Below are 57,671 nucleotides of genomic sequence, written 5' to 3'. Positions count from 1 at the left end.
GGAGTCAGAGACTCCGGGACCTGGTTTGGCGTTAAGCAGTGAGGCTTACGGCCACATTTCGATCTTTTCGGTCATGGGGAACGGGTAAGCGGATTCGGGGCCGAACCACTTGTTGTAGATGGTCATGTAAGTGCCATCTTTCCACATGTCCTGAATGGTGAAGTTGATGATGTCGCGCCATGCGGAATCATCCTGGGGCAGACCGATGCCGTAAGGCTCGTCGGAAATGAATTCGCCAACCAGTTCGAACTGACCGGGAACCTTGGCTGCGTAGCCAAGCAGAATGGTGGAGTCGGTGGTGATAGCCTGGACACGGCCGGAGCGGAGCGCTTCGAACATGGCGACTTCGCCGTCGTAACCGATAACCTTGGGATTGGCGTTGCCAAGCTTCTTCAGGTAGTTGGTGGCGTTGACGATGGAAGTGGTGCCCTGCATGGAACCGACTTTCAGGTTAGCCAGATCTTTGGCTTCTTTGACTTTACCCTTGCGAGCGAGGAACTTCTGACCATCGAAGAAGTAGGTGATGGAGAAATCGATCTTTTCATCGCGGACACGCTTGTGGGTCATGTTGGACAGAACCATATCAACCTTGGGTGGATTGGTCTGAACAAAGGAAATACGGGTGTTGTTGTTAACGACAACTTTTTCGAGCTTGGCACCGAGGCGCTTGGCGATTTCAGTGGCCATGTCGACATCAAAGCCGACCCATTCGTTCTTATCGTCGATGAAACCGAAGGGGATACCCTGGTTGGAAATACCGGCGCGAACAACTTTGTTGGACATCACGCGATCGTAGGTGGGACCTGCGAAGGCGACGGACGCAGCCATGACCAGCAGTGCGGCCAGGACAGTGATTTTGAGAACTCTCATCTACCTCTCCTTAACGTGTTGAGTTCGATTCCAAACCCGCAGGCACCACGCCTGGCGGGATATATACCTTAACCTAATGGCTCAGGATTTTGCTGAGGAAGTCCTGCGTGCGCTCGCTTTTCGGGTTGTTGAAGAATTCTTCGGGCGTGTTTTCTTCAATGAGGTAACCGCCGTCCATGAAGATGACGCGGTCGGCAACCTCGCGAGCAAATCCCATTTCGTGGGTGACGCAGATCATCGTCATGCCTTCCCTGGCAAGGGACTTCATGACGTCCAGAACTTCGTTGATCATTTCCGGGTCCAATGCAGACGTTGGTTCGTCGAAAAGCATGATTTTCGGCTGCATGGCCAGGCCTCGGGCAATGGCTACGCGCTGCTGCTGTCCACCGGACAATTGTGAGGGGTAAGCCCCGGCCTTGTCAGGGATGTCGACTTTTTTCAGCAGATCCATGGCGAGCGAAGTGGCTTCACCTTTGGACTGATGACGAACCATGGTCGGCGCAAGCATGATATTGTCCAGTACCGTCATATGAGGGTACAGGTTGAACTGCTGGAAAACGAAGCCGACTTCGGCTCGGAGCAGTGTCATGTTTGTGCGGGGATCGGAAACATTCATCCCGTCAACCAGTATGTCACCTTCCTGGATGGGTTCCAGGCGATTGATACATCGGATGAGGGTGGATTTTCCAGAACCGGAAGGGCCGCAAATGACGACAACTTCGCCCTTTGCTATGTCAAGATTGATATTGTTGAGGACATGAAAATCCCCGTACCACTTATTTACGTTTTTGAAAGAAATCACGGAACGCTCCCAAAAGACTGAATTCGGCTTTATGAAACCAGACGTGTGACTAGCAGAATATTGGCCGATGAGCAATCATAATTCAGATTCCGAGTGGTACGGGTGAACAAGGTTCTGCCAATATTGTGATATAGGCTCTATCTGTCAATTTATGAAGTTCTTCAATGGGTTGTGCTGTCTAGCATTCTGTCATCGATTGAGCCAGTCCACCAAGTGATGTTTCTTTGTATTTTTTGGACATGTCTCGCCCCGTTTGGGCCATGGCGTGGATCGCTTTGTCCAAATCCACCTTCTGATATGACTCATCCAGTGTTGTTGCTATCAGATATGCATTGTAGGCTTTGACCGCACCCATGGCATTTCGTTCGATGCAGGGTATCTGGACGTACCCTCCCACAGGGTCACAGGTCAGCCCAAGGTGATGTTCCAGCGCTATTTCAGCTGCGTTTTCAGTTACCTGGAATCGGTATCCACGAGAGTAGGCCATGAGAGCCGCAGCCATGGCGGAAGCGACTCCCACCTCCCCCTGACAACCGACTTCGGCACCGGAGATGGAGGCGTTATGTTTACATAAAAATCCAATAGCCGTGGCCGCCAGCAATCCCTCGCGCACTTCATTCTGAAGGGCGCCCATTTGTCGTTTGAGCATGAAGACAATTGCGGGAATGACGCCGGCTGCACCGCATGTGGGAGCGGTGACGACACAGTGCCCCGAGGCGTTCTCTTCAGAGGCGGCCAAAGCGTATGCATTGATGGCCTTGATGAACCCTGGCCCCTGAAAATGTTCTTTTTTGGCCCGCTGGTGCATGATGTGGGCTTTGCGCTGCAAACCGATGGTGCCTGGCAGCAGGCCTGATGTTTGGATACCAAGTTCCACAGCCTTTTCCATGACCTGAATGAGTCGGTCCAGTCCTTCGTTAATTTCCTGTTCATTCATGCCGGTAATGGCTTTTTCATTGGCAAGAATCAGTTCATGCAGTCGCAGGGAGTTCGCTCGCAGGTGATCCTTTAATTCTGCCATGTTCTTATATGGATAAACCGGTTCCCCTCGATGTGTTTCTTCCCATCCATCCCACCGCAGAAAGCCGCCGCCCACGGAGTAGTACGTTGTTTCACAGAGAATAGTCTCGCCTTGACGGTATCGGAAGATCATTGTGTTGCTGTGGGGGAAGTCATGCTGAACAGCATCGAAGATGATTTGGTTGGGCTGGTAGGTGAGGGTGCCGCCGTTGATGTCCAATTCAAATGATCGGTCATTGTCGCTGCACTCTTCCAGTACATTGGGCTGACAGGTATCCGGCAGGTAGCCAAGAAGCCCGGACATGACCGCCCGGCGTGTGCCGTGCCCTTCTCCTGTTGCCGATAGTGATCCAAAGAGGCGGATTTCTAGGGTGTCGCCTTGTAGCCGAATGTCATCGGGTAACTGGCGTATTCGATTCATGAAATCAAACCCTGCCTTCATGGGACCTATGGTGTGAGAACTGGACGGTCCGGGGCCGATTTTCAGCAATTCAAATATGGACGTTGTTATGGGCGGCATGTGTTTATCCAACTGGTTTATGTGTAGTTTGTAGCGGGAATGTAAGATAAAAGCGTGCCGAGGAGAAGTTTTTTCATTCTTTATGGACCTAAAATCCATCATGTCGTATGATATGTAGTATCCGTTCTTATCTCTTTCCTTGTGAAGGATGAGAGTGAAACTACAATTACCCGGAGGATTTTGATGAGAAAATTTCACCATGTCGCGTTTCTTATGATCGTTGGACTGATGCTGAGTCTGCCACAGACCGTTTTTGCGCATTGTCAGGTGCCGTGTGGTATTTACGATGACTATGCACGCGTGAAGGGGATGATGGAAGATGCTGCAACCGTCAAGAAATCCGTCAAGCTGCTCAATGAATTGGCAGGAAAGACCGACGTGCAATCCCAGCAACAGTTCGTACGCTGGGTGAACACCAAGGAAATGCATGCCCAGAAGGTGATCAGTACTATTGCTGACTATTTCCTCACGCAGCGGGTCAAGGCATCCCAGGAAGATTATGTGGAGCGCCTCACGAAGCACCATGCTGTTATCGTCGCAGCCATGAAGGCCAAGCAGAATGCTACCATGGAAGCTGCTGAAGCGCTGGAAAAGGCTATTATGGCGCTTGAGGGTTACTACCCGCATGAGCACTAAGCTTATATAGCAATAAAAAAGGGCGTCCATGGACGCCCTTTTTTATTGCATGAAGTGTGATTACGAATTGAGCCCAAAAGGTTTCAGCACTCGTTCCAGAACACCCTGAAGTTTGGAAATTGCTACACCGTAGTTTGTCACGGGGACACCTCTACGGTTGCATTCCTTGATACGCCGAAGCATTTCCGTTCTGTTGAGCATGCAGGCGCCGCAGTGAATAGCCAGTTTGAAGCGTTCAAGGTCATCAGGGAAATCGTGCCCTGAGTAGAATTCGAACTGCAACTCTTTGCCGGTGTACTGGCTGAGCCAGCGGGGAATTTTTACACGACCGATATCATCGGCAACGGCGTGGTGTGAGCACGCCTCACCCATGAGGATTGTGTCGCCATCTTCCAGTTGGTCAATGGCTTCGGCGCCAGCCACCAGCAAGTCCAGATCGCCTTTGTAGCGGGCGAAAAGCGTGGAGAACGTCGTCAGCGGGATATCGTCCGGCACATCTCCGGCCACACTCATGACAACCTGTGAATCGGTGATAACCAAAGCGGGTTTTCTGTGAAGATTGGCCAGCGCTTCGTCGATTTCACGCTCTTTGACTGTAATGCCGATGGCGTCGCAATCGAGTATTTCCCGCAGCACCTGAACCTGCGGCAAAATCAATCGTCCTTTCGGTGCGGCCAGATCAATGGGAACGACACAGACAACCCAGTCGCCTTCATTTATCAAGTCTCCGGCCAATACCGGATCGCGCTTGATTTCGGGCGGTGCGATGTCGATGATGGCGTCCTTGACTGCATCCACGTCTGTGCCGGTGGTGGCGGATGTAATTCTGTATTGAAGATTATTCTCCTGACAGTAGGCGATATCCTTTTCCGTCGGAGGTGCGATGTCGCATTTGTTGAATACGACGATGAATGGAATCTCCAATTCCTTGATCTCTTCAATAAGCGTCTTCTCGTACTCGGTGATGCCTTGTTCCGAAATGACGACCACAGCGACATCGGAGCGCCACAGGATTTTTCGTGTGGCTTTGATGCGCAGTTCGCCCAACTCACCTTCGTCGTCCAGTCCTGCTGTATCGTAAAATGTCACCGGTCCGATGGGGAGCAGTTCGTACTGCTTGGCCACTGGGTCGGTCGTGGTTCCTGGATGGTCGGAAACAATGGCAATATCCTGGCCGGTTATTGCGTTGATGAGTGATGATTTACCGGCGTTGCGTCTGCCAGTCAGGGCGATGACAAGGCGGACGCCGCGAGGTGCTTTGGTTGTCATACTTGATTCCTCTTTGAAAAACCTTTGGATGAAGACGGTGTGAGACCGAGTGAGCGGATCATGTCCTTTGCCGCGGCAAGGGAGGCTGTAGCCGTTGCATGGTTTTCGTTTTTACCGGGGTAAATGGTGTACTTGGATCGGTGCTCTTCGGGAGTCAGTGAGGGCATGAGGACATTACATCCTCTCAAGAGCGCTTGCCCCTGACTTTCAGGGTTCAGGGCGCTGAGCGCAGAAGTAGACGGAATGTTGACTCCGGGATTGAGTATGCGCAAAAGGGCAGTTACCCGATGGGAAAGCGGGATGCTGCCGATAGACGCATCGGCAAGCGGCGTCTGCGGGTGTGGGATGAACGGGCCTGCCGCTATCATGTCCAGGTCGAGATCGGACAGATACACAATGTCGTTCAGCGTTGTTTCCACTGTCATCCCCGGAAGGCCGATGATGACGCCTGATCCGACTTCATACCCTTGCTCCCTGAGCGCATCGACCCGTTCCAGCCTGTCGGAGAACTGTTCGCCAATCCGGTAGCGAGCATAGAGTTCCGGGTCGGTGGTTTCCAGCTTCACCAGACAGCGATCAGCGCCGCATTCACGCCAGTAGGCATATTCGCTTATTTTGCGATCCCCAACAGACAGCGTGATGGCTATGTCGTGCCGGGAACGGATCGTCTGGATTATCTCACCAATAAATTCAGTCGTGTAGTGAAAGTCGTCGCCTGATTGCAGGACAATAGTCCCTACGTTGTTGTTTGCAGCGGCTTCTACTGCGTCAAGGATGGTCTCCCGAGGCATACGGTAACGATCAATCTCCCGGTTGGGAGCACGAAGGCCGCAATACTGGCAACGCTTGTTGCAGTAGTTGGAAAATTCGGTGACCGCACGAATGAAGACATCCTGGCCAAATACCTGATTCTTGACTGCGGCCGCATGGGCAAACAGCTCGGAATCATTACGTCCTTCAAGGAAATCGAGCATTTCCTTTCGGGTCAATTGTGTCATTGTCTTCCTCCGTTCATGGCATGTCTGCATTCTGCTATCAGTCGGTATGCGGCGATTTCTTCATTGGTGGCAGACGATGGGATGTCGTTTGCCTCTGCCCAGTCAAAGAGCTTGCGCACATCTGTTTTGATCATTCCCCAAGCCCCGTGTGCAGCATGGGTTGAGCAATGTGCGTACTGGCCGAAAATGACAGTGTCGTCGATGACCAGAATCGGTTGGCAGGGAAAGGTCCTGAGTGGGTACAGATGAACACGTTCCGGGTACGCTTCTTCCAAATCCTCAATGAACCGTAGTGACGCATTGATGGTTTTCAGTTGCTCGTCGGGCGTTGATTGAGGACGTAGTGCCTGAAAAAACGAGGGTACCCACGGCTGATCGTCCTGAAGGGCGATGATGTCCAGTCGTTCAAAGTCGTTTTTTCTGAGTGCCTTGGCAAACGCCTCGCAGTGGGGCGCCGATTGGGCAAAAGGGCCGTACACTGCGGCGTGAAGGAGGATCTTTCGGTTGCTCTCTGCAATGAGAGCAGGGATATCCAGGGCATCTATGCCTGCAACAATTTGCATCATGTTCTGGAAACTCCGTCAAACTCATCCGGTGTATAGCCCATCTTGCACAGTCGTCGCGGGGAGAGCAGGGTGTCAATGGTCTCCCGGGATGCGATGCCCTGGCTGATGATCTCTTCACTGACCGATCTGCCCGACTGCTTTGCGTCGGCGACAATCTTCTCCACCTTGGCATATCCCAATACCGGCACGAGCACCGTTGCCAGCGCATTGCTTTGATCCACCTGTTCGGAACAACGGGCAGCATTGGCTTCGATGCCTGCAATGCAGTCTCTGGAGAAGCTGCCGGTGGCATTGACAAGCAGGGTCAGGGATTCGAGCAGCGTGTGACAAATCATCGGCATGAGGTGGTTCAATTCCAGTTGGCCCATGCCTGCGGCAATACCAAGCGTCTGGTCATTGCCCATTACCCTGAGCGCCACTTGGGTGATCGCTTCCGGCATGACGGGGTTGATCTTCCCGGCCATGATCGATGACCCGGATTGAAGCGCGGGAAGGGTGATTTCTCCCAGACCGGCAGCGGGACCGCTGCTCATCAGGCGAATATCTGATGCGATCTTCATGAGATTGGCTGCATACGCCTTGAGCATGCCTGAGACCTCGACGGGCGCGTCCATGTTCTGTGTGGCGTCCAGCAGATTCTCTGCTCGGGAAACGGGCAGGCCGCATATGTGACGGAGGGATTCCGTTACTTTCAGGACGTAATCGCGTGGAGCGCCCAGTCCGGTTCCGATGGCAGTGCCGCCGAGGTTGACCTTTTTGATGCGCTCGCGACATTTGAATATGCGCCAGCGGTCACGGGCAATGGCATCGGCAAAGGCCCCGAAGGTCATGCCAAGGGTCATGGGGACCGCATCCGTCAATTCGGTGCGGCCGACTTTGACTACATCGCGGAACTCGTCTTCCTTGGTCTGAAGAACTTCCTGAAGCCTAGCGACGTGCTTTTCCAGTTCTGTCAGCAATGAGAGGGTCGCGACCTTGAAGGCGGTCGGATACACATCATTGGTGGACTGGTGCATGTTCACATGATGTATGGGGTGGACTATTTCATAGTCGCCCGGTTCACCGCCGAGGATTTCAATGGCTCGGTTGGCCAGGACCTCGTTGACGTTCATGTTTGTCGATGTCCCGGCACCGCCCTGGAATGCGTCGACAATGATGTGCTCATCAAGGGCGCCGCTTTCCAGCTCCTTGCACGCGGCAATGATTGCGTCACATTGCTTCTGTTCAAGGTATCCCTGGGCTTTATTGGTCTCCGCACATGCCTGCTTCACCTGCGCCAAAGCCTTGATGAAGGGGCGGGGCAGGCTGTAGCCGGAAAATGGAAAGTTACGCACAGCCCGCATCGTATGGATGCCGTAATAGGCTGTGCGTGGTATTTCCAATGTGCCAAGCGAATCCCGCTCATGTCGTATGGGCGTGTCGTGGCTGTTCATGATGGTGTCCTAGATGTAGAGGTCCCGTTCTCCGGCTTCCATGCGGGCCAGACGATCCATGAGAATCTTCTTCCTTTTGGGATCATCGTAGGATTCCACTTCCCGCTGGATGAGCTCGTTACCTGCCTTTCGCGTTTCCTCGGAAGCATAGTCTTCCAGGTATTCCTTGAAGGTCAGCAAGCCGTTGGGGAGACAGAACTTCTGAATGAAACCGGTTTTGGCAAGTTCCATGAAGTGGTCGCCTGTACGGCCCATGCGGTAGCATGCAGTACACCATGAAGGAACGTATCCGTGCTCTCCGGCAATGGAGAGGATGATTTCATCGAGAGAGCGGTTGTCGCCAATGCAGAACTGCTGCACATCAGGGCGATCATATTCGGGATCACTGTATGCACCCGGATAGGTTCTGGACCCGGCCGAGAGCTGTGAAACACCGACTTCGATCAATTCCCGGCGGAACTCGGCGTTCTCGCGTGTGGTCAAAATGAGACCGGTGTACGGCACGGCCAAACGTAGGACTGCAACGATCTTTTTGAACTCATGACCGGAGGTCGGATAGGGCGGGTTAAAGGCGATTTCCGAGCCGAGGGCCGGTTCGAGGCGGGGGAATGAAATGGTGTGTGGCCCGACACCGTGGTCGCGCTCAAGCTGCCTACAGTGGTGCAAGAGCCCGAGTACCTCAAATGTGGTGTCGTGCAGGCCGAACAGGGTACCCATGCCTACGTCATCAATCCCGGCTTCCATAGCACGGTGCATGGTGTGCAGTCGCCACAGGAAGTCAGTCTTCCGTCCACCAGTGTGCAGCTTTTTGTAGGTCTCGGTGTGGTAGGTTTCCTGAAAACACTGATAGGTGCCAATACCTACTTCGTGCAGTTTTCGGAACCCTTCAACATCAAGCGGTGCACAGTTGATGTTGACTCGACGAATCTCGCCACTTTTGCCGGAAGTAACGGAGTAGACATCCCTGACGGTCTGGGCGATCCAGTCCGCATCATGTTTCGGGTGTTCACCGTAAACGAGCAGGAGGCGCTTGTGGCCTTGCTTTTCCAGCACTTCGACTTCTTTATGAATCTCTTCGCTGGTGAGGGTGCGGCGTTGGAGGGAGCGGTTTTTGGCATTGAAACCACAGTACTCACACTGGTTGCCGCATTCGTTGGTGATGTAGAGCGGAGCAAAGAGCACCAGGCGGTTGCCATAGATGCCTTTCTTGATGGATTTGGCCGCGTCGAATATCTCTTCATCCAGGTCCTTGTCCTGGTTTTTGAGCAGAATGGCGGTTTCGGCAGGCGTGAGGCCATTGCGTTCCAAGGCCTTGGCGATGATGTCGCGAACCTGCGCCTTGTCAGCTTTCTCCGCTTCGGCTATTTCGCTCCATATTAAGTCTTCATCGATAAAATTTGTCAGTTCATCCGTTGCATTGTAATCCTGTTTCATTCCGTCCCCCGTTACGTCAGTAATGATTTAACACGCACGCCGCCAAGCATTCCCAGCTTGCCTGTCATTGCACCCAGTTCATCGGTCGTCGCTTCGATGATCAAGCCAATGACATTGACTCCTCTCTCTCTGAAAGGAATGCCGATGCGGCCGACCACGATGTCGGAGTTTTCGCCGATGATTTTATTGACTTCGGGAGCGGATTTGTCCCTGTCCTGAATGAAAATGCCGATAATGCCGAGCCGTTTTTCCATGCGTTGTCCCTTTGATTTACGTTTTTTCTTTACGAAAAAGCCCGGGGTTAGCACTCCCCGGGCTATCTACGTGTGGGACAGGTAGGAGCCCTTGGACAACGGTTTTTACCTGCATACAGGCTGTCCTCGAACGGGCTTCCACCCTGGGGTTAGGCGTGCCCTTCCCGCAGGTAGATGGTCTCCTATTACGGAGGTGTTCTAGGGATTATCTATAGTGCAAATCGATTGATGAATCAAGGAGAAAAATGGCACTATATGTATACGAAAAAAGAAATAGTGATACTTTATGTACCGGTGGTCAGCACATAATGTAATAATGATTATGGATGTATGGCGGGGTGTGAAGAAGAAATCGGCCCTTGGGTCAGACTATATCCTAGCCGCAGGTCGATGTTTTAGCGTGTTACTACAGGGAGAGTTCGATACCCTTGGCCTTGAGTGCTTCGAGCTTCTTGCTGCGATCCACGTAGTGGGTGTGCAGCAGGTGGTGAGACTCGTGACCGCAGGGACCTTCGTGCAGGAAACCGTTCTCATGGTCGTAGATTTTCTTGACCATGGGGTTGTCCTGGGATTTGCGGAACTCGTAGATGGCCGGATTGGCATCTGCGTCGTAGACTGCTTTCTGGCGCAGGGCTACGAACTGCATGGTTGCAGCTACGGCTTCCTTGGTCATGTTGAAGCCGAGAACTGCGTAACCGGCCATGACACCACAAGTTTTCAAGAAACCACGTCTGTTCAATTTCATCTCTCAGCTCCTTATGCTTGCGGCTTGCGGGTTCTGAAGCGCTTGTTGATCTTTGCAACAGTGCTGCGGAACATGGATGCCTGAATCTCGGGATCGAGAGGCTGGCCACCACCGTTCACACAACCGCCGGGGCAGGTCATGATCTCGATGAAGTGGTACGGAGACTTGCCGGCGCGAACTTCGTCGCACAGTTTGGCAGCGTTCTTGAGGCCACTGGCAACGGCAACTTTGACAGTGCCGAAGTTCGGGACTTCGATGTCAGCGGTCTTGATGCCTTCGTGGGCACGGACGACCTTGATCTCCGGGTTGTCCAGTTTGTTGCCGGAAAGCGCTTCGTAACCAAGACGAAGTGCTGCTTCCATAACACCACCGCTGTTGCCGAAGATAGTGGCAGCGCCGGTGGATTCGCCCAGAATCGGATCGGGATCCTGATCAGGCAGGCTATTGAATTCGATACCGGCTTCCTTGATCAGGTAAGCCAGTTCGCGAGTGTTGATGGTTGCATCAATGTCACGGAAACCGCTCTGGTTCAGTTCGGGGCGCAGGCCCTCGTACTTCTTGGCGATACACGGCATGATGGAGACAGTGTAGATCTTTTTCGGATCCGTCTTTGTCTCTTTGGCACCGTAAGTCTTGGCAAGAGCGCCCAGCATTGCGATGGGGGACTTGCAGGTAGACAGATTGGGAGCCAGGTCAGGATAGAAGGTCTCAGCGAACTTGATCCAGCCGGGGCAGCAAGAGGTGAACTGAGGCAACGGATGCCCGTCCACTTCGCCTTTCACGCGCTGAATCAGCTCGGTGCCTTCTTCCATGATGGTGACGTCGGCTGCGAACTCGGTGTCCCAGATGTAATCGAAGCCCAGTTCACGCAGTGCAGCGTGCATTTTGCCGCCGACATAGGTGCCGGTGGGGGCGCCGAAACATTCGCCCAGGCCGTAGCGGACGGCGGGAGCGGGCATGGAAACGACAACGGTGTCGGGATCCTTGAGCTTTTCGACGATCTCGTCGAGGTAGGAAACGCCCTCGTAGATCGCTCCGACAGGACAGCTGGTCAGGCACTGACCACAGTTGACGCATGCAGCAGGATCGACAACCCCGTGAATGTCATCATCATTAATTGATTGGATAACCCCGGTGGGGCAAACGTAGTTGCATTCGCCGCAGCCTTCACACTTGTCGGCGTCGACCTGGACAAACAGAATTGAGTCCGGATCAACGTCTTTGGGTGCGTTGCTTTGGTACATGATGCCTTCAATCTGTTGCATAGTTCCCTCCTTGCTGGGGTGGATTGAAGACTAGTCGACCGGCACCAGTGACGGACGACAGTTTTGGGACCTCTATAGCCTTTTCGCGGTAACACGAAAAGAAATTTTTTATTATTTTTAAAACAATTTTTTTTAAATGTTATCCTTCACTCTGGAAGGGTATTGAGTTTGACATTCAGTCGTTCTCGGCATAATGGTCTGTAATTATGAAAGAACCCACCGCATTTGTGTGCAGTGGGTAGCATTAAGAGCTCTTTATGGTCATTCTAATACTGTGTGATTCAACCTCGCGATTCACGTGTACTCCTCCATAAAAAATGAGACCTAGGTTTGATTTTAAGTCATGATTAGCGTATTGTCTAGGGTTTTCGAGTAAAATGTGTTTATCCTCGCTAACATAGGTGAATCGGGGCTTCCTGAATTTTTAAGGGTCGAGTTGCGAATGGTTTCCCAAGCATCAAGGGACGTCATTTCCCTTTTTCGAGTTTCCAGCCTGGGTTTCGTTTACTCAAAGTAATATCGCCGTGTAGGAAGGCAAGTCGGTTGTCGTTTTTTTTTACAGTGTAGTCCCACGACATTATTTGATTTAATGGCGAAGGGAGTGACTTGAATCATTGAACGGCCTTCCATTCTTGCGTTTCCTCATGTATGTCCTCTCATCAACATAATTTGAGGGACATCTTTACGGAGGATATCAATGGCACGTGTCATGTATGGCGTATGGGGGGGAACGGTTACAGACAACAGGGGGAAAAACCTCTTCGAGATAGAAGAGAATCCTGAGATTGCCGAGTTCGATGAATTCAATCATGGAAATCCGATTACCACCTTTGTCGGTGATCGCGGTTTCTTTGTCTTTGAACCGAATGCCAGCCTATTGGACGCATTCTGGTTATATATGGATAAGGCTGCGGAAGAGTCCTGCGGGAAATGTACTCCATGTCGAATGGGTACGGAGCTGATTCGGGACAGACTGGCAGCGCTTCGTGATGAGGATGACCAGTACGGCTCGATCGGTGACGTACTTGATGAAATCGAGATGCTTGCGCGTCACGTGCATGAAACGTCTTTGTGCGGGCTCGGGCAGACATGCACCAATGCCCTTATCTCGGCTCTGGCTCATTTTCGTGACCAGTTCGAACAAAATAAATATCTGCTTCCTGCCAAGCATACGATGACCTATGTGACCTCGCCCTGCATTGAGGCGTGTCCGGCCAAGATCAATGTGCCGCGTTACATCGACTATATTAAGGATGGCAAGCCATCGCATTCGCTGGGGGTTATTCTTCAAAAGTACCCGATGGCGGCCACATGCGGCAGAGTCTGCGTACGTTTTTGCGAGATGGCCTGTCAGCGGTCCATGGTTGATGAACCTGTGGGGATCAAGGTGCTGAAGCGATACGTCGCCGACCATGAAGAAGGGCTGCACAGCGAACTTTTTTCCAAAGACCTCATCTCAAAACGTCACCCCGATGATTTGAAGATTGCCGTTGTTGGAGCCGGTCCGGCCGGGATCAGCTGTGCCTATCACTTGCTTTTGAAGGGCTACTCGGTGGATGTGTTTGAATCTGCAAGCGAAGCGGGCGGCATGGCCTCATGCGGCATTCCCAGCTATCGACTTCCCAAGGATGTCCTCAAGTCTGAAACCGATATCATTGAACGGCTTGGTGGCCGTTTCTTTTTCAATAAAAGGCTTGGAAAAGATATCGATGTCGATGGACTGTTCAAGCAGGGATACAAATCCGTTTTTCTTGCACTGGGATGTGCCGAAGGTCGCCTGATGAATGTGGAAGGTGAGGATGCGTCCCTTGAAGGGTATGAGCCTGGCATCGACTTCCTGTTGCGTGTTCATGGTCATGTCGAGAAGGGCAACCCCATGGAGTTGAGTGGGGATGTGGTCGTTGTCGGTGGCGGAAATGTCGCCATGGACTGTGCCCGATCCGCCCTTCGCATGGGAGCTGATTCGGTTCATCTTGTTTATCGGCGGACAAAGGAAGACATGCCTGCGGATCATGAAGAGATCGAAGCTGCAGAAAAGGAAGGGGTTGAGTTCCACTTCCTTACCAATCCGACAAAAATTCTCTCCGAGGATGGCAAGGTGACCGGCGTTGAGCTGGTGGAAATGCGCCAGACCGAACCGGACGGGCGCGGCCGCAAGGGAGTGGAACCTTGTCCCGGTTCCGAGCGGTTCCTTGCTGCGACAACCGTGGTTCCGGCAATCGGACAACGCGTTGCAGAAGATTGTCTCACGCCACAGGATGGCGTCTCTCTGGATCAGTGGGGAAGGGTGGATGCCGATGATTCCAACCTTGCCACCTCGCGTCCCGGTGTCTTTGCCGGTGGCGACTGTAGGCTGGGGCCCTCGACATTGATTCATGCCATGGCTCATGGTCTCAAGGCATCCCGGTCCATTGATGACTACCTGCAACTCGGCAGAACCCGTTTCTTCCCGAGAAGTCGCATGCGTAAGATCATAAACAAGTACAAGACCATGAATGACGAGTGGCTCGGCACGCCAGTAAAGCACTTGTACCGTGTACCCATTCAGGAAATGGACCCCGAGACACGCAAAGACCTGTTTCATGAGGTTGAACAAACCATCACTCCCGAAGAAGCCTACCACGAGGCGGGGCGTTGCCTGCGGTGCTACCGACTCTATGCCTTGGTCACCGAGTACCCTATTCCCGAAGGCTGCGCCTAATCATAGCTAAGAGAGATGAGCATGCATGCATTTATAAATAGTGACAAAATTGATCTGAAAGAAAATGAAACCATCCTTGAGGCTGCGCGTCGTAGTGGTCACTACATACCTACGTTATGTGAACTGGCTGACATTGATCACACGCCGGGGACCTGCCGTGTCTGTCTTGTGGAGATACGATGTGAAGGGCAGGAAGAACCCCGCATTGTAACGGCCTGCAATACGCCGATCCTTGAGGGGATGGAGATCCTGACACGTACTCGTCGGGTGCGGGAGATGCAGCGCCTTCAGGTTGAACTCCTTCTTGCTGACCATGATCAGGAATGCGCCACGTGTATTCGTCACGGCAGTTGTGAGGTACAGGATGTGGCCCAGTTCGTCGGGTTGCAGCATTCGAGATATTATGATCCTGCCAATGCCAAGCGAGAAGTGGACAGCACAGCGCCGGGTTTTGCCCGTGATATGGGGAAATGTATCCGGTGCTATCGTTGCGTTAAGATTTGTCGTGAAGGACAGGGAGTTGATGCCCTGGTCATGGCTGGTCGCGGTAAGAATGCCGGTGTGGGAGTGCGGACCGGCTTGACTCAGGGCTCCAGTGAGTGCGTGAGTTGCGGCCAGTGTGTGCTTGTTTGTCCGACCGGTGCACTTGGAGAAAAGGATGAGACCGAAACCGTCGTCGATTATCTGTATGATCCTGATGTGGTCACGGTCTTCCAGTTCGCCCCCGCCATTCGTGTCGGCTTTGGTGAGGAATTCGGTTTGCCTGCCGGTACCAACGTCGAGGGCCAGGTCATTTCGGCTATCAGGGCGCTTGGAGCGGATATCGTTCTCGATACAAACTTTGCTGCCGACATAGTGATCATGGAAGAGGGGACAGAACTGCTCAAGGCGTACGGAGAAGGAAAGCGTCAACTCTTCACTTCCTGTTGCCCCGCATGGATCAATTTCGCGGAGAAGCATTACCCCGAGATTTTGCCGCATCTGTCTTCAACTCGATCCCCACAGCAGTGTTTCGGCTCCATTGCCAAGACATATCTTCCTGAGAAAATGGATATTGACCCAGCCAAAGTGCGCGTGGTTTCGATCATGCCCTGTATCGCCAAAAAGGACGAGGCTGGACGTGCCATGTATAAGAAAGATGGCGTTCGCGATGTCGATGTTGTGCTGACCATCAGGGAGTTTGCCCGACTGCTTCGGAGAGAAGGTATTGATCTCAAATCTCTTGAGCCGTCGACCTTTGATAACCCGTATATGGGTGGGTATTCCGGGGCCGGAGCCATCTTTGCGACCACGGGCGGCGTCATGGAAGCTGCGGTACGCACCATGTACTACGCGGTCAACGGTGAAGAGCTTGAGGGCATCGAAGTCACCGCCTTGCGCGGCTTTGAGGGTGTGCGTTCGGCTGTCGTTGATCTGGGCGGTGACATAGGCGAGGTGAAGCTTGCTTTGTGCCACGGCTTGAAAGGCGTTCGCGCTGTTGTCGAGGATGTGCTTGCCGGTCGATCCGATTTCGATTTCATCGAAGTGATGGCATGCCCCGGCGGTTGTGTGGATGGTGGTGGACATCTTCGTTCGAAGAAAGCCTATCTGCCGCACGCTCTCAAGCGTCGCGAAACGCTGTACGAAATCGACAAGCAGTCCAACTACCGTCAATCACATAACAACCCAATGGTGCAGAAGTTATATGACGACTATCTTGGGCGTCCCTATTCGGAGAAGTCCCATGAACTGCTTCACACCCATTACATTGCTCGTCAGCAGCGGCTGAAGCAGACTATCCGCGATATCTGGAACGACATCACCATGTCCACACTGGTTCACAGCGAGTTCGATAACATGAACGAAACCGCTTCATGCAAGGCGGACATACTGTAAGGCTGGTGAGAGGCTGGCGGCTGGTGTAGCCGTAGAAAACGATGATTGATGCAGTGGGTCATGTTGAGCAACAGCTCAATGTGACTCACTTTTTTTTATGACTTGCTGCGAGGAGTGAGCGATAAGGAGAGAGGAGAGTTAGTCTTCCTGCGGCTTGGCTTCGCCTGCAATGGCCTGAATCTTGTCTAATGCCTTGCCCCGGGTTTGTGCGAGTTTCTTCCATTTGCGCTTTTCCTTTTTCAAGGCTTCGACGGTGTGCAGAAGATTTTGCACTGTATGGGCGGGGTAGCCGTGCGTGGCACGGCTACCCCGACGAAGTTCTTCGTCATTGTGCTGCCTGATTGAGGCAAGCTGGTTGGCATCAAGAATCATTGTGTTGCGTTGTTATGCTGTTGTGCAGAATGTGTCCTGCGAGTATTCGATGCGTTCCTTGTATTCTTCCTGCTTGCCTTTGTTCCAGCGTCCCACGGGGCGATAGTAGCCGACCACGCGGGTGTACACCTCGGTTTCCTTGTCACAGGTCGGGCAATCAAAGTGTTCGCCGTAGATATACCCGTGATCCTGGCAGACCGAGAAGGTAGGCGTTACCGAGATGTACGGAATCTTGGTCTTGCTCATGGCTTTGAGCAGGAAGTTCTTCACGCTCTCTTCATCCGGTGCGGCTTCGCCCAGGAAGGTGTGGAAGACTGTGCCTCCATTATACAGGGTTTGCAAGTCGTTCTGATGCTCAAGGGCAAAGAAGACATCGGAGCTGACGCCAACCGGCAACAGGGTGGAGTTGGTGTAGTACGGGGTTTCGCCGCCAGAGGTGTAGATGTCGGAGTAGAGCTCCTTATCAATCTTGGCGAGGCGATAGCAGGTACCCTCACCCGGAGTTGCTTCCAGGTTGTACAGGTTGCCGGTTTCTTCCTGAAATTCAACCACCAGTCGGCGGAGCTGATTCAGGGTGCGCTGCATGAGTCTGGAGCCTGAAGGGGAATCCACGCCTTTGCCAAGCAGGTTCATGCACGCTTCATGTCCACCAATCAGGCCAATGGTCGAGAAGTGACCTTTGAAGCCGTTTTTCAGGTAGCGCTTGGAGAACGGGAACATGCCTGCATCCAGGTTCTGCTGAACGACTTTACGCTTGAATTCCAGGGATTCGCTGGCAAGACGGGCATATTCTGTCACCAGATCAATGAAGTCCTCTTCATTGTGCGCAAGGTAAGCGAGCTTGGGCAGGTTCAGGGTGACAACGCCGACTGATCCGGTGAGGTCGCCAGCACCGAACAGGCCGCCGGTCTTCTTGCGGATTTCCCGAAGGTCCATCTGGAGGCGGCAGCACATTGAGCGCACATCTTCCGGGTTCAGGTCGGAATTGATGAAGTTCTGGAAGTAGGGTGCGCCGTATTTGGCGGTCATCTGAAGGAGCAGCTTGCCTTCCTCGGATTCCCAGGGGAAATCGTTGGTGACGTTGTACGTCGGGATGGGGAAGGAGAAGATGCGGCCGTCGGCATCGCCTTCGAGCATCACTTCGAGGAATGCCCGGTTGATCATGGCCATTTCTTCAGCGTACTCACCATAGGTCGAATCCTGCAACTGACCACCGATAATGACGGCTTCCTTGGCAATGTGCGCAGGCGGCACAAAGTCAAAAGTGAAGTTGGTGAACGGGCTTTGGCCGCCCCAACGGGAAGTTGCATTGAGATTGTGGAGCAGTTTCTGAACCTGTTGCTTGACATCATTGTATGTCAGGCCGTCATTGCGGACGAACGGAGCGAGGTAGGTGTCAACGTTGTTGAACGCCTGTGCTCCGGCCCATTCGTTTTGCAGCGTGCCGAGAAAGTTGACGATCTGACCGCAAGCGGAATCAAAGTGCTTTGCGGGCGTAGAAGAACAACGGTCGCGCAGGTTGAATCCTTCCAGAAGAAGGTCGCGCAGGCTCCAACCGGAGCAGTATCCAGCAAGGCCGAAAGAGAGATCGTGGATGTGGAAATAGCCGTGGGTATGGGCCATCCGCACTTCTTCCGGGTATTTTTCCAGCATGTAGCGTGCCTGAACGGCTCCGGCCATGTGCAGGATCAGTCCCTGGTAGGAGTGTACCATGTTGGAGTTTTCACTCACTCGCCAGTCGACGTTTTCGAGGTAGCTCTCCGTCACACCGGAAATGTCGAGAAATGCATCGTTTTGCGAACGGAGTTCACGTCTTTTTTCACGGTATATAATGAAGCGTTCAGCCACTTTGTACAAGCGGGCTTCCATCAGCACCTGTTGGACAGTGTCCTGAACAAGCTCCTGCTCGGGAATCTCCTGATTCTCCAGTTTTTGGGCAACTTTTCCAGCCAGGCGTTCGGCCAGAATCGGATCTTTGATTCCGCTGCCTTTCAGGGCTTTGAATATGGCGTCACCAATTCTTTTGGTGGACCATGTTTCGATACAACCGTCACGTTTCAGGATTTTGCTCGGCATATAATACTCTTTAGCAAGCAGGAAGCGCGGAAAAGCTGCAGACACGACTAACGTCGGCTGCAGTGGACTGCTTGCGCAATTACCGTAATTGACCGCACGGCAGGACCGCGAAATCTCGGCAATGGGTTATGGGTACGTTCTTTCAAGTCCGTATACGGTTTCCGCGAACCGGATTCGGCTAGAAACGCTTCAGGCAGGTCTTCTGGCTTTCCCCGTCTGATCCGTCTTCCCGCATGTGGCAGTGACGTCGTGGATCAGATTTCTATGGAGATAACAGCGGCGGGACCGCTCCGGATTCGCACCGGATTCCCTATTGTGGCTTCCCAGCCACCTGAAGGACATCGTGATGAAAGTGTAACTATCTGATGCATCGTTTGTACGCAAGGGGATTTGTGGTTTTTAGATGGTGTTGTCGTGTAAGTGCTCGATAAGTTGAACTTAGTTTGACTTTGAGGGAAAGTGCTCATGGTTTTTATTGTTTGCGAAATGTGTATAGAGTGCGGTGTCTGTTCAAAACAAAATGTAAATGTAGGAAGTACCAATGCAGATATGGGTTGATGCCGACGCGTGTCCCAACGTCATAAAGGAAGTTTTGTTCAAAGCTGCGGTTCGATGCGAAGTTGGGCTTACGCTGGTGGCCAACATTTCGCTGTCCGTGCCGTCCTCTCCGCTCATCAAGACCCTCCAGGTGTCGTCGGGCTTTAATGAAGCCGATAATGAAATCGCACGACTGGTCGAACCGGGCGATCTTGTGGTTACAGCCGATATCCCTCTGGCAGACGCCATCGTGGAAAAGGGTGCTGTTGGCCTGAATCCTCGCGGGGAGCTATATACGGAAGAAAACGTCAAAGGACTGCTGCGAATGCGCAATCTGATGGAAGAATTGCGAAGCGGAGGAGTGGCAACAGGCGGTCCGCCTCCCCTTGGGCCGAAAGAAAAACAGGAATTTACCAATCAATTAGATCGGTTCCTAACGCGAAGTCTGAGAAAAAACAGTTAATTTAATACGTTGTTAGATCAAAGCAAAAAGGGTTTATGGCAATGGCTATAAACCCTTGATTTTTAAGACTCGGATTCAGAGGGTATAAAATATGACGCCAGTGCAACGAAGATGGGATATAGCTCAATAAGTGCTTAAATAATAAGCGTTAAATCATAATCATTAAAACGGAAACGGGCCTAAGAAATGGCTAATGAGGATTGGTTTAGTAATTATGATTTACTCATAAGTGGCTTTTATAAATCCGACCAAAATAGTCAGAAATTTGTTGACATGGTCTTTGCTTCGATTTAGTTGCGACTGAAATTCGTTATCATTTTCAAGCAAACCGCAAGGAGCATATCGTGAAAAAACTTATTACCCTTTCTCTGACTGCACTATTGGTTGCAGCCTGGACCGTGTCCGCATTTGCCAGCGAGGTCGTTGTTTACTCTGCTCGGAAAGAACACCTTATCAAGCCTCTGTTTGAGGCATACACTGCCAAAACCGGTGTTGAGGTCAAGTACATAACCGGTAAGGCAGGGGCTTTGCTTGAGCGCATCAAGGCTGAAGGCGAAAACACACCCGCTGATCTTTTCATTACCGTTGATGCTGGTAATCTCTGGCACGCCGCAGAAGAGGGCGTTCTCCAGTCGTTGGATTCCACGGCTTTGAACAACAATATCCCCGCTCACCTGCGCGATCCGAAGAATCGTTGGGTAGGGTTGTCTGTCCGTGCTCGTACTATCGTTTACAACACGAACAAGGTGAAGCCTTCTGAACTATCCACATACGAAGCTCTTGGTGATGACGAATGGAAAGGACGACTCCTTCTTCGCACCTCCAAGAAGGTTTATAACCAATCTCTGGTCGCTTCCCTGATCGCAGAAAAGGGTGAGCCCGAAACCGAGAAGATCGTCAAGTCCTGGGTTGCCAACATGCCGGTGGCCCCGTTCGCCAGTGATACAAAGGCCATCGAAGCCGTTGTTGCCGGTGTCGGTGACGTTACCATCGTCAACACATACTATTTTGGTCGTCTGATCAAAAAGAACCCTGACCTGCCATTGGCTATCTACTGGCCCAACCAGGCTACTACTGGCGTCCATATGAATGTTTCCGGCGCAGGTGTTACCACGCATGCCAAGAACAAGGTTGAAGCCGTCAAGCTTCTTGAGTGGCTTTCCTCTGCCGAAGCGCAAGGTAAGTTCGCTTCTTTGAATCAGGAGTTTCCGGCTAACGAATCCGTCAAGGCCGATCCCTTGGTCGCCTCCTGGGGTGAGTTCAAGGGTAACCCAATGAATGTTGCCAAATACGGCGAATATCAGGCTGCTGCCATCAAGCTGATGGATCGTGCAGGCTACAAGTAGGTCATGCCACATACCTTGAAAGCACGTGCCGCTGGGGAGGGAGGATTTCTTTCCCGGCGGCGTCTTTTCCACTTCCAGTCGCCTGGCTGGTTCTTCGGAGCTGTATTGCTTGCTTTGGCAGCCGCAGTTCCGTTGCTTGTGATCGTCGGGCATCTGTTGGTCCCCCAACAGGAAGTGTGGAAGCACCTTGTCGAAAATGTACTCGGTACACTGGTTTCCAATACTGCGCTCCTACTTGCCTGCATTGTCCCATTGACAGCCGTCATGGGGGTGGGGTTGGGGTGGCTCACCGGAGCGTGTGACTATCCGGGGCGCAAGTTTTTTGCATGGGCATTGGTGTTGCCGTTTGCCATTCCACCATATGTTTTCGCCTTTGTGTATCTTGGTCTGTTTGATTTCTCCGGGCCTGTGCAGACCGCACTCCGGGCCGCTTTCCCTTCTATTGGATTCATTGACATCCGTAACGGTTTCGGGGTGGCCTCCATCCTCTCACTGGCCTTTTATCCCTATGTATACCTGATGGCCCGTAGTGCTTTTATGACTCAGGGAAGGACTGCCATGGAAGCAGCTCGTACGTTAGGGATGAAACCTTCAAGAGCGTTTTTCAAAGTGGCTCTGCCCATGGCTCGACCATTTGTTGCCGCAGGGCTGGTGCTAGTTTGTATGGAGTCTCTTGCTGATTTCGGTGCTGTTTCCATCTTCAACTATGACACCTTCACCACCGCTATTTACAAGGCATGGTTTGGTCTTTTTTCGTTGGAAAGTGCTGCCCAGATTTCTTCCGTACTCGCTATTTTCGTATTGACGGCATTGGTTGTGGAACAGCGGTTGCGTACCCGTATGCGTTACACCGAGGCGGGGCGATCCAGTCAGGCGGATCGGATCAAACTTTCGGGTGTGTGGAGGTGGAGTGCTTTCGGAGCATCCTCACTTGTCTTTCTACTGGCCTTTGTCATCCCGTGCATTCAACTTGGCATGTGGGCGTGGGAAGTCGTTGGTCCCGATACCGTCAGATATTTTGACTACAGTGTTAAGACGCTGTCACTGGGATTGGTCGGTGCTGTTGTCACTACTATGTCGGCAATGGTCCTGGCGTTTGCCAAACGTAATGATCCCGGTACGACAATTACCTGGACCTCTCGCATAGCGACATTAGGGTATGCCTTGCCTGGCACGGTTTTGGCCGTTGGGATTTTCATCCCGGCAGCATGGCTGGACAACGGTCTTATTGCGTTTGTCGCGTGGGTCACAGGAACCAAGCCAGCTCCTTTCATTCAAGGGTCTTTGGGGTTGATGATTGTTGCCTATGCGATCCGTTTTCTTGCCGCCGGGTTTGGGTCTGTGGACGCTGCCATGCAGCGCATTACGCCATCCATCGGCGAAGCAGCTCGCACGATGGGAGTTACAGGGGCGGCCTTGTTGCGCCGAATCTATCTTCCCATGCTAAACAAGGGCCTCATGACTGGTGCCATTCTCGTTCTGGTGGATGTCATGAAGGAAATGCCCATAACGTTGATGATGCGACCTTTCGGTTGGGACACTCTGTCCGTTAAAATCTATGAATATACATCCGAGGGAGAGTGGGAGCTGGCGGCCATTCCGGCTGTCGTTCTCATTCTTGTCGGGCTTTTACCGGTGCTGTTGCTCACGCGGCAGTCGGAGAAATAGTTATGACGAAATCTCTTCTCGAAGTACGCAACATAAATAAATTTTACGATGAGTTGCATGTGGTGAGGAATGTCACCTTCTCCTTGAATGAGGGGGATATTGGTTGTTTGCTGGGGCCCAGTGGGTGCGGCAAGACGACTCTTTTGCGCACCATCGCAGGATTCGAGGATATCGCTGGCGGCAGTATCGTTATCGATGGGCAGATTGTATCCGGTCCGTCGTCTGTGGCTCCTGAGAATCGCAATATAGGCATGGTGTTTCAGGATTACGCCTTGTTCCCGCATCTCTCCGTGGCGGACAATGTGTCTTTTGGTTTGCTTGGCGCTTCCTCCGAGGTGAAGAAGCAGCGGGTTGTTGAACTACTGGAGACAGTCGGTCTTGCCAGTGAGCAAGATAAGTTCCCGCATGAATTGTCTGGTGGCCAGCAACAGCGGGTTGCACTGGCGAGAGCTTTGGCGCCGGAACCCAAGCTGTTACTTATGGACGAGCCTTTTTCGAATCTTGATGTCGCACTGCGGGAAACCTTGTCATCGGAAATCCGGGAAATTCTTAAGGCCCGGTCCATTACGGCGCTTATGGTTACTCATAATCAGAATGAAGCGTTTGCTATGGCAGACAAAGTTGGTGTCCTTTCGTGTGGCGAAATGCAGCAATGGGATACACCTAATGCCGTCTATCATCATCCGAGCAATACACTCGTCGCAGGTTTTGTCGGCGAGGGGGCATTCATTACGGGGAAAGTTACCGGTGATGGCACCCTCGAATGCGCGCTTGGAGTATTGGAAGGGGTGTTCTCCTCTCATTGTGGTGTGGGGTGCGAGGTGAGTTTGCTTATTCGTCCCGAGGACATTGTGCATGACGACAACAGCCCGCATGAGGCGACTATTATGGCCAAGACCTTTCGTGGTGCGACAATCCTGTATACGCTTCGTTTGGATAGCGGTGAAGAGGTCCAGGCCTTGGTGCCGAGCCACCATCAACACGCTATTGGGCAACAGATTGGGATATGTCAGGATGTTGAGGATTTGGTTGTCTTTCCTGCCGGGAGTAACTTTGAACCTGCTGAACAGTGCGGTATATGATGCAGGTTGTTGCGCTTTCCCCCGAAATTCGGACCACTGGTTAAGGTGGAATCTGCGTCCTTAAACCGATAAGGAAGGACGCATGACAAAGAGCAGCAAAAGACGGAAACATTCGGACAAGTTTAAGGCCAAGGTCGCACTTGAGGCGATTCGTGGCGTGAAGACGCTTGCGCAACTGGCTGCGGAGTACAAAGTGCACCCCAATCAGATTTCCACGTGGAAGCGGCAGCTCCTTGAGAATGTCGATGACATCTTTTCCAGTGGCAAGAAAGCCAAAAGCCAGGAGGAGATAACCGCACCGTTATTTGAGGAGATCGGTCGGCTCAAGATGGACATCAAGTGGCTTGAAAAAAAGTTGTAAGCCTGCCGCTTGAGGTGCGCCGCCAGTGGATCAAACCAGATCGGGAGTATTCCATCCGGCGGCAATGCAAGTTGGCAGGCATTTCCCGTTCGGGATTTTACTACAAGCCTGTAGCCGAATCCGATGAAAATTTAGCCTTGATGCGTCTCATCGACGAGCAGTATCTGCGTCAGCCGGATTACGGCTCGCCGCGCATGACGGATTGGCTGAAGACCCAAGGCCATCAAGTCAACCACAAACGAGTTGAGCGACTGATGCAACTGATGGGCTTGCAAGCCATCACTCCAGGGCCGCATACGAGTGTCCCCAATCCGGAGCATCCCGTGTTTCCGTATCTGCTGAAAGGAGTTGCCATTGAGAGGAAAAATCAAGTCTGGAGCGCTGACATCACCTACATCCCCATGCAGCGCGGCTTTCTGTACCTGGTGGCAGTGATAGACTGGTGGAGCCGCTTCGTGCTGGCTTGGGAGCTATCGAACTCGATGGATAGTTCTTTCTGCGTGGAGGCGCTCAACAAGGCTTTGCGCATTTCTACGCCGGAGGTGTTCAACACGGACCAGGGAGCGCAGTTCACGAGTCGTGAATTTACCGGAGTTTTGCAGAGCAAGGGAATTGCAATCAGCATGGACGGCAAAGGTCGCGCAATCGACAATGTCTTCATAGAGCGGCTGTGGTGGACGGTGAAATATGAGGATATTTACCCTAGGGCGTACTGTGATGGAATCGAGCTATACCATGGGCTTACGCGCTATTTTAGGTATTACAACGAGGAGCGCGGTCATTCGTCGTTGGACAAAAGAACTCCCGCTGCCGTATACAGAAGCAACTTGAATGTTCATTGACTTGGCTCGTAGCCGTTGCTCCGCTCCGCCCTCGGCCCTTCGGGCCGCCCCTACGGGGACGGGCTACGCTCCACAACGGCTACGGCGAACCGCCTCTAAGGAGGCACAAACTCGGACGCCGGGCTCCACCTTAAAATGACCGATCAGTGGTCCAAAGGATGGGGGGAGGCGCATGTAACTGCATCCGCCGAGAGCGCAACGATAGAGACTTTATAGTTATTTAATATTTGCTCATATTCTGTCTTGTCACCACAAGGAGTGGCTAGAAATGTGACAGAAAACCAAATAGTTCAAGTGTGACCACAATCAAAAATCTGGTCTACAAATGAGAAAAGGCACTTACGAGAAATTTCGTAAGTGCCTGTTTTTTCTGGTCGGGATGAGAGGATTTGAACCTCCGATCTCTGCGTCCCGAACGCAGCGCTCTACCAGACTGAGCCACATCCCGATGTCGTGAGAGGGGTGTTTAGCGTAGCAATGCTCAAAAGGCAAGGTAAAAATATAATTTCATTTAACATGATAGACAAACATAGTAATTACGCCTATCATTTCAGCTTAATTATTACGTTTTGTACCCCGCGTTGATTGATAGCGTATTCAGATTGTGGATAACTGTGTAGAGCTGGCTTGACGGATCGACATGTATAGTCGGGGAAAATCAGGAGATAGTTGAGTGATTAACGTTCTTGTCGTGGATGATTCCGCATTTATGCGGAAGGCCATCAGCACGATGCTTGATAAAGATCCCGGAATCAAGGTGATCGGCACAGCTCGTGATGGTCAGGAAGGCCTTGAGATGGTGCGGAAGTTGAATCCCGATGTCGTTACCATGGACATCGAAATGCCGAAAATGGACGGTTTGACCGCATTGAGGCACATAATGATGGAAGCACCCAGACCTGTGTTGATGGTCAGCTCCTTGACCACCGAAGGCGCGGAAGCCACACTCAAGGCCATGGAGCTTGGTGCTGTGGACTTCATCCCGAAGCAGCTTTCCAAAGTTTCATTGGATATCATCAAGATCGAAAAGGATTTGATCGAGCGAGTCAAAACAGTTGCTGCTCGACAAATGCGCCATAGAGCCGTTTCTCGCAGGCCTGTCGCTCGACCTGTCCCTTCTGTAAGTCAGACCAAGGCTCGAAAAGGACGCCCGGTACGTGACGTTGTGGCCATTGGGGTATCTACTGGTGGTCCTCCTGTTGTCCAAAGAATTCTTTCTTCTCTCCCGGAAGACTTTCCAGCTGGCATTCTCATTGCCCAGCACATGCCGGCGGCCTTCACTGGTCCTTTTGCTCAGCGTCTGGATGGCGTAAGTAAAATCAAAGTGAAGGAAGCGGAGAATGGTGACGTTTTCAAACCCGGTCATGCATACGTGGCTCCTGGTGGAAAACACATCATCCTTGATCAAAAGATAAGCCGCATCAACATCGTCGTAACGGATCAGCCTGCTGATGCCCTGTACAAACCTTCTGCCAACGTCCTGATCAGTTCTGTTGCAGAGGCTGTCGGGCGAAGGGCGCTGGGAGTGATATTGACGGGGATGGGCAGTGATGGTTGTGAAGGGATTCGTGATCTGAAAAACAAGGGTGGCAAGGCTTTGGCCCAGAGCGACAATACATGTGTCGTGTATGGTATGCCTAAAGCCATTGTTGATGAAAACCTGGCTGACGAGGTGGTTGACCTGGACGACCTGGCTGGCACCATCACGGATTACCTGTTCGTATAGCCAATCGACGAGCACTGAATACAAGACCAGAACATGGAGATGACAACATGGCTGAATGCACTGAATACCTAGCCTTACTGAACAGTGAAGATAAAGAAGTCATTCGTGAGGGGGCGTTTCGTGCCGGAGAAAACAATTGCGTCGAGGCGGTCGATCAGCTCGCCAAGTTGTTGTTGACAAATCACTTGGGCATTCAGGAGGCGGCAGATAGCTCGTTGCGGATGATTGGAGGAAAGGAGACAGTACGCGCGGTGCTGCCTTTGCTTCGTTCCGATGAAGCGCCTGTCCGTAACCTTTCCATGGACATCCTGCGCGAAGTAGGATGCCAGGACATGCCATCCCTCATTGAACTGGTCCACGATGAAGACCCGGATATACGTATTTTTGCGGCAGACATCCTTGGTTCCACGGATAGCCTGCTAGCTGTTGAACCTTTGTGTGATGCATTGCTCAAGGACCCGGAAGTCAATGTTCGCTATCAGGCTGCCGTGAGTCTCGGGGAGTTGGGAATGGACGAAGCTGCTCCATGCCTGAACAAGGCGATCAACGATGAAGAGTGGGTCCAGTATTCGGTTATTGAAGCATTGACCAAAATAGGCCACGCCAGCTCTGTTGATGCGCTGGTGAAGACGCTGGATAGCGCCTCAGATCTCGTGGCTTCCATGATCATCGATTCTCTTGGCGAAATGGGGAACGTCAAAGCCGTTTCCATGCTGCTGAAAAGGATCGATAACTCCCATACGGCTCTTCGCAATAAGATAGTTAAATCCGTTGTAAAAATTCTTGGTGGCAAGTCACTGACATTGCTTAGTGACGAAGAGCGAGCACGTTTCCGAGAATATCTTCTTGTCGCCCTTGAGGACGAAGATGAAGAAACGCAGGATGCGGCAATTCAGGGATTGGCTTATGTGGGCGGTGAAAAAGCTTCCGAAGGGATGCTCAAGATTGCTCAGTCTCTTGATCCCGATGTCGATCACGAGCGATTGGCGGTGACCATAGACAGCCTTTCGCACATCGGTGTTACGGATGCGTTGAAAAAAGGTGTGTTCGACGAAGATCAAAAGGTCGCTCAGGTGGCTGTACAGGTCCTTTCGAGGATCAGCCCCAACGCCTGCACGGAAGACTTGGAAGTCTGCAATCTTCTCATTGATGCCTTTTGGAGAGTTGGATTGCAGGTACAGCGGCAGATTGTAGCCATTGCAGCAGAGCAGGCCAATGAGTCATCCAAAGACTTCTTTATCCGAATTCTTGAAGAGCACACAGATGGTACTGTCTTGAAGTCCGCAGCCTATCTCCTTGGGGAAAAGCTGCAACTTGAAGAGTGTGCCCATTTGATTTTCCCCCTGCTCGGCCATCAGTATGATGACGTCAAGGAGGCGGCTCTTGATGCCTGTATAGCCATTGGAACTACTGAAGTTCAAGATCGGTTCAAAGAGATGTTCGAGAGCGAGGATCCATTGAATCGCCTTATGGCAACGTATGCATTGAGTCGTATTGATGCTCAGGATAATATTGCCATTCTTAAAAAAGCCCTGGAAGACGAAATCCCGGATATTCGCAAGGTAGCTGTCGAGGCCATGGCCGAAGGGTGCCAGGTCGATGATGACTGGCGAGCCCTGGTTTTGGGGAGGCTGAATGACGAGAGTAAGGACGTTCGCCTGACAGTGGTTGAGATACTGGGCAAGTGCTTCAATGAATCTTTTGTCAAAGAACTGGTCGGCGCTTTGGACGATGAAGATGACTGGGTTAAGATTCGTGCAGTGGATGCCTTGAGCGAGCACCGTTGTCAGGAAGCTGTGGGCAAACTCATCGAGATGCTTGATAATCCCAACCGTTTTGTCGTCATGAAAGTCATCGAGTCGCTGGGAATCATTGGTGGTTCGGATGCCTTCAGGGCTTTGCTCGCCATAACTGATAGTGACGAGTATGAGCTGGTAAGCGCTGCTGAGAACGCCATAAATAATATTCAGGACTCCCAGGAGTAGGCGGGGCATGTCGTCGCTTTTTTCAAAGACAATCACCCTTGGCAAGGACATCAAGGTCTCTGACTTGGAGTTCCAGAGCTTAAGGGACTATATTTATGAGCAATGTGGAATCTACATTGCTGATAATCGTAAATACTTGCTGGAAAATCGACTTGGGAACAGGCTGAAGAAGCTCAATCTCAAGAGTTTTGACGAGTATTACAATTACTTGAAGTTTGATGTTGGTAAGGACCGGGAGTTGAAAAAACTCTTTGAAGTCATAACAACCAATGAAACCAGTTTTTATCGAAACCCGCCTCAGCTTGAAGTGTTTCAGCATAATATCCTGAAGGATGTGCTGGCTGGGTGCAGGAAGAAAGGCAGAAAGTTGCGTATATGGTCGGCGGGCTGTTCCACAGGTGAAGAGCCATATACTATCGCGATCATACTGCATGAAATACTGAAGTCGGAAATCAGTCAGTGGGATATCAAAATTACTGCTAACGATTTGTCCGAGCGCGTGTTGGAGTCTGCTCGTCGCGGTCTATACAACGACTATACGCTTCGGACCACGCCGCCGGAAATTGCTCAACGGTATTTCGACATGGACAACGGGAGCAACTCGATCAAGCCGGAAGTGAAGAAACTGGTTCAGTTCAGTCAAATCAACTTGAAGGATCGTGGTCAAATCCGGCGTATTGAGCGATCTGATATTGTGTTTTGTCGTAATGTTATCATATACTTCGACGATGACATGAAAAAACAGGTTATCAGTTCATTTTATGACAACCTTGTCCCTGGCGGTTATTTGGTTATTGGGCATTCCGAATCGCTACACAATATATCACGGGCTTTTAAGCCTGTGCATCATCCGGGAGCTATCATTTACAAGAAGGAAGACTAGCTTTCCCTTCTTGGGTCCGGATTAATGCAAAACTGGCAACATGGTAGATAAACAGGCATAGTTACCTGAGCAATAGAGAACACACAATCCGCGTAACGGAGGTAACGAAGAGTTATGGCGAAACATATACTCATAGTGGACGATTCGAAAACCGTACGTAACCTCGTAGCTTTTATAATGAAAAAGGAAGGCTTCAAAGTCACTTCCGCTGAAGATGGGCTGGATGGCCTCGAGAAACTCTATAGCGCATCTGAAGTCGATCTGATTGTTTCAGATGTCAACATGCCGCGTATGGACGGGCTGACTTTCATTAAGACTGTGCGCGAACAGGATGCCTACAAGGACATACCTATTGTTGTCCTTTCCACCGAAGGTCAGGATAAGGATATTCAAACAGGCTTGACCATGGGGGCCAATCTGTACATGGTCAAACCAGCTCAGCCTGAAAAGCTTGTCCGTAATGTGAAAATGTTACTCGGGTAGTATTATGGGCGTAGGGCGCTGTATCTTCTCGATCTTGAGCAGGTTAGCCAAAGGAACAAAGGTGTTTGATGAGCCAGGAATTTCTTGATTCGGAAATATTAGCTGACTTTTTTGTTGAAGCGAAAGAGCATTTGGAGACAATTGAGCCAAATTTGCTTGAGCTGGAAAAGTCGCCGGAGAATCTCGGGCTTCTTAATGAGATTTTTCGACCGATGCACTCTCTCAAAGGGGCATCTGGATTTCTCGGATTAAATAAGATCAATGGTTTGGCCCATAAAGCCGAAAATATCCTCGATGAGTTACGTCAAGGCTCCATGCAGGTAACAGAGAGCATCATGGATTTGATCCTTTCTGCCACCGATGCTTTACGTGTCATGGTGGAGAACCTTGAGAGCACAGGTGTTGAAGGCGATGTTGACACCGCACCTATCATTGAAAAGATCGAGTTGGCTTTGGAAGGTAAACTGGATGATGCGGCTCCAGCGGTGAGTCCTGATCCGGTGGTTGTTGAAGAAGTCACTGCAGATCAAGACGCTGCCCCCGTAGAATCTGATGCCTCCATCGCGGAGAGTGATATAGGAAACGAAGGTATGACAACATCATTCCGCCCCCAGCCGGACCCGAACTTTGACAATACGCCCTACCTTTTGACTACTGTGGGAGAAGGTCACCTGGCTGACTTCCTTGAAGAAGCTCAAGAAATTATTGAAAATTTGAACCGGTGCCTTTTGGCGCTGGAGGGTGAGCCCGAGGGTGACGACGAGCTGATCAATGACACGTTCCGCTATTTCCACAATCTAAAAGGAAACAGCGGTATCATTGGTTTTAAAGAGTTGAATGCTTTGACGCATGAGGCGGAAACTCTTCTCAACAATGTTCGTAAAGGGGACATGCCCTGCTCACAGGGGTTGTTCGATTTATTGCTGGCAGCAGTGGACCTTATTGAAGAACTCGTGTCCAAAGTTGACACTGAGTCCAATAAGGTCAGCCCCATCGATACAAGTGTGATGGTCCAGATGCTGCAAAAGGTTACTGAAGAAGGGGATGTTTCTGAAGTGCAGGGATTGATCGAAAATGGTAGCAAGGCCTCCGCTGACAAGGCTGAGACCTCAGATGCCAAGGGCGGGGAAGAGACTGTCGCAGATATTTCTTCCAGTGATTATGATCCAGAAGATGTTTCACTGTTTGTCTCCACCATTAATCAACAATTGGAAAGTGCAGCTATTGCATTGAAAATGTTGCGGGAAGATGCAGGGCAGCCTGATATGGTTGATGCTCTTTTCCGGACTTTTCAAACTATCCAGAATTCAGCTGGCTACATGGGGCTTGATGACATCAAGGAATACGCAGGTCGTACCGTCGGCCTCGTCGATCAGGGACGAAAGACCGATATGGACTTCACCCTGATGCTCGATATCCTTGATCAGGAATTTGCTATTCTGAAAGATATGCTTCTGGCTGCCCTGGAGAAGGTGAGTGGTGCTGCTGCGCCTGATCCTACAAAAAATGTGGCAACCAAAAAGGTATCTCCCGCACCTTCCAAGCCCGCGCCTGAACCGGCTCAGGTGGAGGAAGTGTCTGCGCCTGCAGAGGTCCCAGCTGAACCGCAACAGCAGGTTTCGGAGAAGCCAGCCCCTGTGGCCTCCACTCCTCCCGCTCCTGCTCCTAAAGCGGCAGCAAAGCCTGCGACCCCGGCTGCCACCAAAGCTGCGGCAGCACCTCAGGCCCCTAAAGTCAAAGCATCGAGTACCATTCGCGTTGATCATCACAAGCTTGACCATTTGATGAATGTGATTGGTGAATTGATCATCAACCGTAATCGCTACGCCATGCTCGCTCGTGCCCTTGAAGAAGGCCATGAAGATGTCCATGTGGTTGCGCAACAGTTGACCGAAACCACATACGCCATGGCTCGGATATCCGATGATCTTCAGGACACGATCATGAAGGTGCGAATGGTTCCGGTTCAGTCTGTTTTCTCCCGTTTCCCCCGTCTTGTCAGAGATTTGAGCAGAAAGTCGGGCAAACAGGTTGAACTGATCATGGAAGGCGAAGAGACCGAATTTGATAAATCTGTGGTCGAGGAAATCGGTGATCCGCTCGTTCACCTGGTGAGAAACGCTGTTGATCACGGCCTCGAAGATGAGCAGGCCCGTATAGCGGCAGGCAAGTCCATTAAGGGCCACGTCTGGTTGCGTGCCTACCACAAGGGGAACTCCGTTGCCATTGAGGTAGAGGACGACGGTCGGGGAATGGATCCCGAAAAGCTGAAGCAGGTTGCCATCCGTAAAGGGGTGATCACACCTGAAGAGGCCAACGCCATGGACGATCGCGAAGCCCTGGATCTCATCTTTGCGCCAGGCTTTTCCTCTGCCGAGAAGGTCACTGATATTTCCGGTCGCGGAGTCGGCATGGATGTCGTCAAAACCAATATCAAGAATCTCAAAGGCAGCGTTCATACCCAGTCCGAAGTTGGTAAAGGGACAAAGTTGACCCTGACCTTGCCGTTGACTTTGGCCATTATTGACGCACTCATGGTGCAGGTCGCCGGAGATACGTTCGCCATTCCTCTGGATGCCGTATCGGAAACAACCAAGATTGATGTTGATAAGCTTTCCGATGTCAACAAGCGCAAAGCGGTTACCTTGCGTGGTGAAGTGCTCGGTGTTGTTGAACTTTCGGAGCTGCTCGGTCTGCCACAGAAGGAAGATGAGCGCGAAGTATTGCCGATGGTAGTTATTCAGGACAACGACCGTCGCCTTGGGCTTGTTGTTGACAGGCTGCTTGAACGACAGGAGATTGTCATCAAACCCTTGGGTCAATACCTGAACAACTTCAATTTGCAGGGACTGTCCGGCGCCACGATTATGGGTGACGGTTCAGTGGTCTTGATCCTTGATCCTCACGAAATATACAGCTTGTCCACTCAGTTGGGACGCAAGCAGGAGACAGCGCCCATAGGCGCTGGTTTGCCGCCGACTAAAGCTTAGATAGATAAAGAACCAATAAAAAGGCCGGGAAGAAGATTCTTCCCGGCCTTTTTTGTCTTGTTTCTGCTTGAGATCTGAAAAGGTTCAGAGCGTGTCGATTTAGGACATGGACATGAAGTTGACGAACAGCAATGCGTTTCCTGTGTGCACCAGCCACAGCAAAAGGACTCCTGTGAATGTCAGCCCTTTGATCCGCAAAGGAGATGAACTGCGGGCGATCAGGCCCCATATGACCAGACAAAGCAGTCCAAAGAAAGCGCTGGCTCCCCAAACTATGCCGAGTGGAGTCTCAAGAACGAGTGTTTTGATACCTTCCGGCAGTGTGGCAAACAGCCATCCTTGACATGCGAGGAAACCAATCATGGGAATAAGTGCCCAGCGGGAGGCAAGCTTAAGTGCAAAGTTGTAGTAGTCGCGTCCAAAATCATCTTTATGACGCCTGATGACGAGGTAGGCGCAGCTCATTCCTGCTGCTGCGGACACCATGAAGAAAAGGTACATGGCGATGAGTGGCAGTGGCGTCAGTTGCATTGTCTGTTCGGCTGAAGAAGTGACGGCAATGCTCAGCTTTGCCGGAATGCCGAGGACAAACATGGCTATGACCGCTGCGCAGGCGCCAAATCCCATTGCCATGTGGAGACCTTTGCTCTTGCGAAGTTGTTTCCATGTAAGCGAATAGGGGACGCCTAACAACAGGAAGGCTGCCAGAGCGATTCCTGCCAGCTTGAGCGGAGAGTCTGCCGATACCATGGACGCAAGGAGGTCTGGGTATTTTTGATACAGCAGCCCGATTCCAACGGCTTCCACAAGAATGAATACGACGAGAAGCACTGCGCCCATAGTTGCTGTTTGCTGACCGTACTTGTCGTAGAAGACTCGTTTTTTTGTTTTGGCTGTTATTTCACCGAGCAGCGAAACAACCGGACTGCCGAATACAGCCATGCCGATCAGACTGAAAAACGCCGGGGCCATCATCATGGCCGTCATCATCAGGGTTTCATTCATAGTCATTGTGGTGTCTTCTCCAAAGGGATTTGCAATGCATTTACTGCTGTCGCGTGCCTTACTTGCCTCAAAAACAGGCAGGATGCAAGATTTACGACTACAGGAACCATTACCAAATCATCAACGATTCCTTGCAAAAAAACCGCTGATCGCCTATCTCTCGGTAAATGTTCTACGATGGAATACGGGAGACTGTTGCATGCATTATCTGAAGTTCGTCCTGCTTGCCCTTTCTTGTTCTTTGCTCACTGCGTGTGGGGCAATGAAGCAAAACGCAGCTACAACGACAGCCAGCACCGAGTGGCGAATACAGAGCCTTGAAGAGAGCTTTCTCAATATGAAGGAAGAGCAACGGCGTCAGGCTGATGCCAACGCGGATTCCCTTGCCGAAATTGAGGCCAAGCTGCTTGCCCTTGAAGAGATGATGGGGGCGAATAAAGTCGCAACTGCAGATCCGGAAATGGCGAATGGCAACACGGAGAGCGGTTGGGTCTCTGATCTCAAGCCGGAAGAGGGTGCCTGGGTTGAGGGGGACAAAGTTCAGGCTGATGAACCTGTTGCTCAAAGCAGCGAGGAAAAACCGTGGGATGAAGTTCCAGGGCCTCCTCCTGTCATCCCCGAACCCAAAGTCGTAGAACGTACCAAGCCCAAAGACGCACCTGCTCCTACTCCCAAAAAAGCAGGTCCAAGTGCATCCTACGAAGCGGCTCTCGCTTTATACAACAACGATGATTTCGATAAGGCGCGTTCCAGCTTTGATTCTTTTGTAAAGAAATACCCGAACAGTGACCTTGTTCCCAATGCGCTGTATTGGTCTGGCGAGACATATTATTCCCAGAAGCAATATCCCCAAGCCATACTTGCTTTCAAGGAAGTAACGGGAAGATACCCCAAGCATTCCAAAGCGGCGGCAGCACTGCTCAAGATTGGAATGTCCTATGATCGCGTTGGCGATCCCAATAACGCCGTGTTTTATCTTCGTGCCTTGGTCGAGGATTTTCCCAAGTCGAACCCGGCAGCTCTGGCCCGCAAGGAACTCAAACGCCTTGGTGGGTAAGCATTTTTCCAGATCCAATAGATGAATAGCGATAAAGAGTTCTTTTCCTGCCTGGCGTTAAAGCATACCCCTGGATTGGGGCCTGTGGCGTTCAAGCAGCTTTTGAGTATTTACCCGAGTGCTTATGATGCTGTTAAACAAGCTTCAACCTGGAAGGCCAAAGGGGTAAAAAGTAACTTTCTTGCCAAAGCTGTTCAGGGCTGCATTGGGGAGGTTTGGCGAGAAAAGGCCGAGTTGGAGTTCAAGGCCTCCAAGCGTACTTCGATGGAAGTGCTGACTTGGAATGATCAGTATTATCCTGATGCACTCAAAAACCTGCACGACCCCCCTTTGACACTGTATTATCAAGGTGATTTGACCCTGTTGTCGAACCCCGGAATTGCTGTGGTTGGTGCTCGGGAGTGCACGTCCTTGGGACTCCGGGCCGCTCGCAACATAAGTGCTCAGTTGGCTGGAGTGGGGATTACCGTTGTTTCGGGGCTGGCTTTGGGCATTGATCGCCAGGCACACCTGGGTGGATTGCAGGGGATTGGCAGCAGTATCGCTGTGCTTGGGTGTGGGCTGGACATTGACTACCCATACGACAACCTTGATGTTCGCAAAGCATTGAATGCCAAAGGACTGGTCGTAACAGAGTTCGGGCCGGGCGAGAAGCCTCGGGCCAAGAATTTTCCCGTTAGAAATCGGTTGATCAGTGCCTTGTCTCTCGGTGTATTGGTTGCAGAAGCTGCGCATCAAAGCGGCAGTCTGATTACTGCTCGTTTAGCCGCGGAGCAGGGGAAGGATGTGTTTGCTCTTCCTGGTCCTCTTGGTCAGCCGACGTTCACTGGCTGTCATCGACTGATAAAGCAAGGTGCGGCATTGGTTGAAAGTGCGGAAGATATTGTTGAAATACTTCGCTATGACTTTGCAAGAGAGCTGGCTGATATCCCTGATCCTGAATCGGATGCGGAAGATGTGCAGGGGATAACAGATTCTTTGGATAATGACCTAGAGACTTCCTCCTGCTCTTTTCAGACAGCTTCTAGTGAAAAGCAAAAGGCGATTGTCGAGTCTGTGCTTCCTGGGGATAAGCGACATGCTGAAACGCATACCAAGCGACCGACAGCCGTGGAGCGTCAGTCGATACAGCTGAACACGGAAGAACTGGAAGTCATGCGAATGCTTGAGGCTTCTGACAGGGTTCATATAGATGAAATGAGCAGGGCGCTTGAGTGGACCTCTGCAAAAATCAGCAAGGTTCTGTTAATGCTCGAAATTCGTGGAGCGGTTCGTCAATTGCCGGGGATGTGGTATCTTGCCAAAGAGGGATAACACCTTCTCCTAGTCTTCTTCAGTTATTGCTGTCATGTCTTTGCTGTTACATATGGATATTGTTTCTTGGATCATCCCTTTTATCTGATAGAATCCCTTATGCAGAAAATACCAATCGACCTTGCAGAGCCCGGTATGAAGTTGGCCAAGCCCGTCACCAAAGAAGGTGGTATGACCATCATGGCTGAAGGGATGGAGTTGACGGATAGCCTTATTGATCGGTTGCGTAACATGAAGATCGATAGGATTACGGTTCAGGGTCATCCTTTGGATATGGGAGGAGCAGGGGCCGGCACCAAGTATGCCGAGCGTCAGGAGCGGCTTGATCACCTGTTTCGCAGGCACACCTCGGATAAATGGATGATGCGTGTAAAAAATCGGATGGCTCAATACTTTGGAATGAAAGCTGCAGCCCAGGAAGCGCGACAAAAGGCGCTGCAAGCGGTGGAATCCGAGCAAGAGGACAGCACGGCTCAAAATATCGATGACAACAACGATGGTGAGGCATAACAATGGAACAGGATCTCAAAACAACCATCAAAGGTGAAATCCTTGCGGTTAAGGATTTGCCTACCTTGCCTCATGTCCTCGATGAAGTGACAACTTTGATTGAGAACCCCGAGACATCCAGCGAAGCTATAGCCAAGGTGATTGCCACCGATCAGGTGCTTTCTGCCAAAGTGCTGAAGATGGTCAACTCGCCCATCTACGGGTTCCCCGGTCGCATCAGCTCCATCCAGCATGCTCTTGTTTTGCTCGGGTTCAATGTTATTCGCGGGATCATCATTTCCACTTCGGTATTCGATATGATGGTTCAAGCCATGAAAGGGTTGTGGGAGCATTCCCTCGGCTGTGCAACCGCCTGCAACATCATTGCCCGTCGCGCCGGATTTGAAGACCCGGAAGAGTATGCCGTGGCCGGGTTGCTCCACGACCTTGGAAAAGTTGTCACAGCAGTTCAGTTGCCGGATGTGCATGCTCGGATCATAGATACGGTCAAAGCCAAAGAGCTGACGTATTTTGAGGCGGAAAAGGATGTGCTCGGGTTCGGGCATGATCGCATCAATGCGTGGCTTGCACGGCATTGGGGGTTGCCGCCCAATATTCGCGAGGCCATGAGCCGTCATCACTCCCCACAACTAGCGGAGTTCTACAAACCCATGTCCTGCGTGGTCCATATCGGCGATTATCTGGTTCGTCTTTTCGAGTTTGGGAATTCAGGTGATGATCAGACGGCGTATCTCCGCCCGGAGGCTCTCATGGGGCTGAATTTTAAAATGTCCGACCTCGATAAAGTCATGGACGAGATGGCTGATCAATTCCTTGAGGTGTCTGATCTGACTTTCTAATTACCGCTACCTCTGCTAGATTCCACTCATGACTCAAACTCTGGAAGAATCGCTTTTTCAACGCAAACAGACGGCGTTTTTATTGTCACCGGACAAGGCGCTTGCAGAATTGCTTCAAAGTCTCTGGGCTCCGGATGTTTTGGAATTTCGTGTGTTCGAGTATGGCGGAACAGCCATCGAGCACATGTTCAATGAGCCACCGGATCTGCTGCTCGTAGATAACAGACTGCAGGACATCTCCGGCAAGGAAGTCGCCAATCTCGTTAAAAGTGAGAATGTCTACAGGCAGCTTCCTGTTGTCATGTGTGTCGACCCTGTTGATGTGGAAGAGCCATGGAATTGGAACAAGGTCGAAGTGGATGACTTTCTGGTGCGCCCATTCAATCCTTCTGAGGTGCGCGATCGCATCAACCTGACTCTCTGTCGCGCCATGCGCGCACTCGACGCGAATCCTTTGTCAAAACTCCCCGGGAACACCTCTATTATCCAGAGAATACAGTCTCTCATCGATGATCAGGAAGATTTTGCTCTTGCCTATTGTGATTTGGATTATTTCAAATCCTACAATGACAAATACGGTTTTTCCAGAGGCGATGAAATTCTGATGATGTCGGCACGGTTAATCGTGAACACCATTCGGAGCTACCCGGGGGTGATGAGTTTTGTGGGGCATGTTGGGGGCGATGATTTTGTGTTTATTTTGCCTCCCGACAAAGTCGAAGATGCATGCCAGCGAATAATCAAGGCTTTTGATGATATCGTGCCTCATTTTTACGATCCGGAAGATCGCAAGAAAGGGAATATCACATCCGTTGACAGGGAAGGAAACACCAAGGTCTTTCCTTTGATGGCGGTCTCCATAGCTGTTGTCGTCAATTCCGAAGGTCGTATCAAGCATTATGGCGAAGTCTCATCCATTGCCATGGGACTGAAGAAAAAAGCCAAAGAAAACCCCAAGAGCTGTTATGTCATTGACCAAAGAAAAGAGTAAATCTTGGGGCGATATGGTCCAGGGTTTTCTGGCGTATCTTGCTGTGGAAAAAGGCTACTCCGAGGCCACTATCCGTTCATACGGAACAGACCTTGAGCAGTTCGAAGAATTTCTGGGCCGCTCCAAGCGGTCCTTGGACAAGCCGCTCAGGATTGATCGCGACCATGTGCGCGGGTATCTGGCAGCAATGCATGGCAGGCGGCTGACCAAGTCGACAATGGGGCGCAAGCTGTCCAGTCTGCGAGCTTATTTCAAGTATCTGAAAAAACACAGGGTCATATCCAAAGACCCGACCGCTGGAGTGCGCAATCCGAAGCTGGAGAAGCGTAAGGCACAGGTGTTGAATGTCGATCAGGCCGTTTCCATGATGGAAACCTACATAGAGCCGGACCCTGAAGGGTTGCGCGACATCGCATTGGCCGAGTTGCTGTATGGCTCTGGGCTGCGCATCAGTGAAGCGATTGATCTGGATTTGAATGATGTGGACTCTGATGTGATCCGGGTTGTGGGTAAGGGCTCGAAGGAGCGCATCGTTCCTCTCAGTGACAGTTCGATCGATCGAATTCGGCGATACATAGAGCAGCGCCATGCGCTGTTGCAGGGCAATTACGCGGAGCAGGCACTTTTTATTGGAGTCCGAAGTGGCAAGCGATTGAATCGTCGGGCCGCCAATCGTATAGTGGCCAAGCTGGCTCGGTTGGCCGGTCTGCCAAAGGATGTTCACCCACATATGCTGCGGCATAGTTTTGCCACGCATATGCTTGAAGCCGGCGCAGACTTACGCAGTGTTCAGGAGTTATTGGGGCATGAAAATATATCCACGACTCAAGGGTATACGCATCTGGACATGCAGCGCATCATGCAGGTATATGATTCGGCGCATCCACGTGCTGGAGTCAGGCACAACGATGATGAAAGAGACTAACCCACTAGAATGGAGTGAAAATGGATAATCCAATGGTTCTTCTGGAAACACCGGAAGGCGAGATCCTTATTGAGCTGTTCCCTGATAAAGCACCAAAGACTGTAGAAAATTTCCTGCAGTATGTGGATAGTGAATTCTACGATGGGACACTGTTTCATCGCGTGATAAAAGGGTTCATGATTCAGACTGGCGGGGTGACTTTTTCCATGGAAGAAAAGGAAACCCGTGATCCCATTGAGAACGAAGCTGGAAACGGCCTGAAGAACACCGAAGGTACTGTTGCCATGGGCCGGTTGCCTGATCCTCATAGCGCCACCTCTCAGTTCTTTATTAATGTGGCTGACAACCCGGATCTTGATCATACCGGTGAAGAGGACGAGAACTTTGGTTACTGTGTCTTTGGAGAAGTGATTGACGGTATGGATGTGGCTGTGAAAATCAGCAAGAGTAAGACAAAAAGCTATCAGGGCTTTGATGATGTTCCTGTCGATCCTGTTTCGGTCATTACTGCCCGTCGTTTCGAATAGTTTTATACTGCATATCAATAAGAAAAGGGGCCTTGCAGCCCCTTTTTTCGTTTACTTGGATTCGGTCTGGTAAGGCCAGCCATTCATTCCCTTTTCCAGAATGAACAAGCGGCTTTCTGCTACACCTTGTTCGACATAGTAGTCGTAGGTTCTCTTTGCGCCACCACGTCCACCAGGGCAAACAATGACGACATCTTCTGTGGAGGACTTGATTTCGGGCAAGACCTTGGCGATCTTTGCGCGCTCTTCGTCGGTTTTTACCGGATAGGCGTTGGTTTCCACGGAACCGGGCAGATGCCCTTTGGCAAACTGGTCAATAGGGCAGATGTCAACAATAGTCATCTGGTCCTTGGCATCAAGTCTAGACCGCATTTCATCTTGAGAAATGTAGTTGTAGCCCATTGCGTGGGCCAGTGTGGGAATCAGGAGAGCCATCAGGGCTCCGATAATCAATTTTTTCACAGGTGAATCCTCCATTTGTTTTTTTAGTCTTGTAATCGAATATCTCTATTTGTTCTAGTTGAAATTATAATAGTACGGTTTGGCACAAATTATTTGCAGATCACTGCATCCCTTAAATTAATTCTCCCACAAGCCTGACGGTGGAGTAGTCTGGAAGATTATGTATAGGGTTAGTGTCAGCCCAAAAGGCAAAAAAAAGGCGGAATCTTTCGATTCCGCCTTTCGGCATTCTATAGTCGCAGCAATCTATTTGACTCTGCGGTCGTACTCGTCTTTGAGGCTGTTCATCAGCTCTTTGACGGTCACGATTTTGTCGACGAGGTATGCGTTCGCACCGGCAAAAGCAAAGCCGTGTTTCAGCTTGCCGCGGTAGGCGTTTACGAGAGCCTGAGCGATGCAGTAGGGGGATTTCTCCTCCGCACAACTATGCAGGCATTTGTGAACGCACTTCTTGGGCTGCTTGAGTCCGGTGGAAACTGCATCGAGAAATGAGTTCTTCAATGCTCTTCCAGGAAGGCCGACCGGACTTTTGATGATGGTCAGGTCTTCTTCCTTGGCTTGGACATACGCACGCTTGAATTCCTCGTCAGCATCGCATTCATGCGTTGCCACGAATCGAGTTCCCATCTGAACGCCGGAAGCACCCATCTCAAGGTACTTGGCAATATCTTCGCCGGTGTACACGCCACCTGCGGCAATGACGGGGATATCTTTCTGATGCTTTTCCCGGAAGGGAGTGACTGCATCAATGACTTCTTTGACAATGGACTCCAACTGGTACTTGGGATCATCCAGTTGCTCGGCCTTGAAACCGAGGTGTCCGCCTGCCTTGGGGCCTTCGACAACGAACCCATCGGGCAGGTAGTCGAATTTGTTCATCCACTTTCTGCACAGAATGGAAGCTGCACGGCCGGATGAAACAATAGGCACGAGTTTGGTTTTTACATCGGCTTTGACGTCCTCGGATACCTCGCGAAGATAGCCGGGGAGGTCCAGGGGAAGTCCAGCGCCGGAGATGATGACGTCAACACCTTCACGAATGGAGGTGCGGACCATGTCTCCGTAGTTGGTCAGCGCGCACATGATGTTTACGCCGAGCAGACCGTCGGTCATTTTCTCACGGGCTTTTCGAATCTCTTCGATCAGACCGCGATGGTCAGCAGCTTCAGGATCTTTAGCCCTTAACGGGTCGCGCATGCCAATCATGGAAGTGGCGATTACGCCGACTCCACCTTCGTTAGCTACTGCACTGGCAAGACCGGAAAGGGAGATGCCGACACCCATACCGCCTTGAATAATTGGAAGTTTGGCCTTCAATTCGCCAAACGACAAAGTGGGTAGATTCATTGGTTTACCTCGTTAGAATTTTCTAATTATACGTCACTTGCGCCTAAAAGTTGTTCAAGTCAAGGTAAACACGTGTTTAAATCAAACTTTCTTACAAGCCGATATGCTCCTTTACAACCATTCGTGCAAAGGACATGGAACTGGTGAAAGCAGGAGAGATGGAGTTTAATATATGTAATGTATTGGCTCGCCCTTGAACCACGAAGTCCATGACCAACTCCTTACTCTTCGTATTTATGAGTTGTGGACGAATACCGACCTTGGGGCTTGGAAGCAGGTCATGTGGGGCGAGATATTTGACCAATTTGCGGGCATCATTGAAAAAGTGTTTGAATAAGTACTTTCGAGGTTCCTCTGCGGCAATGTTGCGGAACTTTTCATTTTCCAACAGCATCTCGATATCTCGTAAGAGGATGGAAAAGAACTCCCGGTCAATCCCTTTCAAAATGCCATAATTCTCTCTGCCAAAAGCCGGAATAGCCGTAGGCCCGACATAGACATCCCCATGTACATTCCGCGTAAAGTGGATTCCCAGAAATGGGTTTCGGATGTTTGGGACAGGATAGATGGAGCCTTGAATCTTTTTGGCGGCCGGCTTTTTTAGAACATGATAGATGCCCTTGAAGGGAAGAAGACGATAGTTTTTTCCAACGCCAAATGCCTTGGCAATTGTATCGCTATATGCTCCCGCAGCATTGATAAAATATTCATAGCCAATGGCGTCCTGAGTGGTCAGAATCTTGTTCTCATCGGCTTGTTCAAATGGTGTGTTGAAGAAAAACTGTACTTTGCCCGAAGCCTCCAGATCTCTTTGTAGGGATTGGAGGATCGTTTTGGGGTCTACGACTGCGGTAAGTGGTGAATGAAGGGCTCGTTGCACGGTTGTTGCGTTGGGTTCAATCTCGGCAAGCCGCTTTTGGTCGATCATTTCAACCACGCCGCCATTTTGGGTGGCGCGTTGTTGTAATTCGTCCAACGTATCCAGTTCTTCTTCGGAACGGGTTACAATGACTTTCCCGGAGTTAAAGAGCGGTAACTGTCTTGATTCACAATAGGATTGCATGAGCCTATTGCCTTCCAGACACATTCGGGCCTTGAGGGTGCCTGGATCATAGTAGATACCTGCATGGAGCACACCGCTGTTGCGACCTGACGCATGTTTGCCAACGGCTTCTTCCTTGTCAAAAATGATGATGCTGTCAGCGCCTGATGCCAACAACTCTCGGGCAATGGTTAAGCCAATAATTCCGGCACCACAGATGACAAATTGGGCGCTATGCATTGTCTACCTCTTGCTCAGGAGTTTCAGGCCAGTTAGCGGATCGGTTTTGCGAATCATGTCCAGATTCAGTATCTCCATGATGATCACCTCTCCAACCAGCCAGACGTCCAGTCCGGGGCGGATACACCCTGTGCGGGTTTTGCCATCCCGTCCCAGTGCCGCGTGCATATGTAAAAGCGGGCTACCTTCGTCGTCGGCTATTATCGTTCCGATAGCAGCGACTTCATGGGCGTTGTCGATCATGTGGAGGATAGGGGCTATCGTTGAGGAAGCACCATCTTCAGGGCCAACGACGATATTCCCTTTATCCACGCCACCAATCATGGTGCACATGGCCGCTTTAATTTCTTTTTCTGCCGCAAAGGCCTCTATGCAATCGGGAATACGGTCGTCATCTTCCAGCCGAAGAGTGAATATTCGTCCAATTTTACCTTCGCTGTATTGCATCTGAACCTCCTATTGTCCGCAGGGGATTTTGAAATCGCACCATTCGCAGCGCTTTCCTGGATTTGGTGAAAATTGATCCGTAGTCATCATGTGCCGAATGATGCAGCTAATGAGAGTGGGGGTCATGGACTCAATGGCTTCATGGCGTTCCTGGTCCGTCCATTTCGGGCCGAATGCAAATTCGGATTTCCCGTTCTCTGCTAATTTGATCAACCCTGCATCATGTGGTGTCTGGTTTTTCTCATTGAGATACAGATACATATACAAAGGAAGCTGGACTGATTGAACTGATTGGGCGATATCCGCCAACAGATCAACATCATTTTCCTCTGTTTTGAAGTCATGGACTCGATCCCATAGCTCCATGTCTTCCCACATATTCTTTCGAGGCAGGACTCCGCCGCCGGTCTTGTAGTCCAGGATGACCACACCTTCATCGCGCTCTTCAATGCGGTCGAGTTGCCCGTTAATGGGAATATCTTTGCCATCAACGAATAACGCTGTTCGCAGTTGGTCTTCCAGCCCAAGCAGAGTGGTCGGCTCCAGGCTGTCCAGGTATTGTTCAAGCCGGAAGTGGCCTGTTTTACGTAGCGCCATTCTTGTATCAAGGGCCAACTGTCTGTAAAAGCTGCTCGATTTAAGTCTCTCGTCAAACAAGGAGAGCAGGCTTGCGGAGTCGACATGCTTGAAGTCCACCTTGCGCCCAATGAACGGCTCGTGAAATTCACGGAGAACATCGTGCAGCAGTGAACCGAACTCGCTTCGATCGCCGTCTTCATCAACCTGTTTTATGGGGCGGACTTTGCACAGGTCGGAATAGTAGAATTGCTTGGGGCAGTGCATGTATCGGTCTATTCGAGAAGGCGAAAGGCCTTGATCGACCAAAAGGGCATGCAACTGATCTCTGATGGTGCTTGTGATGGATATCGCTTTGCTGTCATTCACCAGCGCCCCAACAGAGAAGGTCATAGTTCGGATCAATGGATCACCGGGTTCAATGATTCGTTGTTCTTTTTGCTCCCGTTCCCAAAGCAACTGTTCAACGAATCGACTGCGTGATGATTTGGAATCAAGCAGTCCCGGCTGGATACCGTTCTGATAATAGATGACCGCCTCATCCGCCCCCATGAGCAAACGGTAAAAGTTGTATCCTGAAACATTGTCCCGTTCCCTGGCATCAGGCAGGCCAAGCAGCTTGCGGAGCGGGTCTGGAAGTAGGGGGTCGTAGGCATCTGTTCCCGGCAGGCGTTCTTCCACGGCATCGAGAATGAACAACCGGCGAAAATGCAGCAGGCGGGTTTCGAGAACACCCATTACCTGCAATCCTCCCAGCGGCTCGGGCTCGAATGATACTCTCTCTTGAGAAAGGAGTCTTCTGAGCAGTGCGAACAGGGTGGACTGACTGTATGGTTCCGTCCGATTTTCCACGCTTCTGAGTTCTGGAATGATTGAGGTCGTGAGTCTGAAGAGGCATTCTGCATCGACCAGATAATCCAACCATAATTGATGCCCGTGCTCATGGAGCATGGCGGCAAGCGAATTCAGCGCATTGCCCAGTGTCTCAAGATTGGAGACAGACTCAAATGCCATGAGGCAGTGATCGAGAATACTCTTGCGAAGGGCTTCGGTAGTCCCTTCATCAACCCCTTCCAGAACCGTGTCGCCATACGGTGGCATGTAGGCCAGTGGCGAAATGTGTCGTTCTCCTATGCGAATCTCTGCTTCCCAAACATGAAAAACCTTGCGCAGTGGCTTGTCTTCCGGTCCCAAAAGCCGAAGGTAGGGGTGGCGGATGAGATCGACAATATCACGCCAGTAATAGCGGCCGTCATCCAATCTGTTTTCCTGGAGTTGCAGGATCGTTTCGATCAATCTGGCAAGGGAGGTCCGTGCAAGTGGGTATCCCATGGAAATGTTGATGTCTGCCTCGGGCAGGTGATGCATGACCGGCATGAGTGCGCCTTCGTCCGGAAGGATGACGGCACTGTCCGTCAGTAGTTGCGATCCTTCAAGGTCGTCCGACAGGGCCGCAAGTTGGGAATGGCGATCGAACCCTTCACAGAATCGAATGGCGGGTTGGTGCTCCCGCTCAACCACTGTCTCAGGGATGACGGCAGAGGCTCTCCAGCGACGGAGCCACGCCTTGTGCTCTGATACGGCCCAGTGGCTTGTCTCTTTTCTGGCAAGGGCCGGATCGGAGTGAAGGATCGGATGGAGTATCCCATCAGACCACAATCGTTGGAAAAAGATGTTTTCGGTACCGCTTAGAGCGTAGAAACCGGCAGCGATGATGGACTTACCTGCCTGCATTTCTGCAGCGTCATTGATGTTGCTGGTGATATAACGCCAGTCCAGCCCCGGTGTCGTCCAGTTCTTTTCCGAGAGTCGTAAAATATACAGCCGGTGGATAGTGCTTATTTGCTCCAGAAGTCCAACCGCATACGGGGCAACTTCGCCTTCGAGATAGGTAAGGTCTTCCGGTTCGATGTCCTGTCTCAGAAGATCGTCCATGAGTTTGGCAAGACGAATGCCCCAAGGGAGGAAGTCCTCTCGGTTGAGTTCGGGCAGGCGGGCCAGCAGTCCTTTCCCTGACTGGCGTAATTCAGTCACGATACCGTAGAGTAGCTCGACAAGATCGAGTTGATGGGCGTTCATGACCGAAGCATCTGTTAAATCCCTTCGGATTTCCGTCACAAAGTCGGATATGGATACCATGCGCGGGAGCATGACGGGACCATTGAATCCGCCATTGTTCTTGAAATATTCCTTCAGGTAGAGGCGAGGTCGGTTGTGAGGTAGCACAACGGTGCATTGACTGAAGTCTGGACGGTCCAGCAGCAACTCGCCGAGGGCACTAATGAAGTCCTGTTGCCAAGGGATGAGGTGAATGGGGTTCATTACGCCTCACCTCCGATATACCGAACCGTATGCAGATCAAGATAAATCAGCATGCCCTGAATGGAAGAATGGCCCATTTCCCGGAGTATATTCATGTATTCAATTACTTGTTGTTCGTTTTCCGGTGCTGGGTGACCGGTTTTGAAGTCGGCAACGGTTGTCGTGTCCCCGATGTGTAGTAGGTCGAATCGTTTGAAGGCACCTTCACTGTCCATGACTTCCGGTTCACGCAGACCCGATTTGAGTAGCTCGCGAATAGCAGGCTCACTGAGTATCCAGTCTGTCATGCTATCAAGGTCAGCATGGAGCTTGTGCAGCTCCACTTCTTCCAGTGCATGAACAGCCGGGAAATCCTGAACTGCCAGCTGAATGGCGCGGTGCTTGTCCACGGCATCATCACCGGTTAGGCGCAGGTACTCCATAACTCGGTGGGCTATTTCTCCACGCATGGCCGCATTGTAAAAATACTCTTCCCGGTTGTGTCTGTATACGCGAAGACGAGGAAGCCATTCCATCAGGGAGGGCATGTCCTCCTGTTTGGGAAGCGTGTTCGGCATGTGTTTTTTGGGCTTTTCCGAGAGATTCTTTGAATCATCCAATGAACCATACTCGAAGACCATATCATCGTTGATATCCAGGAACTGTGTCATTGCAACTGTAGCTGGCGAGAGGGAGGGCTTTTCGGTGAAGAAACCGTACAGCTCTTCGCGAGCACGAGTCCAGGCGACATACAGCAGGTTCAACTGTTCCCGTATATTTCTGCCAAGGCTTGTTTGATACGCTTTGCCCAGCCCCTTTTTCATGGGGGTGAGGAGAGCGTGTCCGTTGTGCTTTCGGATGGTGAAATTCTGGTCTGGTGATGCGTTCCAGTTGTGGAAGGGGACGATGACCACAGGGAACTCCAGTCCTTTGGATTTGTGAATGGTCATGATGTGAACCGCATCGATGTTTTCCGGAAGAGGCACTTTTTCTTCGCCGGATTTTTCCGACCAGTATTGTAGAAAAGCGGAGAGTGAACTGCATCCGTTTTCCTCGCTGAGGTGCACGACTTCCAAGAAACGCCGTATGTATAGTTCTGCATCCTGATGTCGCTCGAAGACCCTGAATACGCGGATGGCTTCACGGGTCAGGTCATAGGGAGTCATGACCCCGGATTGATTATAGAATGGTTCAATGAACTGCGACCACGCCTCTGGGAAATCCTGCCGGAAGCACACACCGAGTGGGCGTTTTCTCGGTTGTGTGAGCCACTCGCTGAGTTGCTCTTCGTCGATGCCGGATTCGGCCAGAAATAATTCGTTTCCTGTGATGAGAGTGAGCAGGGCCATGTCGTTTCTGGGGAAATCGATGAATTCCAGCAGGCTGATCAATTGTCTGACTATGGGGTGTCTGTCCAACTGAAGGGAGTTTTCCGTAATGACCGGTATCCCTTTGTCGACCAGCAGATCACAAACCACGGAAGCGTGGTCGTGACTGCGCACGAGGATGGCGATATCGCGGTACCGGCGACGCAGAGTCACCTCATCCAGCAGCGTATCAAGCGATTCAAGAGTTTGCTCTTCTACATCACTGGCGTTGCCGCCCGGGAGTTGCTGGAACCGGACATACCCCTCGGTATCAACGCTTTTCGGAGGAAGGGATTGGGCGCATCCTTGAAAGCCGACAGTAATATCGCGAGCGAAGTCTTCCTGAAACGATGTATCTGCATCGCTGAACAAGGTGTCGGCAAGCTCACGTGCCGCGATCGGATTCTCCAAATTCGAGAAAAAGGTATTGTTGAACTCGACAACGTTTTTGAAGCTGCGCCAATTGTCTGGCAGGGTGTCACTCTTTGTGTGCTGTGCAAGATCAGCAACTTCCGGCTGGGTAATGATCTCGTCAAACAGTGCTGAGTCTCCGCCGCGCCAGCCGTAAATGGCCTGCTTTACATCACCCACGTAATAGAGTGAGCCGCCTTTGGCCAGGCACTCCTGAGCAAGAGGCGTTATAGCCTGCCACTGCTCCCGGCTGGTATCCTGAAATTCGTCCACCAGAAGATGGTGCAGACGGCAACCGAGGCGACAGTATGCTTCGGATACGGCATCCCCCTCTGCAAGGAGGTAGTTCACGTACCCTGCCAGGGAGGAGCCGAGGATCATGCCGCGTTGTCGCTGTAATTCATCCAGACCATTGAGCACTCGCAGGGCGATGTTGATGGCTGGAGCCATGAAGTAGGCTCCGGTGAGTATTGCGTGATCGCTGGCGTATCGGGAGCAGGCTTGCTTGAGTTCGCGATAAACCTGCTCAAGATCGGCGTCCACTTTGTCTTTGCCAGCCTTGTTCACGCAGTCGCAAAGCGATTCCTTCTTTAAATAGGCAGAGTCCTTGGGCGTATCGAAGAGTTCCTGATCAAGGGCGCCCATAAGAAAGTCGTTGAACCGTTTGGCAAACGGCAGCCCACAGTTGGCAAAGGTTGTGAGCGTTGTCTGTACCGACTGCTTGTAGTCGGAGTGGGCGTTGACCAGTTGCGTTTTTATTTCGTCCTGATCTGTCAGGAGTGAATCCGGTGTGTTGCGCAGGAATCGGGTGAGTTCGAGCAGCCGCTTGCGCATGGTGTCCTGAATCCAGAACCCGGTGCGCCCTTCGGAATGCAGCATGGTTTCCATGGTATCCGTAAGCAGCTCATATTCTGCTTCCTGTTCGGAGCAGACTGTGAGGTAGTGATCGAATACGGCATCAAAGAGTTCCGATTCGTCGAAAACAATCTGAAAATCCGGGCGAATACCAAACTCAAGCGAAAAAAGTCTGAGCAGAAGTGCCAGAAGAGAGTCGATGGTTCGGATATTAAGCCGATGGTAGCGTCGAAGTATGGAGTCGATCGCTTTTGCTGCTGTCTCAGGTGCGGCGTTCGTCATCTGTGGCTGATCAGGAAGAAGCGCTGCGTGCTTGAGGCCGCTGATCACGCGTTCCTTCATCTCGGTGGCTGCCTTGTTGGTAAAGGTGACAGCCATTATTTCCGGCCAGGCGTAGCCTCGATGCGGCTTACCCACGCAGGCAAACTGTTTTTGCGAGCTGTCGGCATTGTCGAGCAGCGTGAGAAAGCGGCGAGTCAACTGATAGGTTTTGCCGGAACCGGCAGCCGCTTTGACTTGTTTGAGTTCTGACATGTTATTGATTTCCTGTATTGGCTCTGCTGGCTTTGGTGCCGGATAAAACGACGATGAGAACGGCTGCAATTATGAGTGAGCTTCCCGCATACCCCATGATGGAAAAGGTTTCTCCAAACAGGAGAAACGCAAAGATTGCAGCGACAACGGGTTCGAATGTGGCAACGATCGAAGCTCTCGTGGCGTCCATGCGCTTCAGCCCTGCGTAGTAAAAGGAAAAGGCACCGTAGGATGTGACGGCTGCCATGGCCGTGAGCATGAACCATGCGTAGGGAGACTTTGGTTGAAAGTCGATGAAAGGAAAAAGGAGTGCTGCGCCAAAGGGGAGCGCATAAACAAAGATCGTAGGGGTAGCGTATCGGTGGAGATATTTTTTCCCGAAGATGTAATACAGCGCATACGTGAAGCCGGAAACCAATCCTGCGGCCAGGCCGAAGAGATTCAGAGATATGGAATTGCCGCTCAACAATTTGGGACCGAGGCTGATACAGATGACGCCGGTAATGGTCATGACGACACACAACATCTTGATTGTCGTCATTTTTTCCTTGAGCACAATCCATGATAGAAAAGCGACCCAGGCCGGGGCAGTATAAAGGAGTACTGCTGCCAGAGCCATTCCCACGTCGCGAATGGCCAGTTGGTAGGAGCCGTAAAACATGGTCACACAAATAAAGCCGAATGCGAACAGGAAGGGGAGGTCGCTTGGCTGTGTCTTGACTTGCTTTTTTATGCAGGCATGAATCACGAACATGATCCAGGCCAGTGAAGCTCGCCAAAAAGCAATTTCCAGGGCAGTGATGCCTTCGGCCAGAACTTCCTTAGCGAAAATACCGATGATGCCCCACATGATGGCGGCAATCAGAACGTAGATCAGACCTCGTATATCCATTATGCATAACTCGTGGAGAATGGTAGGGAGTGAGCGGGATGTCCGGGCTTATTGCGGGTTGTTTCTATCATCTGGCGACTTTAGGATATCTGGGCTGTGGCGTCAAAGACAGATAAGATGTTGCTGGTTGGTAACGATGGTGTGTAGGGTAGAGGTATGAACAACAGCAGTACACATATTATCCCTGACAGTTTTGATGGAAAACGCTTGGACAATGCCTTGTCTTTGGTTCTGCCTGACAGCGGCCTTCGCCTCCGGCGTCGTTATTGCGATGAAGGATTAGTGCAGGTCAACGGCCGAAATCGAAAGCCGGGATACAAGGTGCAGAGTGGGCAGGAAATTCGTGTCGAGTTCCCGGAGTCTCAGCACTCACTCCCGGAGGTTGAGATTGTGAGCCAATCGGACACTGTTGCTGCTTTGTTCAAGCCTGCCAAGGTTCACTCCGCTTCAATTGTCGGCAAGGATACTCCCAACGTTGAGAGTGCGTTGAAGGATTTGTTTCCAGATCATTCGCCCGTTTTGTTGAATCGACTGGACTATCTGACGTCGGGCCTGCTGTTGGTGGGGTTGAATCGTGGCGGTTGCGATACCTACCACGCCATGGAATCAGACGGGACAATCAGGAAGTTCTATCTAGCTTTGGTCGAAGGGCGCTTTGACGGGACGGCGACAGTCAAGTGTGAGCTGGATGTGGATAATCGCAAGGTGACGCGCGTACTTGAAACAGACACAAGTGACGAGCGTCGTTGGACGGAAGTTCATGCGTTGGGGCATGATCGCGAGCGGAATATCACGCTGGTGAGGTGCATGATTACCAAGGGTGCGCGTCACCAGATTCGTGCTCATCTGTCATCAATTGATCATCCGATAGTGGGCGATCCTGTGTATGGAAACGGGAGTTCCGAAGAAGCATTGCATTTACACCATTACAAGGTGGAAATGGACGACTTCACAGCCCGGATAGGTGTTGGTTGGGCGGATGACTTTGCAAAGTGAATGAGAGAACGGTTGTAGGCAAAACATACTCAAATAAAAAGGCCCGACAGTATAAACTGTCGGGCCTTTCATTGTATTACATTGCGAAACTATTTCTTTTTATCCATGGCTTCCTGAAGTGCGGCGCCGAGCAGGCCCATACCACCGGTTCCACCTGTGGAAGGCTTTTTCTTGGGAGCAAACTGTTTCCAGTCACCGTCATCCTGAGCGTCTTCTGTGGTCAGGGATATTTTCCTTTCTCCGGCTTTCACTTCACCAACGACAATTTCGACCGTGTCGCCAGAGTGCAGCTTCTCGTACTTGGACGCACTCTCGCTCCGAGCAATGACGGATTTTGGAAGCAGGCCGGTGATGCCAGGCTCCAGTTGGATGAAAATACCGAACTGTTCCTGCTTTTCAACTGTACCCTCAACCTTCTGGCCACTCTGGTACTTGTCCTCAACGTCAAGCCACGGGTCTCCTTCGGCGTCTTTCATGGAAAGACCGATGCGGCGGCTATCCGTATCGATGGATTTGATCTTGACGGAAACGGTCTGGCCTTCCTTGACGAAATCGGAAGGCTTGTGAACGCGCTGGGTGTAGCTCATTTCAGAGACATGCACCAAGCCATCGATGCCGGGAGCGATTTCGACAAAAGCACCAAAATCAGCAAGGCGAACAACCTTGCCGGTGACCTTGTCGCCTTCGGTAAAGGAGGAGGTGACAGTGTCCCATGGGTCTTGCGCCAGCTCTTTCATGGAGAGTGAAATCTTGAGGCGTCCCTTGTCGTCGTGCTCGTAGCGGGTGACTTTCGCTTTGACCTTCTGGCCTACAGTGACAGCCTCTTCAGGGTGTCCGATGCGGCCATGGGAAATCTGCGAAATGTGAACCAGCCCATCAAGGCCGGGCATGATCTCGACAAATGCACCAAAGGGTGCGAGTCGCTTGACGACACCTTCGACTTCATCGCCGACTTTTGTTTCAGCGGTGAAGGTCTCCACTGCCTGCGCAGTTTCTCTCTCCAGAAGGTCGCGACGGGAAACAACGATGTTACGGCCGCCTTGCTCCAGTTTGGTGATCAGGAATTCCAATGTCTTGCCGACATATTCTTCCGGATCCTCAACAAAGCGATTGTCGATCTGGCTGACAGGGCAGAAAGCACGACGCTGCATGATCGTCACATTGAATCCGCCTTTGCAGGTGGATGCAACATTTCCCTCTACCGGGAGAGCGCTTGCTTTTGCTTCTTCCATCATCGCCAAGCCGCCAATGCCGGAAAGGGCGCGCGACAATTTGATGCCGCCGGAATCCTTGCCAACGACGTACAGCTCAACCGTGTCGCCTTCCTTGACTGTGCAGTTGCCCTCTTCATCGAGCAGCTCTTCCTTTTCGACCACACCGTCAAGCTTGGTACCAGTATCGACAAAGATACTGGTTTCTCCAACCTGGATGACCTGACCGGCAACTTTGTCACCGACATTCAGGTCGTCACCACCGCCTTCGCTGTACTGTTCAAACAGTTCGGCAAAGCTGGCTTCGCCTTCTTCCACGCCATTACGCTCTTTGAATTCTTCGGACACGATACTTACCGTCACATAAAAAAGGTTAGGTTAATAAGGCCTTGGCAAAGTCCTTGCCGTTGAACGGGCGAAGGTCTTCCATCTTCTCTCCGAGTCCAACAAAGGTAATCGGGAGTTTGTTCTGTAGTGTAACCGCAACGACAACGCCGCCTTTGGCAGTTCCGTCAAGTTTGGTCAAAATAATCTCATCAACACCAACAGCTTCGTTGAAAAGCTTAGTCTGTGAGAGTGCATTCTGACCGGTGGTCGCGTCAATAACCAAAACACAACGATGCGGTGCACCTTCATGTTTTTTCCCGACCACACGTTCAATCTTTTTCAACTCTTCCATGAGGTTGACCTTGGTGTGGAGTCGACCTGCCGTATCCAGAAGGAGGAGGTCGTACCCCTCATTGACGGCCTTATCCATGGCTTCATACGCAACAGCAGCAGGATCAGAGCCTTCAGCTTTTGCAAAAAAACCAGCGCCGATGCGATTAGCCCACACTTCCAACTGCTCAATGGCAGCAGCGCGGAAGGTGTCGCCCGCAGCGATGAGAACCTTGCGTCCCTGCATCTGGGCACGGTGAGCCAGCTTTGCAATGGTGGTGGTCTTGCCGACACCATTGACGCCAACCATCATCAATACTTCAGGTGGGTTAACCGCTTCGATACGAGGGGGTACCTTGAATATTTCTTCCAGCTCGTCACGGAGAATGTCCTTGAAATCGTCAGGATCATCTGTGCCGGCCTTGCGTGCGCGCTCTTTCAGGTTGTCCATGAGCTGGTTGGCTGCTTCCATGCCAACATCTGCCATGATGAGGATCTCTTCAAATTCTTCCCAAAAGTCGTCATCCAGCTTGGAGTGGGATGACAGCAGGCCATCAATACGCTTGGTGATCTGTTCGCGCGTTTTGGAAATGCCTTCGGAAAGCTTGACGAAAAGTCTGTCGCGCTCGTCTTCTTCGTCTTCAAGGTCCAGAGCCAGTGCCAACCGGTACTGCAGCTCGGATTTGAATTCTTCGACCGCTTCATAGCCCATTTCATCAAGCCATTTGTCGAACTTCTTGATGAAAGCCTTTGATTCGTCTTCAGGTGCGCCAAGCGCTCGGAAAAGAAAGGCGAGTCGATCCCAGAGGTCTTGTCCTTTTTCTTCAACGCCTTCCACAATGATATTGAGCCATTGCGAGAGCTTTGGCTCAGCCTGGCGCAGGGCAAGAGTAAGACCTTTCTGCCAGTCCTCGGTCGCGGTCGGGGCCGCATCTGTTTGTTCTTGATGATCGGGAGAAGGAGGGGCGGTAGTCTTGTCTTCTGTGGCGACTTCTTCAGTGGGAGCTATCGGCGGTTCCGGCTCTCCTTCCGCTTCCGTTTCCAACCCGGCTTCTTTCTTGTATTCGTCAAGTGCCTGTTGAGCCACATCTTCGGGGCTGGCCCAAGCTTTTTTCAATTTGCTAAAAAATCCCATCCGGTCCTCATGATTATTATCGTTGCAGTTTGCGGGTGTTCATAGCCTACCTCTTGTCCGGAGGCAATAGACTATGCCTTTTTAGAAAAAACCGGTAGGGGCATATTCTATGCTATTTGGCTGAGAAGGTCGATACTCAACTAATAGGCGCACGATATTGTTACCATGTTTATATATAGATGTCCGTTGCCAATTAACACTAATATCGGTAAGAGCGGGAAAAAAACACCATAAGGATGTAGAAATATGAAACGAACAAAGATCAAGCATGCCCTGAATGCGCAAGAACCCATGGCAGGAATCCACGTCGGTGGATGGGTTCGCACCAAGCGTGACAACAAGGGGTTCTCTTTTGTGGAGATCAACGACGGATCCTGTTTGAGCAATATTCAGGTCGTAATCGATCATACTCCCGAGATTGTTGAAACTCTCGCCAATGTCGGAACCGGTGCTTCTGTGGCTATCGACGGTGAGTTGGTTGAGTCTCCTGGCAAAGGTCAGAAGTGGGAGATTCGCGGCACATCCATCAAGTTGCTTGGTGGGGCGGATCAGGAGACTTTCCCCTTGCAGAAAAAGCGCCACAGTGATGAGTTCCTTCGTGGTATCGCTCACTTGCGCCCCCGCACGAATAAATACGGTGCCATTTTCCGTATGCGTTCCGAGCTGGCTCAGGCCATTCACAAGTTTTTCGCAGAGAAGGATTTCTTCTACATCCATACGCCGATCATCACAGGCTCTGATTGTGAAGGCGCAGGTGAGATGTTTCGCGTTACCAGCTTGGAACACGGTTCACAGAAGCCGGTAGAGGAAGATTTCTTTGGAAAACCGTCCTCCCTGACTGTTTCCGGGCAGCTTTCCGCTGAGATGTTTGCCCTGTCTTTGGGGTATGTGTACACCTTCGGCCCTACATTCAGGGCTGAAAACTCCAATACTCCCCGGCACGTAGCCGAGTTCTGGATGGTTGAACCCGAAATCGCTTTCGCTGATCTGGCCGATGACATGGATCTCGGCGAGGAAATGATCAAGTATTTGATTACCCACATGCTTGATCATAGCGCGGAGGATATCGAACTGTTCGCCAAGTTTGTTGACAAGTCGCTTATGGGCACGCTTGAGAACATCTTGAACAATCCTTTTGAGCGCCTTCCCTACACGGAGGCCATTCGTCTTCTCAAAAAGACCAAGAAGAAGTTTGAGTACCCGGTAGAATGGGGAATGGACCTCCAGACCGAGCATGAGCGTTTCCTTTGTGAGGAGAAGTTCAAAAAGCCGGTCTATGTGTATGACTATCCGAAGACGATCAAGCCGTTCTACATGCGTATGAACGATGACAACGAAACGGTTGCGGCCATGGATTGTCTGGTTCCGCGCATTGGTGAGCTCATTGGTGGAAGTCAGCGTGAGGAAAGGATGGATGTTCTTCTTTCTCGGATGGATACTCTTGGCCTCGATAAAGAAGAGTACTGGTGGTATCTTGACTCTCGTCGCTACGGTTCAGCTCCCCATGCCGGTTTTGGAATGGGATTTGAGCGTATGCTGATGTTGGTATCTGGAATAACCAATATCCGCGACGTTATGCCGTTCCCCAGAACGCCCAAAAGCCTCGAGTTTTAATTTGATTATTATATAGTAATAGAACAAAAGGCCCGACAGGATATGTCGGGCCTTTCCTTTATTTAATGGGCAGATATATTTCTGTCAGCAAATCCTCAGGCTTGGTGTGTTCTGGGGAGTTGAGATAGATCTCGAAGCTCGGTTGCTCGCGGAACTGATGTCCGCTTTCGGGGAGCCAAACTCCGAAAAGCTTGGCATAGGTTTTTTCCAGGTTTTCGTATGGGCCCTTATGAAGAGTAATGGCATATTTTCCGCCTGGGATGGTTTGGATGCCCACTTCCCCTTCAGCATCTATGCTGCCATCTACAGTCATGCAGGCGTCATATCGGATTTTTTCGGGTGGCGTTATTTGCGGATCATCGTGACAAATGCCGAGGAATTGTGTTTCGGCATTGATGATTTTTTTTGCATCAGCCCAGTCGCATAAAACCTTCCAGGCTTCGTCGCACTCAGCATACGGCCCTGTGTGGCGTTTGTATGCAACGCGCATTTCCAGGATATCTTTGACAGATACTTCCATTTTCATTTCTCCTTTTCGATTCAGAGTCAGTGTTGATCGCGCATTGTTTAATAAATAATGCACGGCTCCGGGGATTTTGTCGTATAGTTCATTCCAGTGCTTCTCGCTGTATTGAGAAGGTGCGCATGCAAACACCTTTTTGAAAGCACGGCTGAATGATTCAACTGTAGTGTAGCCCGCATCAAAAGCTGCAGTAGTGACACTCGAGCTGTTCAACGCCAATCGGATGGCTGCTCGTTCCAGGCGTATTCTTCTTATATGCTCACTTAGAGTTTCGCTCATCATTCCTTTGAAGATGCGGTGAAAGTGAGTAGGGGAGAAGTGGGCCTGGTTAGCGAGCGTATCCAAGGAAAGCTCCTCATCAAGGTTCTCCTGTATGTATATAAGTACAGTATATACGCTCATAATACGTTGACTTGGTGGTTTCCTTCATTTTGACCTCGTTACTGGCCTTATCAGATATCTGTTTTCATGGTGATTTGCTTGATATTTTCAACCAATAATCATCATGTCAGATGAGTGGTGATCAATTCAGTGGTTTTTAAAATAAAAAGTTAATCGTGTATACTCATATATTCCGGTAGATTAGGTGTTTTTGTGATGTGGTGATGCATTTTATTTTAAAAAACCGCTTGACGGTGGAGGTGGTTTGACCTAGAACCTCTTTCGTCGCACGGGGAAGCCCAACAGCAAC

Annotated in this window: 46 protein-coding genes, 1 tRNA gene and 1 riboswitch; of the genes, 22 read left to right on the top strand and 25 right to left on the bottom strand. The window is 51.2% G+C overall.

The window, feature by feature from the left end; translation table 11 throughout:
* Window positions 1–45: 45 nt before the first annotated feature.
* The 3 genes from DPRO_RS05015 to DPRO_RS05005 form a co-directional block, all read right to left on the bottom strand.
* Window positions 46–870, bottom strand: coding sequence for an ABC transporter substrate-binding protein (locus tag DPRO_RS05015; protein WP_097011073.1), 825 nt, complete (start codon window positions 868–870; stop codon window positions 46–48).
* A 73-nt stretch (window positions 871–943) separates the two neighbouring features.
* The gene (locus DPRO_RS05010) at window positions 944–1,672 is read right to left on the bottom strand and encodes an amino acid ABC transporter ATP-binding protein (protein WP_097011072.1); all 729 of its coding nucleotides are present in this window, start codon (window positions 1,670–1,672) and stop codon (window positions 944–946) included.
* A 178-nt stretch (window positions 1,673–1,850) separates the two neighbouring features.
* Complete coding sequence (locus DPRO_RS05005) at window positions 1,851–3,212, bottom strand: L-serine ammonia-lyase (protein WP_097011071.1); 1,362 nt, start codon at window positions 3,210–3,212, stop codon at window positions 1,851–1,853.
* Between the two features lie 183 nt (window positions 3,213–3,395).
* Between DPRO_RS05005 and DPRO_RS05000 the strand changes: the two genes are divergently transcribed.
* A complete protein-coding gene (locus DPRO_RS05000) occupies window positions 3,396–3,848 on the top strand; it encodes a superoxide dismutase, Ni (protein ID WP_097011070.1) in 453 nt (150 codons plus the stop codon).
* Between the two features lie 60 nt (window positions 3,849–3,908).
* Here the strand turns inward: DPRO_RS05000 and hydF are convergent, their stop codons facing one another.
* The 8 genes from hydF to DPRO_RS04960 form a co-directional block, all read right to left on the bottom strand.
* Complete coding sequence (hydF, locus tag DPRO_RS04995; RefSeq protein WP_097011069.1) at window positions 3,909–5,117, bottom strand: [FeFe] hydrogenase H-cluster maturation GTPase HydF; 1,209 nt, start codon at window positions 5,115–5,117, stop codon at window positions 3,909–3,911.
* Window positions 5,114–6,115, bottom strand: coding sequence for a [FeFe] hydrogenase H-cluster radical SAM maturase HydE (hydE, locus tag DPRO_RS04990; protein WP_232005709.1), 1,002 nt, complete (start codon window positions 6,113–6,115; stop codon window positions 5,114–5,116). The genes hydF and hydE overlap by 4 nt, the downstream gene beginning before the upstream one ends.
* Complete coding sequence (locus DPRO_RS04985) at window positions 6,112–6,681, bottom strand: hypothetical protein (protein WP_097011067.1); 570 nt, start codon at window positions 6,679–6,681, stop codon at window positions 6,112–6,114. Before DPRO_RS04985 ends, hydE begins: the two co-directional genes overlap by 4 nt.
* Entirely contained in the window at window positions 6,678–8,114 is a 1,437-nt protein-coding gene (locus DPRO_RS04980) for an aspartate ammonia-lyase (protein WP_097011066.1), read from the bottom strand. The genes DPRO_RS04985 and DPRO_RS04980 overlap by 4 nt, the downstream gene beginning before the upstream one ends.
* 9 nt (window positions 8,115–8,123) lie before the next feature.
* Window positions 8,124–9,548: a [FeFe] hydrogenase H-cluster radical SAM maturase HydG gene (gene hydG / locus DPRO_RS04975; RefSeq protein WP_097011065.1), complete on the bottom strand. Its 1,425-nt coding sequence runs from the start codon at window positions 9,546–9,548 to the stop codon at window positions 8,124–8,126.
* A gap of 11 nt (window positions 9,549–9,559) precedes the next feature.
* Window positions 9,560–9,802 carry a TM1266 family iron-only hydrogenase system putative regulator gene (locus DPRO_RS04970; protein ID WP_097011064.1) on the bottom strand — a complete coding sequence of 81 codons (243 nt, stop codon included), beginning with the start codon at window positions 9,800–9,802 and terminating at the stop codon, window positions 9,560–9,562.
* A gap of 406 nt (window positions 9,803–10,208) precedes the next feature.
* A complete protein-coding gene (locus tag DPRO_RS04965) occupies window positions 10,209–10,547 on the bottom strand; it encodes an iron hydrogenase small subunit (protein ID WP_097011063.1) in 339 nt (112 codons plus the stop codon).
* 11 nt (window positions 10,548–10,558) lie between these two features.
* Window positions 10,559–11,812: a [FeFe] hydrogenase, group A gene (locus tag DPRO_RS04960; protein ID WP_097011062.1), complete on the bottom strand. Its 1,254-nt coding sequence runs from the start codon at window positions 11,810–11,812 to the stop codon at window positions 10,559–10,561.
* A gap of 697 nt (window positions 11,813–12,509) precedes the next feature.
* Between DPRO_RS04960 and DPRO_RS04955 the strand changes: the two genes are divergently transcribed.
* Together DPRO_RS04955 and DPRO_RS04950 are read left to right on the top strand one after the other, a co-directional pair.
* Window positions 12,510–14,513, top strand: coding sequence for an FAD-dependent oxidoreductase (locus DPRO_RS04955; RefSeq protein ID WP_097011061.1), 2,004 nt, complete (start codon window positions 12,510–12,512; stop codon window positions 14,511–14,513).
* Window positions 14,514–14,534: 21 nt separating this feature from the next.
* Window positions 14,535–16,388, top strand: coding sequence for a [FeFe] hydrogenase, group A (locus tag DPRO_RS04950; RefSeq protein WP_097011060.1), 1,854 nt, complete (start codon window positions 14,535–14,537; stop codon window positions 16,386–16,388).
* A gap of 138 nt (window positions 16,389–16,526) precedes the next feature.
* Here the strand turns inward: DPRO_RS04950 and DPRO_RS04945 are convergent, their stop codons facing one another.
* Both DPRO_RS04945 and DPRO_RS04940 read right to left on the bottom strand, forming a co-directional pair.
* A complete protein-coding gene (locus DPRO_RS04945; RefSeq protein WP_097011059.1) occupies window positions 16,527–16,760 on the bottom strand; it encodes a hypothetical protein in 234 nt (77 codons plus the stop codon).
* A 12-nt stretch (window positions 16,761–16,772) separates the two neighbouring features.
* Window positions 16,773–18,836, bottom strand: coding sequence for a ribonucleoside triphosphate reductase (locus tag DPRO_RS04940; RefSeq protein ID WP_097011058.1), 2,064 nt, complete (start codon window positions 18,834–18,836; stop codon window positions 16,773–16,775).
* A gap of 175 nt (window positions 18,837–19,011) precedes the next feature.
* Window positions 19,012–19,186: riboswitch (cobalamin riboswitch) on the bottom strand.
* Window positions 19,187–19,377: 191 nt separating this feature from the next.
* On the opposite strand from DPRO_RS04940, the gene DPRO_RS04935 reads away from it, so the two are divergent.
* From DPRO_RS04935 to DPRO_RS04915, 5 genes are all read left to right on the top strand, one after another.
* Entirely contained in the window at window positions 19,378–19,836 is a 459-nt protein-coding gene (locus tag DPRO_RS04935) for a YaiI/YqxD family protein (RefSeq protein WP_097011057.1), read from the top strand.
* Between the two features lie 344 nt (window positions 19,837–20,180).
* Window positions 20,181–21,182, top strand: coding sequence for an extracellular solute-binding protein (locus DPRO_RS04930; protein WP_097011056.1), 1,002 nt, complete (start codon window positions 20,181–20,183; stop codon window positions 21,180–21,182).
* A 3-nt stretch (window positions 21,183–21,185) separates the two neighbouring features.
* Window positions 21,186–22,850: an ABC transporter permease gene (locus DPRO_RS04925; protein WP_097011055.1), complete on the top strand. Its 1,665-nt coding sequence runs from the start codon at window positions 21,186–21,188 to the stop codon at window positions 22,848–22,850.
* 2 nt (window positions 22,851–22,852) lie between these two features.
* Complete coding sequence (locus tag DPRO_RS04920; RefSeq protein WP_097011054.1) at window positions 22,853–23,932, top strand: ABC transporter ATP-binding protein; 1,080 nt, start codon at window positions 22,853–22,855, stop codon at window positions 23,930–23,932.
* Window positions 23,933–24,014: 82 nt separating this feature from the next.
* Window positions 24,015–25,135, top strand: a protein-coding gene (locus tag DPRO_RS04915) for an IS3 family transposase (RefSeq protein ID WP_097011027.1) whose coding sequence is annotated in 2 segments (ribosomal slippage) — window positions 24,015–24,291 and window positions 24,291–25,135 — 1,122 coding nt in all. Because the reading frame shifts where the segments join, the coding sequence is not laid out codon by codon here.
* A 371-nt stretch (window positions 25,136–25,506) separates the two neighbouring features.
* Here DPRO_RS04915 and DPRO_RS04910 read toward each other — a convergent pair.
* Window positions 25,507–25,583 (bottom strand) — tRNA-Pro (locus DPRO_RS04910).
* Window positions 25,584–25,808: 225 nt separating this feature from the next.
* Here DPRO_RS04910 and DPRO_RS04905 point away from each other — a divergent pair.
* The 5 genes from DPRO_RS04905 (at window position 25,809) to DPRO_RS04885 (ending at window position 33,202) form a co-directional block, all read left to right on the top strand.
* Window positions 25,809–26,861: a protein-glutamate methylesterase/protein-glutamine glutaminase gene (locus DPRO_RS04905; protein ID WP_097011053.1), complete on the top strand. Its 1,053-nt coding sequence runs from the start codon at window positions 25,809–25,811 to the stop codon at window positions 26,859–26,861.
* A 47-nt stretch (window positions 26,862–26,908) separates the two neighbouring features.
* The gene (locus tag DPRO_RS04900) at window positions 26,909–28,846 is read left to right on the top strand and encodes a HEAT repeat domain-containing protein (protein WP_097011052.1); all 1,938 of its coding nucleotides are present in this window, start codon (window positions 26,909–26,911) and stop codon (window positions 28,844–28,846) included.
* A gap of 7 nt (window positions 28,847–28,853) precedes the next feature.
* Complete coding sequence (locus DPRO_RS04895; protein WP_097011051.1) at window positions 28,854–29,729, top strand: CheR family methyltransferase; 876 nt, start codon at window positions 28,854–28,856, stop codon at window positions 29,727–29,729.
* A 114-nt stretch (window positions 29,730–29,843) separates the two neighbouring features.
* Window positions 29,844–30,212 carry a response regulator gene (locus DPRO_RS04890; protein WP_097011050.1) on the top strand — a complete coding sequence of 123 codons (369 nt, stop codon included), beginning with the start codon at window positions 29,844–29,846 and terminating at the stop codon, window positions 30,210–30,212.
* 68 nt (window positions 30,213–30,280) lie between these two features.
* Window positions 30,281–33,202, top strand: coding sequence for a chemotaxis protein CheA (locus DPRO_RS04885; RefSeq protein ID WP_097011049.1), 2,922 nt, complete (start codon window positions 30,281–30,283; stop codon window positions 33,200–33,202).
* Window positions 33,203–33,301: 99 nt separating this feature from the next.
* Here the strand turns inward: DPRO_RS04885 and DPRO_RS04880 are convergent, their stop codons facing one another.
* Entirely contained in the window at window positions 33,302–34,213 is a 912-nt protein-coding gene (locus DPRO_RS04880; RefSeq protein ID WP_097011048.1) for a hypothetical protein, read from the bottom strand.
* Between DPRO_RS04880 and ybgF the strand changes: the two genes are divergently transcribed.
* The 7 genes from ybgF (at window position 34,179) to DPRO_RS04845 (ending at window position 40,370) form a co-directional block, all read left to right on the top strand.
* On the top strand, window positions 34,179–35,264 hold the full coding sequence (gene ybgF / locus DPRO_RS04875; protein WP_232005708.1) for a tol-pal system protein YbgF: 1,086 nt from the start codon (window positions 34,179–34,181) through the stop codon (window positions 35,262–35,264). The genes DPRO_RS04880 and ybgF overlap by 35 nt on opposite strands.
* A 21-nt stretch (window positions 35,265–35,285) precedes the next feature.
* A complete protein-coding gene (gene dprA / locus DPRO_RS04870) occupies window positions 35,286–36,578 on the top strand; it encodes a DNA-processing protein DprA (protein ID WP_097011046.1) in 1,293 nt (430 codons plus the stop codon).
* 99 nt (window positions 36,579–36,677) lie between these two features.
* Window positions 36,678–37,088, top strand: a complete 411-nt coding sequence (locus tag DPRO_RS04865) for a hypothetical protein (RefSeq protein WP_097011045.1) — start codon at window positions 36,678–36,680, stop codon at window positions 37,086–37,088.
* Window positions 37,089–37,090: 2 nt separating this feature from the next.
* Complete coding sequence (locus tag DPRO_RS04860; RefSeq protein WP_097011044.1) at window positions 37,091–37,927, top strand: HDOD domain-containing protein; 837 nt, start codon at window positions 37,091–37,093, stop codon at window positions 37,925–37,927.
* Between the two features lie 28 nt (window positions 37,928–37,955).
* The gene (locus DPRO_RS04855; protein ID WP_097011043.1) at window positions 37,956–38,918 is read left to right on the top strand and encodes a GGDEF domain-containing response regulator; all 963 of its coding nucleotides are present in this window, start codon (window positions 37,956–37,958) and stop codon (window positions 38,916–38,918) included.
* Window positions 38,893–39,843, top strand: coding sequence for a tyrosine recombinase XerC (locus DPRO_RS04850; protein WP_097011042.1), 951 nt, complete (start codon window positions 38,893–38,895; stop codon window positions 39,841–39,843). The genes DPRO_RS04855 and DPRO_RS04850 overlap by 26 nt, the downstream gene beginning before the upstream one ends.
* A 20-nt stretch (window positions 39,844–39,863) precedes the next feature.
* Window positions 39,864–40,370 (top strand): peptidylprolyl isomerase, encoded by a 507-nt coding sequence (locus tag DPRO_RS04845; protein ID WP_097011041.1) that lies wholly within the window; start codon window positions 39,864–39,866, stop codon window positions 40,368–40,370.
* Window positions 40,371–40,421: 51 nt separating this feature from the next.
* Here DPRO_RS04845 and DPRO_RS04840 read toward each other — a convergent pair whose 3' ends face one another.
* From DPRO_RS04840 to DPRO_RS04810, 7 genes are all read right to left on the bottom strand, one after another.
* Window positions 40,422–40,832: a rhodanese-like domain-containing protein gene (locus tag DPRO_RS04840; protein WP_097011040.1), complete on the bottom strand. Its 411-nt coding sequence runs from the start codon at window positions 40,830–40,832 to the stop codon at window positions 40,422–40,424.
* 246 nt (window positions 40,833–41,078) lie between these two features.
* Window positions 41,079–42,179, bottom strand: a complete 1,101-nt coding sequence (locus DPRO_RS04835) for an NAD(P)H-dependent flavin oxidoreductase (RefSeq protein ID WP_097011039.1) — start codon at window positions 42,177–42,179, stop codon at window positions 41,079–41,081.
* Between the two features lie 91 nt (window positions 42,180–42,270).
* Window positions 42,271–43,461, bottom strand: a complete 1,191-nt coding sequence (lhgO, locus tag DPRO_RS04830) for an L-2-hydroxyglutarate oxidase (RefSeq protein ID WP_097011038.1) — start codon at window positions 43,459–43,461, stop codon at window positions 42,271–42,273.
* A gap of 3 nt (window positions 43,462–43,464) precedes the next feature.
* Window positions 43,465–43,908, bottom strand: a complete 444-nt coding sequence (locus tag DPRO_RS04825; protein WP_097011037.1) for a PPC domain-containing DNA-binding protein — start codon at window positions 43,906–43,908, stop codon at window positions 43,465–43,467.
* Between the two features lie 9 nt (window positions 43,909–43,917).
* On the bottom strand, window positions 43,918–46,806 hold the full coding sequence (locus DPRO_RS04820; protein WP_097011036.1) for a PD-(D/E)XK nuclease family protein: 2,889 nt from the start codon (window positions 46,804–46,806) through the stop codon (window positions 43,918–43,920).
* Entirely contained in the window at window positions 46,806–49,952 is a 3,147-nt protein-coding gene (locus tag DPRO_RS04815) for a UvrD-helicase domain-containing protein (RefSeq protein WP_097011035.1), read from the bottom strand. The genes DPRO_RS04820 and DPRO_RS04815 overlap by 1 nt, the downstream gene beginning before the upstream one ends.
* A gap of 1 nt (window position 49,953) precedes the next feature.
* Entirely contained in the window at window positions 49,954–50,844 is an 891-nt protein-coding gene (locus tag DPRO_RS04810) for a DMT family transporter (RefSeq protein WP_097011034.1), read from the bottom strand.
* Between the two features lie 156 nt (window positions 50,845–51,000).
* Between DPRO_RS04810 and DPRO_RS04805 the strand changes: the two genes are divergently transcribed.
* Complete coding sequence (locus tag DPRO_RS04805; RefSeq protein ID WP_097011033.1) at window positions 51,001–51,840, top strand: RluA family pseudouridine synthase; 840 nt, start codon at window positions 51,001–51,003, stop codon at window positions 51,838–51,840.
* Between the two features lie 89 nt (window positions 51,841–51,929).
* On the opposite strand, the gene DPRO_RS04800 is transcribed toward DPRO_RS04805, so the two are convergent.
* Together DPRO_RS04800 and ftsY are read right to left on the bottom strand one after the other, a co-directional pair.
* A complete protein-coding gene (locus DPRO_RS04800) occupies window positions 51,930–53,399 on the bottom strand; it encodes a 30S ribosomal protein S1 (protein WP_097011032.1) in 1,470 nt (489 codons plus the stop codon).
* Between the two features lie 25 nt (window positions 53,400–53,424).
* Complete coding sequence (gene ftsY, locus DPRO_RS04795) at window positions 53,425–54,843, bottom strand: signal recognition particle-docking protein FtsY (protein WP_097011031.1); 1,419 nt, start codon at window positions 54,841–54,843, stop codon at window positions 53,425–53,427.
* 246 nt (window positions 54,844–55,089) lie between these two features.
* Here ftsY and asnS point away from each other — a divergent pair, with 246 nt between their 5' ends.
* Window positions 55,090–56,457 carry an asparagine--tRNA ligase gene (gene asnS, locus DPRO_RS04790; protein WP_097011030.1) on the top strand — a complete coding sequence of 456 codons (1,368 nt, stop codon included), beginning with the start codon at window positions 55,090–55,092 and terminating at the stop codon, window positions 56,455–56,457.
* A 58-nt stretch (window positions 56,458–56,515) separates the two neighbouring features.
* Here the strand turns inward: asnS and DPRO_RS04785 are convergent, their stop codons facing one another.
* Window positions 56,516–57,382: an AraC family transcriptional regulator gene (locus tag DPRO_RS04785; RefSeq protein ID WP_097011029.1), complete on the bottom strand. Its 867-nt coding sequence runs from the start codon at window positions 57,380–57,382 to the stop codon at window positions 56,516–56,518.
* Window positions 57,383–57,671: the final 289 nt, after the last annotated feature.

The organism is Pseudodesulfovibrio profundus (assembly GCF_900217235.1).
GTDB lineage: Bacteria > Desulfobacterota > Desulfovibrionia > Desulfovibrionales > Desulfovibrionaceae > Pseudodesulfovibrio > Pseudodesulfovibrio profundus.
This window is presented reverse-complemented; position numbering and strand designations above follow the sequence as displayed.

Excerpts from the sequence above, each read along its gene's own strand:
- DPRO_RS04880 (WP_097011048.1), bottom strand. The coding sequence starts at position 34,213 with ATGACTATGAATGAAACCCTGATGATGACGGCCATGATGATGGCCCCG.
- hydG (WP_097011065.1), bottom strand. The coding sequence starts at position 9,548 with ATGAAACAGGATTACAATGCAACGGATGAACTGACAAATTTTATCGAT.
- DPRO_RS04895 (WP_097011051.1), top strand. The coding sequence starts at position 28,854 with ATGTCGTCGCTTTTTTCAAAGACAATCACCCTTGGCAAGGACATCAAG.
- DPRO_RS04985 (WP_097011067.1), bottom strand. The coding sequence starts at position 6,681 with ATGATGCAAATTGTTGCAGGCATAGATGCCCTGGATATCCCTGCTCTC.
- ybgF (WP_232005708.1), top strand. The coding sequence starts at position 34,179 with ATGGCCGTCATCATCAGGGTTTCATTCATAGTCATTGTGGTGTCTTCT.
- DPRO_RS04925 (WP_097011055.1), top strand. The coding sequence starts at position 21,186 with ATGCCACATACCTTGAAAGCACGTGCCGCTGGGGAGGGAGGATTTCTT.
- DPRO_RS04845 (WP_097011041.1), top strand. The coding sequence starts at position 39,864 with ATGGATAATCCAATGGTTCTTCTGGAAACACCGGAAGGCGAGATCCTT.
- DPRO_RS04890 (WP_097011050.1), top strand. The coding sequence starts at position 29,844 with ATGGCGAAACATATACTCATAGTGGACGATTCGAAAACCGTACGTAAC.
- DPRO_RS05005 (WP_097011071.1), bottom strand. The coding sequence starts at position 3,212 with ATGCCGCCCATAACAACGTCCATATTTGAATTGCTGAAAATCGGCCCC.
- DPRO_RS04860 (WP_097011044.1), top strand. The coding sequence starts at position 37,091 with ATGGAACAGGATCTCAAAACAACCATCAAAGGTGAAATCCTTGCGGTT.
- DPRO_RS04955 (WP_097011061.1), top strand. The coding sequence starts at position 12,510 with ATGGCACGTGTCATGTATGGCGTATGGGGGGGAACGGTTACAGACAAC.
- DPRO_RS04935 (WP_097011057.1), top strand. The coding sequence starts at position 19,378 with ATGCAGATATGGGTTGATGCCGACGCGTGTCCCAACGTCATAAAGGAA.
- lhgO (WP_097011038.1), bottom strand. The coding sequence starts at position 43,461 with ATGCATAGCGCCCAATTTGTCATCTGTGGTGCCGGAATTATTGGCTTA.
- DPRO_RS04855 (WP_097011043.1), top strand. The coding sequence starts at position 37,956 with ATGACTCAAACTCTGGAAGAATCGCTTTTTCAACGCAAACAGACGGCG.
- DPRO_RS04810 (WP_097011034.1), bottom strand. The coding sequence starts at position 50,844 with ATGGATATACGAGGTCTGATCTACGTTCTGATTGCCGCCATCATGTGG.
- DPRO_RS04960 (WP_097011062.1), bottom strand. The coding sequence starts at position 11,812 with ATGCAACAGATTGAAGGCATCATGTACCAAAGCAACGCACCCAAAGAC.
- dprA (WP_097011046.1), top strand. The coding sequence starts at position 35,286 with ATGAATAGCGATAAAGAGTTCTTTTCCTGCCTGGCGTTAAAGCATACC.
- DPRO_RS04940 (WP_097011058.1), bottom strand. The coding sequence starts at position 18,836 with ATGCCGAGCAAAATCCTGAAACGTGACGGTTGTATCGAAACATGGTCC.
- DPRO_RS04885 (WP_097011049.1), top strand. The coding sequence starts at position 30,281 with ATGAGCCAGGAATTTCTTGATTCGGAAATATTAGCTGACTTTTTTGTT.
- DPRO_RS04825 (WP_097011037.1), bottom strand. The coding sequence starts at position 43,908 with ATGCAATACAGCGAAGGTAAAATTGGACGAATATTCACTCTTCGGCTG.
- DPRO_RS04950 (WP_097011060.1), top strand. The coding sequence starts at position 14,535 with ATGCATGCATTTATAAATAGTGACAAAATTGATCTGAAAGAAAATGAA.
- DPRO_RS04805 (WP_097011033.1), top strand. The coding sequence starts at position 51,001 with ATGAACAACAGCAGTACACATATTATCCCTGACAGTTTTGATGGAAAA.
- DPRO_RS04970 (WP_097011064.1), bottom strand. The coding sequence starts at position 9,802 with ATGGAAAAACGGCTCGGCATTATCGGCATTTTCATTCAGGACAGGGAC.
- DPRO_RS04900 (WP_097011052.1), top strand. The coding sequence starts at position 26,909 with ATGGCTGAATGCACTGAATACCTAGCCTTACTGAACAGTGAAGATAAA.
- DPRO_RS04835 (WP_097011039.1), bottom strand. The coding sequence starts at position 42,179 with ATGAATCTACCCACTTTGTCGTTTGGCGAATTGAAGGCCAAACTTCCA.
- asnS (WP_097011030.1), top strand. The coding sequence starts at position 55,090 with ATGAAACGAACAAAGATCAAGCATGCCCTGAATGCGCAAGAACCCATG.
- DPRO_RS04965 (WP_097011063.1), bottom strand. The coding sequence starts at position 10,547 with ATGAAATTGAACAGACGTGGTTTCTTGAAAACTTGTGGTGTCATGGCC.
- DPRO_RS04785 (WP_097011029.1), bottom strand. The coding sequence starts at position 57,382 with ATGAGCGTATATACTGTACTTATATACATACAGGAGAACCTTGATGAG.
- DPRO_RS04945 (WP_097011059.1), bottom strand. The coding sequence starts at position 16,760 with ATGATTCTTGATGCCAACCAGCTTGCCTCAATCAGGCAGCACAATGAC.
- ftsY (WP_097011031.1), bottom strand. The coding sequence starts at position 54,843 with ATGGGATTTTTTAGCAAATTGAAAAAAGCTTGGGCCAGCCCCGAAGAT.
- hydF (WP_097011069.1), bottom strand. The coding sequence starts at position 5,117 with ATGACAACCAAAGCACCTCGCGGCGTCCGCCTTGTCATCGCCCTGACT.
- DPRO_RS04865 (WP_097011045.1), top strand. The coding sequence starts at position 36,678 with ATGCAGAAAATACCAATCGACCTTGCAGAGCCCGGTATGAAGTTGGCC.
- DPRO_RS04920 (WP_097011054.1), top strand. The coding sequence starts at position 22,853 with ATGACGAAATCTCTTCTCGAAGTACGCAACATAAATAAATTTTACGAT.
- DPRO_RS04820 (WP_097011036.1), bottom strand. The coding sequence starts at position 46,806 with ATGAACCCCATTCACCTCATCCCTTGGCAACAGGACTTCATTAGTGCC.
- DPRO_RS05015 (WP_097011073.1), bottom strand. The coding sequence starts at position 870 with ATGAGAGTTCTCAAAATCACTGTCCTGGCCGCACTGCTGGTCATGGCT.
- DPRO_RS04815 (WP_097011035.1), bottom strand. The coding sequence starts at position 49,952 with ATGTCAGAACTCAAACAAGTCAAAGCGGCTGCCGGTTCCGGCAAAACC.
- DPRO_RS05000 (WP_097011070.1), top strand. The coding sequence starts at position 3,396 with ATGAGAAAATTTCACCATGTCGCGTTTCTTATGATCGTTGGACTGATG.
- hydE (WP_232005709.1), bottom strand. The coding sequence starts at position 6,115 with ATGACACAATTGACCCGAAAGGAAATGCTCGATTTCCTTGAAGGACGT.
- DPRO_RS04850 (WP_097011042.1), top strand. The coding sequence starts at position 38,893 with ATGTCATTGACCAAAGAAAAGAGTAAATCTTGGGGCGATATGGTCCAG.
- DPRO_RS04980 (WP_097011066.1), bottom strand. The coding sequence starts at position 8,114 with ATGAACAGCCACGACACGCCCATACGACATGAGCGGGATTCGCTTGGC.